The 57,671-nt window shown below is 43.0% G+C and carries 38 protein-coding genes (2 of these 38 running past the window's edge); 18 read left to right on the top strand and 20 right to left on the bottom strand.

The annotated features are described in order from the left end of the window. Nucleotides 1–915, bottom strand: partial view of an alcohol dehydrogenase gene (locus CK503_RS01605; protein ID WP_095605178.1) — the 5' portion only. It extends 90 nt beyond the left edge of the window; the window shows 915 of its 1,005 coding nt (coding positions 1–915); the start codon lies at nucleotides 913–915; its stop codon lies beyond the left edge, outside the window. Nucleotides 916–1,121: 206 nt separating this feature from the next. Here CK503_RS01605 and CK503_RS01600 point away from each other — a divergent pair, with 206 nt between their 5' ends. Beyond that, a complete protein-coding gene (locus CK503_RS01600; protein ID WP_095605028.1) occupies nucleotides 1,122–3,446 on the top strand; it encodes a hypothetical protein in 2,325 nt (774 codons plus the stop codon). 107 nt (nucleotides 3,447–3,553) lie between these two features. On the opposite strand, the gene CK503_RS01595 is transcribed toward CK503_RS01600, so the two are convergent. Both CK503_RS01595 and CK503_RS01590 read right to left on the bottom strand, forming a co-directional pair. Next, complete coding sequence (locus tag CK503_RS01595; RefSeq protein WP_095605027.1) at nucleotides 3,554–4,858, bottom strand: ABC transporter permease; 1,305 nt, start codon at nucleotides 4,856–4,858, stop codon at nucleotides 3,554–3,556. 3 nt (nucleotides 4,859–4,861) lie between these two features. Continuing rightward, nucleotides 4,862–5,782 (bottom strand): ABC transporter ATP-binding protein, encoded by a 921-nt coding sequence (locus tag CK503_RS01590; RefSeq protein ID WP_095605026.1) that lies wholly within the window; start codon nucleotides 5,780–5,782, stop codon nucleotides 4,862–4,864. A 155-nt stretch (nucleotides 5,783–5,937) separates the two neighbouring features. Here CK503_RS01590 and CK503_RS01585 point away from each other — a divergent pair, with 155 nt between their 5' ends. Both CK503_RS01585 and CK503_RS01580 read left to right on the top strand, forming a co-directional pair. Then, nucleotides 5,938–7,377 (top strand): glycogen synthase, encoded by a 1,440-nt coding sequence (locus CK503_RS01585; RefSeq protein ID WP_095605025.1) that lies wholly within the window; start codon nucleotides 5,938–5,940, stop codon nucleotides 7,375–7,377. A 23-nt stretch (nucleotides 7,378–7,400) separates the two neighbouring features. Continuing rightward, complete coding sequence (locus CK503_RS01580) at nucleotides 7,401–8,672, top strand: glucose-1-phosphate adenylyltransferase (protein WP_095605024.1); 1,272 nt, start codon at nucleotides 7,401–7,403, stop codon at nucleotides 8,670–8,672. A gap of 234 nt (nucleotides 8,673–8,906) precedes the next feature. Here CK503_RS01580 and CK503_RS01575 read toward each other — a convergent pair whose 3' ends face one another. Next, entirely contained in the window at nucleotides 8,907–9,617 is a 711-nt protein-coding gene (locus CK503_RS01575) for a ribonuclease H-like domain-containing protein (RefSeq protein ID WP_095605023.1), read from the bottom strand. 2 nt (nucleotides 9,618–9,619) lie between these two features. Next, on the bottom strand, nucleotides 9,620–10,618 hold the full coding sequence (locus CK503_RS01570; protein ID WP_095605022.1) for an asparaginase: 999 nt from the start codon (nucleotides 10,616–10,618) through the stop codon (nucleotides 9,620–9,622). A 233-nt stretch (nucleotides 10,619–10,851) separates the two neighbouring features. Here CK503_RS01570 and CK503_RS01565 point away from each other — a divergent pair, with 233 nt between their 5' ends. Continuing rightward, a complete protein-coding gene (locus tag CK503_RS01565) occupies nucleotides 10,852–12,978 on the top strand; it encodes an elongation factor G (RefSeq protein ID WP_095605021.1) in 2,127 nt (708 codons plus the stop codon). Nucleotides 12,979–13,027: 49 nt separating this feature from the next. On the opposite strand, the gene CK503_RS01560 is transcribed toward CK503_RS01565, so the two are convergent. Genes CK503_RS01560 through CK503_RS01545 form a run of 4 tightly spaced genes read right to left on the bottom strand, consistent with a single transcriptional unit; the run spans nucleotide 13,028 to nucleotide 17,377 of the window. Beyond that, nucleotides 13,028–14,509, bottom strand: coding sequence for an OstA-like protein (locus CK503_RS01560; RefSeq protein ID WP_095605020.1), 1,482 nt, complete (start codon nucleotides 14,507–14,509; stop codon nucleotides 13,028–13,030). Then, nucleotides 14,510–15,073, bottom strand: coding sequence for an LPS export ABC transporter periplasmic protein LptC (gene lptC / locus CK503_RS01555; RefSeq protein WP_176466181.1), 564 nt, complete (start codon nucleotides 15,071–15,073; stop codon nucleotides 14,510–14,512). Beyond that, nucleotides 15,060–15,695 (bottom strand): uracil phosphoribosyltransferase, encoded by a 636-nt coding sequence (upp, locus tag CK503_RS01550; protein ID WP_095605018.1) that lies wholly within the window; start codon nucleotides 15,693–15,695, stop codon nucleotides 15,060–15,062. Before upp ends, lptC begins: the two co-directional genes overlap by 14 nt. A gap of 11 nt (nucleotides 15,696–15,706) precedes the next feature. Continuing rightward, nucleotides 15,707–17,377 carry an alanine/glycine:cation symporter family protein gene (locus CK503_RS01545; protein ID WP_095605017.1) on the bottom strand — a complete coding sequence of 557 codons (1,671 nt, stop codon included), beginning with the start codon at nucleotides 17,375–17,377 and terminating at the stop codon, nucleotides 15,707–15,709. Between the two features lie 210 nt (nucleotides 17,378–17,587). On the opposite strand from CK503_RS01545, the gene CK503_RS01540 reads away from it, so the two are divergent. Then, nucleotides 17,588–17,887 (top strand): HU family DNA-binding protein, encoded by a 300-nt coding sequence (locus tag CK503_RS01540; protein WP_095605016.1) that lies wholly within the window; start codon nucleotides 17,588–17,590, stop codon nucleotides 17,885–17,887. Between the two features lie 278 nt (nucleotides 17,888–18,165). On the opposite strand, the gene CK503_RS01535 is transcribed toward CK503_RS01540, so the two are convergent. After that, complete coding sequence (locus CK503_RS01535) at nucleotides 18,166–18,816, bottom strand: hypothetical protein (protein ID WP_095605015.1); 651 nt, start codon at nucleotides 18,814–18,816, stop codon at nucleotides 18,166–18,168. Between the two features lie 53 nt (nucleotides 18,817–18,869). On the opposite strand from CK503_RS01535, the gene CK503_RS01530 reads away from it, so the two are divergent. From CK503_RS01530 to CK503_RS01505, 6 genes are all read left to right on the top strand, one after another. Next, nucleotides 18,870–20,462: an NFACT RNA binding domain-containing protein gene (locus CK503_RS01530; protein WP_095605014.1), complete on the top strand. Its 1,593-nt coding sequence runs from the start codon at nucleotides 18,870–18,872 to the stop codon at nucleotides 20,460–20,462. A gap of 5 nt (nucleotides 20,463–20,467) precedes the next feature. Next, entirely contained in the window at nucleotides 20,468–21,025 is a 558-nt protein-coding gene (locus tag CK503_RS01525; protein ID WP_095605013.1) for a shikimate kinase, read from the top strand. After that, nucleotides 21,009–22,100: a 3-dehydroquinate synthase gene (gene aroB / locus CK503_RS01520; RefSeq protein WP_095605012.1), complete on the top strand. Its 1,092-nt coding sequence runs from the start codon at nucleotides 21,009–21,011 to the stop codon at nucleotides 22,098–22,100. Before CK503_RS01525 ends, aroB begins: the two co-directional genes overlap by 17 nt. 13 nt (nucleotides 22,101–22,113) lie before the next feature. Continuing rightward, nucleotides 22,114–26,796 (top strand): translocation/assembly module TamB domain-containing protein, encoded by a 4,683-nt coding sequence (locus tag CK503_RS01515; RefSeq protein ID WP_176466180.1) that lies wholly within the window; start codon nucleotides 22,114–22,116, stop codon nucleotides 26,794–26,796. A gap of 77 nt (nucleotides 26,797–26,873) precedes the next feature. Beyond that, the gene (rnr, locus tag CK503_RS01510) at nucleotides 26,874–29,045 is read left to right on the top strand and encodes a ribonuclease R (protein ID WP_095605010.1); all 2,172 of its coding nucleotides are present in this window, start codon (nucleotides 26,874–26,876) and stop codon (nucleotides 29,043–29,045) included. A 19-nt stretch (nucleotides 29,046–29,064) separates the two neighbouring features. Continuing rightward, nucleotides 29,065–32,415, top strand: coding sequence for a peptidase MA family metallohydrolase (locus tag CK503_RS01505; RefSeq protein WP_095605177.1), 3,351 nt, complete (start codon nucleotides 29,065–29,067; stop codon nucleotides 32,413–32,415). 70 nt (nucleotides 32,416–32,485) lie between these two features. Here the strand turns inward: CK503_RS01505 and CK503_RS01500 are convergent, their stop codons facing one another. From CK503_RS01500 to CK503_RS01485, 4 genes are read right to left on the bottom strand one after another with little or no spacing between them, the layout of a single operon-like run. Continuing rightward, nucleotides 32,486–33,793 (bottom strand): type IX secretion system plug protein, encoded by a 1,308-nt coding sequence (locus CK503_RS01500; protein ID WP_176466179.1) that lies wholly within the window; start codon nucleotides 33,791–33,793, stop codon nucleotides 32,486–32,488. Then, nucleotides 33,765–34,601, bottom strand: coding sequence for a diaminopimelate epimerase (gene dapF, locus CK503_RS01495; protein ID WP_095605008.1), 837 nt, complete (start codon nucleotides 34,599–34,601; stop codon nucleotides 33,765–33,767). The genes CK503_RS01500 and dapF overlap by 29 nt, the downstream gene beginning before the upstream one ends. After that, nucleotides 34,601–35,803, bottom strand: coding sequence for a DNA polymerase III subunit (locus CK503_RS01490; protein ID WP_095605007.1), 1,203 nt, complete (start codon nucleotides 35,801–35,803; stop codon nucleotides 34,601–34,603). The genes dapF and CK503_RS01490 overlap by 1 nt, the downstream gene beginning before the upstream one ends. Nucleotides 35,804–35,809: 6 nt before the next feature. Further along, the gene (locus CK503_RS01485; RefSeq protein ID WP_095605006.1) at nucleotides 35,810–36,478 is read right to left on the bottom strand and encodes a heme exporter protein CcmB; all 669 of its coding nucleotides are present in this window, start codon (nucleotides 36,476–36,478) and stop codon (nucleotides 35,810–35,812) included. A gap of 148 nt (nucleotides 36,479–36,626) precedes the next feature. Between CK503_RS01485 and CK503_RS01480 the strand changes: the two genes are divergently transcribed. The 4 genes from CK503_RS01480 to folD all read left to right on the top strand — a co-directional run bounded on the left by CK503_RS01480 (nucleotide 36,627) and on the right by folD (nucleotide 40,965). After that, nucleotides 36,627–37,097: a PTS sugar transporter subunit IIA gene (locus tag CK503_RS01480; protein WP_095605005.1), complete on the top strand. Its 471-nt coding sequence runs from the start codon at nucleotides 36,627–36,629 to the stop codon at nucleotides 37,095–37,097. A gap of 30 nt (nucleotides 37,098–37,127) precedes the next feature. Next, nucleotides 37,128–38,597 carry a D-alanyl-D-alanine carboxypeptidase/D-alanyl-D-alanine endopeptidase gene (gene dacB / locus CK503_RS01475; protein ID WP_095605004.1) on the top strand — a complete coding sequence of 490 codons (1,470 nt, stop codon included), beginning with the start codon at nucleotides 37,128–37,130 and terminating at the stop codon, nucleotides 38,595–38,597. A gap of 7 nt (nucleotides 38,598–38,604) precedes the next feature. Next, nucleotides 38,605–39,978: a sigma-54-dependent transcriptional regulator gene (locus CK503_RS01470; protein ID WP_095605003.1), complete on the top strand. Its 1,374-nt coding sequence runs from the start codon at nucleotides 38,605–38,607 to the stop codon at nucleotides 39,976–39,978. Between the two features lie 93 nt (nucleotides 39,979–40,071). Next, on the top strand, nucleotides 40,072–40,965 hold the full coding sequence (folD, locus tag CK503_RS01465; protein WP_095605002.1) for a bifunctional methylenetetrahydrofolate dehydrogenase/methenyltetrahydrofolate cyclohydrolase FolD: 894 nt from the start codon (nucleotides 40,072–40,074) through the stop codon (nucleotides 40,963–40,965). A 44-nt stretch (nucleotides 40,966–41,009) separates the two neighbouring features. Here folD and CK503_RS01460 read toward each other — a convergent pair whose 3' ends face one another. Then, a complete protein-coding gene (locus CK503_RS01460) occupies nucleotides 41,010–41,306 on the bottom strand; it encodes a hypothetical protein (RefSeq protein WP_095605001.1) in 297 nt (98 codons plus the stop codon). Between the two features lie 28 nt (nucleotides 41,307–41,334). Continuing rightward, nucleotides 41,335–43,386, bottom strand: a complete 2,052-nt coding sequence (locus CK503_RS01455) for a glycoside hydrolase family 97 protein (protein ID WP_217988293.1) — start codon at nucleotides 43,384–43,386, stop codon at nucleotides 41,335–41,337. Nucleotides 43,387–43,650: 264 nt separating this feature from the next. Between CK503_RS01455 and CK503_RS01450 the strand changes: the two genes are divergently transcribed. Continuing rightward, nucleotides 43,651–43,980: a hypothetical protein gene (locus tag CK503_RS01450; RefSeq protein ID WP_095604999.1), complete on the top strand. Its 330-nt coding sequence runs from the start codon at nucleotides 43,651–43,653 to the stop codon at nucleotides 43,978–43,980. Nucleotides 43,981–44,123: 143 nt separating this feature from the next. After that, nucleotides 44,124–45,602: an IMP dehydrogenase gene (gene guaB, locus CK503_RS01445; protein ID WP_095604998.1), complete on the top strand. Its 1,479-nt coding sequence runs from the start codon at nucleotides 44,124–44,126 to the stop codon at nucleotides 45,600–45,602. Nucleotides 45,603–45,616: 14 nt separating this feature from the next. Here guaB and CK503_RS01440 read toward each other — a convergent pair whose 3' ends face one another. Together CK503_RS01440 and CK503_RS01435 are read right to left on the bottom strand one after the other, a co-directional pair. Beyond that, nucleotides 45,617–46,699 (bottom strand): LptF/LptG family permease, encoded by a 1,083-nt coding sequence (locus CK503_RS01440; protein ID WP_095604997.1) that lies wholly within the window; start codon nucleotides 46,697–46,699, stop codon nucleotides 45,617–45,619. Continuing rightward, the gene (locus CK503_RS01435; protein ID WP_095604996.1) at nucleotides 46,692–48,131 is read right to left on the bottom strand and encodes an LptF/LptG family permease; all 1,440 of its coding nucleotides are present in this window, start codon (nucleotides 48,129–48,131) and stop codon (nucleotides 46,692–46,694) included. The genes CK503_RS01440 and CK503_RS01435 overlap by 8 nt, the downstream gene beginning before the upstream one ends. Nucleotides 48,132–48,449: 318 nt before the next feature. On the opposite strand from CK503_RS01435, the gene sov reads away from it, so the two are divergent. Continuing rightward, entirely contained in the window at nucleotides 48,450–55,589 is a 7,140-nt protein-coding gene (gene sov, locus CK503_RS01430; protein WP_176466178.1) for a T9SS outer membrane translocon Sov/SprA, read from the top strand. On the opposite strand, the gene lnt is transcribed toward sov, so the two are convergent. Together lnt and rsmI are read right to left on the bottom strand one after the other, a co-directional pair. Beyond that, complete coding sequence (gene lnt, locus CK503_RS01425; protein ID WP_095604994.1) at nucleotides 55,586–57,163, bottom strand: apolipoprotein N-acyltransferase; 1,578 nt, start codon at nucleotides 57,161–57,163, stop codon at nucleotides 55,586–55,588. The two genes, sov and lnt, sit on opposite strands and share 4 nt — an antisense overlap. Next, on the bottom strand, nucleotides 57,160–57,671 hold the 3' portion of the coding sequence (gene rsmI / locus CK503_RS01420) for a 16S rRNA (cytidine(1402)-2'-O)-methyltransferase (protein ID WP_095604993.1). 172 nt of this gene lie beyond the right edge of the window; the window shows 512 of its 684 coding nt (coding positions 173–684); the start codon falls outside the window, past its right edge; its stop codon occupies nucleotides 57,160–57,162. Before rsmI ends, lnt begins: the two co-directional genes overlap by 4 nt.

Below are 57,671 nucleotides of genomic sequence, written 5' to 3'. Positions count from 1 at the left end.
AGTGGGTGTGATGTCGGTGAGTGCACTAAAGTCCAGCGTATCTTCGGAATCTTTAGCTGTGCCACTGGGCCATCCGCGAACAGATTTTCGTCCCATGATCAGCTGAAAAGGACTCACTTTAATCGGTTCACCGGTAGCTGCCACAATCATCAGCGTGCCGTCAGTTCCGAGACCGTCAATAACTGAAGTGATAGCGTCACTGTTTGGAGCGGTAGCTAAAATAACTTTTGCTCCGCCCAGCTTTTGAAGTTCTTCAGCGGCGTCGTTGGCTTCAGTATCGACAAAGTGATCGGCACCGAGCCCATAGGCCAGTTCTTGTTTGTCGGTTCCGCGCGAAAGTGCCACTACTTCACATCCGAACTTGTGAGCATATTGGACGCCCAGGTGACCGAGTCCGCCAATACCTTGAACGGCCACTAAATCTCCCGGATTAAGGTCGCTATTGCGCAGAGCGTTAAAGGTAGTGATGCCGGCGCATAGCAGTGGAGCTGCTTCGGCAGAATTAAGTGATTCGGGTACGTCCGCAAGTGCGTTTTGTGGAGCTGTCATGTATTCGGCATAGCCGCCGTCGAAGCTGAGTCCCGTGACTTTGGCGTTTTCACAGTTGATGAAATCACCTTTGCGACAGGCTTCACATTCGTGGCAATGTCCACCGTGCCAACCTACGCCAACACGCTGACCTTCATTCCATTCAGTGATGTTGTTGCCGACTGATTCAATAGTACCAATCACTTCGTGTCCCGGCACGCGGGGATATTCAATACCCGGCATGGTTCCGTCCTTCACAAAGGCATCGCTGTGACAGATACCGCATGCTTGAACTTTGATTAATACTTCATCCGCAGAAGGTGTGGGGATGTCTTTCTCAACGAGTTCAAAATCCGAACCCGGTTCTGATACTTGCATTGCTTTCATAGAGCCCATAAAAAAATATTTTAGTGTTAAACTTTTTGCACATCAGTTTAACAGAAATTCATGGCTAATCATTTGCCGATATGGGGAACAAATTAAAAAAGCTCCACTTAGATTTATCGGAAAGTATAAGACTCCTTATATTCCTGCGTTATATTACGTAACCAAAAATTAGAAGTGACTTTTAAATACTTAATTTGATATTGCTCATGTGTAGAAATCGTATTGCTTTCCTACCTCGCGTTCTCTTTTTGGCCGGTTTGATAATGTTGATGGTCTCAGATTTGAAGGCGCAGTCATTTGATCATGAACCTTATCCAAAATTGGATTTTAACTTCGTCAATTTAGAACTTAGTTTGGGGGTACAGCCCCAGAACTTACGCATCGATGGAGAGGCTGTATATCAGGTTGAGGCGAATATAAGTGGCGCCGATACACTGACGCTTTATGCTTCCCATCTGGATATAAGCAATGTTTCGGTGGATGGAGAGGCAGCAGATTTTTCGCTCCAGAATGATTCGCTGTTTATCCCTGTGAATGATTCTGCGGAAGTGGGATCGCAGTATGAGGTAAATATCAGATATTCAGGTCGTCCGCAGTTTGGGGTACTCCAAAATCGCAACGAAACGATATGGAGTTCTCAGCTGCCAAAGGCACAACGCCATTGGGTTCCCATTGTAGATCATCCGCAGGTAACGTTTAAAACGATATTTAATATTTCCGTTCCATCAGGAATACAGGTATGGGCTACGGGAGAAAAAGTAGGTGAAGAGGTGCTTTCGGTGGATGCTATGCGTTATCAGTTTGCATCACAAAAAGAAGTGCCGGCTTCCGGTTTATCTTTTGCTATCGGAGGTTTTGATAACCAATCAACCGGTTACGGTGAAAAGAAAATAAATTTAGCTGTTGCAAAGTCACTCGACAGTAAAATTGATCCGCAGGCAGTATTACAGAATGCACAAGATTATCTGGCATCAGTAGAGGAGAAATTGCAGCGAGAATATCCTTTTAAACAACTGCAGATTGTAGTATTAGAAGATCACAACGGAGAGAAAAAATCATGGGGTGCCACAACTATATTTTTGTATAAGAATCGCGGAGATTTGGATACCCAATTGATGCGTGGAATAATCGGTCAGTGGTTTGGAGTACAGCAGCGTGAGCGGCAGTGGAACCAGGCCGATGCCATTACGCTGAGTCAGACACTTCTTTTCAAAGAGTTGTTGCCGGATAGCAGCATTTTGAGCAGTAAAGACCAGCCCAAAGGATTTGGCCATTCGTTGTATTCGCAGTTTGGATCAGAGCAATGGAATAGCTGGCAAAAGGGCATTGGTGAATGGCAGAATGAATCTGTGACAGTATTTATGCGGGATTCGATAACAAAAATGCTGGAACTCAGTGCCGTGATCAGCTGGGAAGAGTATGCAAACTTTTGGTATGATCATATTGGTCAACCATTATTTGAACGTCCGCAATTTTCCTTTGATAGTGCGGAATCATCCCAAAGAGATTCAGTAGCTTACGAAGTTTATTACGATTTTAACGAAGCGGAAGGGGAGCTTAAGCTGCAATTTGAAGCTACTCAAGGTTATTTTGGAGAACTCACCACAATAGAAGCGTATGAGATATATCCCGGGAAAGTGGATACTTCGGAAGTGACATTTACGGGTAAGGAAGATTCTATTGTACTGCAGGTACAGCCGACGATTAATACGCTGCAATTGTCTTATGAAGATTATCCGACACTGACACTCGACGAGTTTAAGCCCTCCTCATTTTTAATTAGTGAACTTCGTAACGGAGAAACGGTCGAGGAGCGTGCCAAAGCAGCACGTAAATTGGGGTATCATACCGAAAATCCCGACCTGCAGCTGGCTATACAGGATTTTATGAAACAGGATCTGGAGCCTAAAGTAGAGGCGGGACTGTTGCTCTCCATGGCGGATATCACGGATGGTGCATCCGGTACGGAACAAGCATTTTTGGATGCGCTGAAGAGTGATCATCAAGTTATTCGTGAGGCAGGATTGATGGCCCTGCAAAATTATCCCCAAAACAGTACGGTCGTTAATACGGTACAGGCGATGGCTCAACAAGCTAATGAAATGCCAATGTTCAAAAAATCGATGCAAGTATTGACGGCTGTGATGGATGAGGAATCATTTAGCGGATTTGTGGAGTCAATTGTTCAGGCAGATACGGTGGGACATCAATCTATATTTGCCATTAAAGAGTTGGCCAACATGGGACAAGTTGAAGATGCTGTAGACCAAGCCAATCTTTTTACAGAAAGTGAATATTCGTATGATATTCGTAGTGCTGCGCTGCAGCTTTTAATACAGCATGACCATGCGGCTTCCAATTGGTTGAACCGTGGTCAAGAGTTAGCTGAAGAGGCCGATCCGCGCATTCGGTTTTTGATCGTACGGGGAATGGGGCAGAATATGAATGATGAAATCCGGCAGTTTTTAATGGATTACAGGCAGGATGAATATGATGCTCGTGTCCATCAAAAAATAAAGGATATTCTATAACTAAAGGTCAAAAATTCTCAGGGTCTAATTTATAGTAAACTTGTTTAAGCATTTTAAATGCAGAAAAATATTAATTGAAGAATTCCTGAGGATTTAAGTAAAATTTATTATCCCTGTTTAACCCATTTTAACAGTTCTTTCCAATTGGTACTCTTGCCGTAGCTGAGAATACCTACACTATAAATTTTTGCACTCAGCCACATTGTTCCGATAAAAGTGCCGATCATCAATAACATTGAGAGTCCAATTTGCCAGAACGGAACATCCGTTATGGCGATACGGGTAATCATAACGATGGGAGTGCAGAGAGGTATTAGTGAGCCAACAACTGAAAGGGTACCATCAGGATTGTTCATCGTTTGGAACATAATAATATAGGCCACAAAAATAGGAACCATGACGGGAAACATATACTGTTGGGTGTCGGCTTCAGAATCTACGGCTGAACCGATGGCCGCAAAAATGGAAGCGTAGATCAGGTACCCGAGGATAAAAAAGATGGCAAAGTAGATGATCAGCGAAGGTTCAATGGTGGGAATCGAGAACATTTCGGGATTGATGCCTTGTTGGGCCGACGCTGTTTGGGATGTTTCGGGCATATTCGACATCTGCTCGCTAAGAAACATTCCGGCTAACGGGCCTGTCGCAGCGGCAAGTCCCAGTAGAGAAGCAACCCAAAAAGTCATTTGGGTAAGAGCTAACGCTCCTATGCCCGCTAATTTTCCAAAAAGGAGTTCGATGGGTTTTACTGAGGACGCAATAACTTCAATAATACGATTGGTTTTTTCTTCGATTACACTTCGGGTAATGAGTCCCCCATATCCGGAAATAGCTCCAAAAATGATAGCCCCCATAATAACTCCTACAATAGTAAGAAATCCAGTATCATCTTCGGTTTCCTTGCCTGTTTCGGTGAGTTTTGTTGTTGTTAAGGCAATATCACTTGCATAAATTTCTTGCACATCTTCTGATACATTGGCTCGTTTGAGTCGCTCATTGCGTATAACTTCGCGTAAATCAGTGCGCAGCGTATTTTGGAGACTGAGTCCTCCGCTACCGCTGGATACAAATTCCGGATCTTCCTGCCCCTCAACATGGGATTCGCCCAAAACGATGAATCCGTCAATTTCTTCTTGCTGAACAAGTGTTCTTAACGAGTCTTCGGTTAGCTCAGATAAGTTTTGATAACGGTCAGGAGCCATTTCCTCCAGCCGGGGATAAAGCACTTCGGTTTGATCTGCAATACCAATCGTTTGCTGGGTATCGGAGTCCCATACCGAGATACCGATAACGATACCGACAAAAGCAATCATCCCCAGTGGAATTAAAACAGTAGCAAGGATAAATGCTTTAGAACGTATGCGGGTTACGTATTCCCGCTTTAGTACGAGTAAAATCTGACGCAAACTCATGAATTAGCTCAATTCTTTTGGATTAATATTATCTTCACCAACGGTGGAGATAAAAATTTCGGTAAGCGAGGGTTCGACACGTTCAAACTTATAAATTTGGGCGTGATTCATCGCTTTTTTGAGGATATTCTGCATGGATTGCCCGTCGAGGACGCGGATTTCAGCATAATTGGTTGATCGGTTGTTAATGCGTACTTCCTGGAGTTCATCCAGAAAAGCATCATCACCTTCAAATTCTATATTGATGGTGTTTTTGCCATAACGCTGTTTTATCTCGCGCAGATTTCCGTTCAATACGGCCTTGCCGTTATTAAATAGGCAGATATCATCACACATCTGTTCAACCTGTTCCATTCGGTGGGTCGAAAATAGAATGGTATTACTTTTGTCACGCAGTTCAATGACGATCTCTTTAAGCATTTCGCTGTTGATGGGATCAAGACCGCTGAACGGTTCGTCAAAGATATAGATGTCGGGATTATGCGCTATCGTAGCGATAAACTGTATTTTTTGGGACATGCCTTTAGAGAGCTCCCCGACCTTTTTGTCGAACCAGGCGCTTGCTTCGAAGCGGTCGAGCCAGTAACGGATTTTCTTTTGGGCTTCTTCGTGTGACAATCCCTTGAGTTGTGCGAGATAAATGAGTTGTTCACCCACCTTCATTTTTTTGTACAACCCACGCTCTTCGGGCATGTAGCCGATCATGCGCTGCGTTTTCGAACTTACGGGATAACCGTTGATGGTTACGGTACCACTGTCAGCAATAAGAATGTGGTTGATAATACGGATAGCTGTTGTTTTACCGGCACCATTTGGACCAAGTAATCCAAAAATGCGGCCTTTTGGAATTTCAAAACTTACATTTTTTACAGCTCGCGTATCCCCAAACGATTTCGAAATATTATCTACTTCAATTACTGCCATATGTGTGATTGATGATTATTTTTCACTGAAGGTAGGATAAAGTTACTTATAAAGAAAGATTTTGATTGAACCATAAAGTTTTGATTATTTCAACATAATCTAACTGTAGCAAAATATTGATCTGCAAAAAAGTTATTTCTAACATTATTTCAAAAATGAAAATATTCCATCTAAGTGCCGAATGTTATCCCGTTGCAAAAGTAGGTGGATTGGCAGATGTAGTTGGGGCGCTGCCAAAGTATCTTAATGATGAGCTGGCCGAGGCGTCGGTTGTGATGCCTAAATATGCTAATGAATGGATGAAGGAGCATACCTTTGAGACAGTGTTGCAGGGTAGTGCGCCGCTGGGGGACTGGCAGTTTGAGTTTTCGATACAGCGAGAGGCAAAAGATACGCTGGGCTTTCCATTGTATGTGGTAGATATTCCCGGTCGGTTCGATCGTCCCGGTATTTATACTGATGCTGACACGGGGAATAGCTATTGGGATGATTTTGAGCGATTTGCCAGTTTTCAAATTGCGGTGTTAGACTGGTTTAACGGGATCAAGGAAAAGCCCGATCTGCTGCATTGCCACGACCACCATACCGGACTGATGCCCTTTATGCTCACCCAATGTTATCGTTATAATGATTTAAAACATATTCCCACTGTACTTACGGTGCATAATGCGGAATACCATGGTGACTATGATCGAGGTAAAGCTCATTTGTTACCCAATTTTGATGATCAGAACTTTGGCTTGCTTGATTGGGATGGCAAATTGAACTGTTTGGCTGCCGGACTTAAAACATGCTGGCAAATAACAACCGTTTCAGAGTCATATATGAAAGAGCTATCGTATAACAGTAACGGCTTGGAATGGTTATTTCAGAACGAAGAACAGAAGTCTCGCGGCATTATCAACGGCATAGATACCAATGTCTGGGATCCGGAAACCGACCCGATGATTGCGCATTCATTTAACAAACGAAAAACGGCAGCCGGTAAGCGTAAAAACAAGAAAGTGCTTTGCGAAGAGTTTGGTCTGGATCCACAGTATCCAACGATATCATTTATTGGTCGACTAGTCTATGAGAAGGGAGCCGATCTGTTGCCAGATCTATTCCGTTCGTTATTAGAGTCTGAGCAATCTGTCAATTTTATTGTTCTGGGTACGGGCGATCGTGAGCTGCACCATCAGTTTGAATCGATGAGTAATCGTTTTATCGGTTATTTTGATGCTGCTTTGGATTATAACGAGCCACTGGCGCATCAGATTTATGCTGGCAGTGACTTTATGATTATGCCCTCACGCGTGGAACCGTGCGGACTCAACCAAATGTACTGTATGCGTTATGGAACTGTACCTATTGTGCGTAATGTTGGTGGCTTAAAAGATACCGTCGTTGATATTAGCAAAGATGAAGGGTACGGAATTACCTTTAACGATTTTACCTTTCATGCGGCGCAGGATGCCGTTCAACGAGCGATAGATCTGTTTAAAGATGGGCGAAAAATGGCGGGGGTTCGAAAAAGAATTATGAATCTTGATTTTTCTTGGAATGCCTCGGCCAAAGAATATATTAAAATGTATACCGAGCTGATTGAACAATAATCAACTTATAGACAAAAGTATTTATGCGTAGAAAAGTAATTGCGGTTATTTTAGGTGGTGGACAGGGAACTCGCTTATTTCCATTAACCAAGATGCGGTCGAAGCCGGCGGTACCGGTAGCTGGTAAGTACCGGCTGGTGGATATTCCCATCTCGAACTGCATTAACTCTGGTGTACGTCGTATATATGTGCTCACCCAATTTAATTCTGCCTCATTAAACCGTCATATCAAAAATTCCTATAATTTTGATGTATTCAGTAGGGGTTTTGTGGACATTTTGGCAGCTGAGCAGACTCCTGAAAGTAAAAACTGGTATCAGGGTACGGCCGATGCAGTTCGGCAATCCATTCATCACATGGAAAACCACAGCCATGAACACGTGCTAATTTTATCCGGTGATCAGCTCTACCAAATGGACTATCGCAAGATGATGAAAAAGCACGAAGATAATGATGCCGATATTACGATTGGTACTATTCCCGTTGTTGCTGAAGACGCAACCGGATTTGGCATAATGAAAACAAATAAAGAAGGCTTTATTGAAAGCTTTGTCGAAAAACCGGATTATGATGACCTTGACCAGTGGAAATCTGAAACCCCGGAGAAATTTAAGAAAGATGGTCGAGTATATTTGGCTTCGATGGGGATTTATATCTTTAAAAAAGATATCCTCAACGATTTGTTTGCTGAGTACGAAGATGCAACCGATTTCGGTAAAGAGATTATTCCCGAGGCCATTAAAGAGGATTATCAGGTGCAAAGTTATGAGTTTGACGGTTACTGGACTGATATTGGAACGATAAAATCATTTTTTGAAGCAAACTTGGCACTTACCGACGATCTGCCTCAATTTAACCTGTACGACAATGAGGATTTTATTTACACCCATGCTCGCATGCTTCCCGCATCTAAACTGTCGGGAACTACTTTTGATCATTCAGTATTAGCAGAGGGTTGTTTAGTTGAGGCCAGCCGAATTGAGCGATCGATCATTGGTATCAGATCACGAGTAGGAAAGGGTACTACCATCGAACACTCCATAATTATGGGGAACGATTTCTTTCAATCGCAGGAAGAGATCGAGCAAAGCACGGATGATAATCCTCCCATGGGTATTGGACAGCGCTGTTTTATCAGTAATGCCATTATTGATAAGAATGTTAAAATCGGGGATGATGTACGAATTGCTGGCGGAGATCATCTCGAAGACGGGGAATACGAACACTACCACGTAGTTGATGGAATTGTGATTATTCCAAAAGGTGAAATAATTGAAGACGGGACAAAGATATAGAATGAATAGTTTTGAGTAGTGAGAGGTGAGTATTGAGTAGAAATATTCAACTCAATCTCATCTCGATCCGTAGCATGGCTGCACGTAGCCATTTGCTATAATTTTTACTTTCTGTTGAAAAGGTTCGGCGAAGGTAGGCTTTGCTACGGATCGTTTACTTTGTAGTCCCTGTCCTATTTTAGGAAAAGTGCTATCCAATGACTGAACTTAATATCGGATGGACAGGTAAATAGTTTATTCTCCATCCTGTATTTCTTTAAGCTTATTCATTGCGCGGTCATTGAGATTATCGAACAACTCCTTGTCAATATCACCGACAGTATATTTCAGGTGTAGCCAAACAACATAGGTTGCCATTACATCCTCATAGCAATAGTGCTCAATTTCAGCCAGCTGATCTTCACGGAACATTTTAAGTACTTCATTGCCTTCACCGGTTTGTTTAAAGGGGATATCAATAAGATAGCCCAGGTGCTTAAGCTTGGGCCACGAGCTGGCTCCGTAGTTGCTAAACTCATCAAGCAGATCGACATTGTCGTTACTGTAACGATATTTAATATCGTAGTGATTCAGGCGTTTCGGCATCTGTAGCCCGTGTTTAAGGGCACGATAAGTGAGCAACGGGAGGTCAAAGCCGCGGCCGTTGTGATGCACCAACCCGAAGTCTTTATAGGTGCTGAGGGCGTCGAATAGTTTTTTTAACCCCTCTTTTTCATCGGTGCCGTGCCAGCCCACTTTTTGTTTCGGCATGCCGTTATTTTCAATCCAAAGACCTACCCATGAGATCATTTTGTGGTACATTGGCGGTAGAAATCCCGATGAGTTCCGCGCTAAGTCTTCGCTGGCCTGTATTAGTAGTTCATCATCATCTGTCTCGGGATTTTCAATAACCTGGCGAACAAATTCAAAATCGGGGATGGTTTCAACATCAAAAACAAAAAACATAATTACTCCGTCATTTCTCCAACTAAATTCCTGTTAAACTGCTGGCCTACTGTTGTATTATCGTCATGCTTGGCAAGAAGATACATTATTTTTGTGAGGGTTGCTTCGGTTGTCATATCTTTAGCACTGAGTGCTCCAATCTCCAGGGCTTTGCGTCCACTTTCATAATTGTTCAGATCTACAGCATCATACGCAGCCTGGGAAGTAATAATTAATAGAATATCATTTTGAAGACATTTTTTGAAGAACGGTAACAGGCTTTGGTCACCGTGAATGGGAAAGTTTCCGCTCCCGAACGCCTCGATAATGAGTGCACGATTGTCACCAAAATTAATTTGGCTCAGAAAATCGGGATTTAAATTGGGATAGATTTTAAGGAGAAAAACCTGTTCAGAAAAACCAGTTGCTACCTCTAACGACTCTGAAGGAGTGTGCACGTGATCGCGTATATCAATATTGAGTCCGATTTCTGCCAAGGGCGGATAGTTGGGGGATGCGAAGGCATCAAAATCACCGATACTCATTTTGGTCGCCCGATTGCCGCGGTAGACAAAATCATTAAAACAGATGGCCACTTCTGGGAGTGACATTGTTGCCATTTCAATAGCGTTAACCAGATTTCGCCGAGCGTCGCTGCGGATGTTGCTCATGGGAACCTGGCTGCCGGTCAGAATGATCGGTTTATCCAATCCCTGTAAGGCAAATGAAAGTGCCGATGCCGTATAAGCCATAGTATCGGTGCCGTGTAGAATTACAAACCCATCGTAATCCTCATAGTTGCTGCGGATGAATTCTGCTATAGCTGCCCAATGTTTTTTGTTGATGTCAGAACTGTCTTCGAAAAAGAGACGCTCCATTTTTATATCAGCAATTTCTGAAAGTTCGGGGATGGCTTGGTACATCAGCTCCGTCCATTTTTGGGGATTTAGCGTTGGCTTTTGATCCTCGCTGGCATCCATGGCAATAGTGCCGCCCGTTTGTATAAGTAGAATACTTTTCATGAATGGTTTTTGTGTTTTGATGGAATCCGCAGCTAATGTTACCAAATTTAACACAAAGTATTGAGTTCAAATCTTTTTTTGCCTTACTTGTCTAAAGACAATACAACGCACCGGAGTGAGCAATGGTTAAAAAAGCCATGTTACATATCAACATTTCTAAAAAATATCACTACTATGGTATTATGAAAGAGTGCTCTGGTGATTTCCCACATCCCTAAAAACGGAGGTAGCCTATGAATGTTTACAAGCCATCAAAAATCAGAAACATTGTACTGTTGGGACATGCCGGGTCGGGCAAGACTACACTTGCAGAAACGATGCTGTTTGAATCCGGTAGTAAGAAGAGACGCGGTTCCATTGAGCAAAAAAATACTTCCTCAGATTATCATGAAGTTGAGCACGAAAAAGGAAAGTCTGTGTTTTCAAGCCTATTAAATCTGGATTGGAGAGGGAGCAAAATAAATCTAATTGATACGCCGGGCACGGCCGATTATATCGGAGAAGTTGTTGGGGCGTTACGAGTGGCCGATACGGCAATATTTGCATTAAATGCCGAATATGGGGTGGAAGTGGGCACAGAACTGCATTGGAAATATACCGAAAAGTATAACATTCCTTCGCTCATTATTGTAAATAAACCAGATAACGAATATTCTGATTTCCAGAAGACGGTAGATATGGCCAAGGAGCGATTTGGTCGTGGAGTAGTTGTGGTTCAGTATCCCTACAGTGAGGGCGAAGATTTTCATGCTATTATTGATGTGTTAAAAATGACGATGTATGAATTTCCGGAGGATGGGGGCAAGCCCGACAAGTTACCAATCCCTGATTCGCATAAATCACAAGCCGAGCTATTGCACAACGAATTGGTGGAGACGGTGGCAGAAAATGATGAAACGCTGTTGGATTTGTACCTGGAGCAGGGAGAGCTTACGGAAAGCCAGATGCGGGAAGGGCTCCATCAGTCGTTGTTGAATCGGGATATATTTCCGCTGTTCTGTTGCTGTGCCAAACGAAATATGGGCACGGGACGCGTTATGGGATTTTTGGGAAATGTGGCTCCGGACCCCCTTGAGGCCAATCTTCCCAAATCTGTTGAGGGTGAAGATATTAAGCTGGATACAAATGCCGATCCGTTGATGTTTATCTGGAAGAATAGTTCAGAATCGCACGTGGGAGATATGCTCTATTTCAAATCCTACGGTGGCACGGTAAAATCGGGACAAGATCTTGTCAATCATACTACGGGAAACGGTGTGCGTGTGTCGGGACTTTACTGGATAAATGGCAATAAGCGGGTGGAAGCTAATAAGATACCAACCGGAGATTTGGCAGCGGCTGTGAAATTGAAGAATACCGGCGTTAATGATACACTGCATCCCAAAGATGGTGAAGTAGCTATTGAGCCGATTCATTTTCCCGAGCCGGTAATACGTACGGCTATTGAATTAAAACAGGAAGGAGAGGAAGATAAGCTGGGTAATGCTCTGCATCAGCTGCAGCGTGAAGATCCTTCCATGAAGATCGAGCACAGCCAGGAATTGAAGCAGGTCATTGTTCATGGACAGGGGGAAGAGCATTTGGCAGTGATCAAATATGCACTGGAAACGAGGTTTAATCTCGAACTGGAATATATACAGCCGAAAATTCCGTATCGTGAGACGATTACTAAAACCGTTCGGACGGAATACAAACACAAGAAGCAATCAGGTGGGGCGGGACAATATGCTGCCGTGTCGATGCTGATGGAACCGTTGACGGATAACATGCCTGAGCACAACGATCTAAAGGTACGCGATACGCAAGAAATAGAGTTGGAATGGGGCGGTAAACTCATCTTTCGAAATTGTATCGTAGGCGGTGTGATTGATAACCGTTTTATGCCAGCCATCCTCAAGGGGATCATGGAGAAAATGGAAGCCGGTCCGCTAAGTAACTGTCGCGTTCGGGATCTGCGAATTTCGGTGTATGATGGGGATATGCACTCCGTGGATTCCAATGATGCGGCATTCCGTACAGCGGCGCTGATGGCTTTCAGGAAGGGATTTTTGGATGCAAAACCCAAGCTAATGGAACCTATCTATGATATTGAGGTTACGGTTCCGGCTAATTATATGGGAGATGTGATGAGCGATATCAGTACTCGGCGCGGACAGATTATGGGAATGGATTCGGAGGGGTCGATACAGAAAATTAAAGCCCAGGTCCCGCTGGAGGAGCTCGATCACTACGCTACTCGGCTTAAATCCATAACCCAAGGCAGTGCCCGGTATAGTCGGGAGTTTTCGCATTACGATCAGGTGCCGCATGATATCCAGCAGCGCGTTATGGAAGAGACGATGGACATGCAGGAAGCTTAACTGACAGGATACTCAAAAGATGTACAGCACTTCGAAAGTACTGTACATCTTAGTCCTTTTTCAGCCATTTACTATCGGGATGGCTTTTTTTGAGATGTCGGATAAATCGAGGCGGCAATTCAAAAAAGAGTTCTTCTCGAATGGGCTGAAAACGTCGCTTCATTTTTTCCTTTGGGCGCTGAGGTCGTTGTTCGGGATTCCAGCTAAAGCCATCCAGTCGACGTGTTTTTGTTTGTTCACTTTCAGGCAGATACGAACCGTTGACGGTACCGATAGCTTTCATCCTTGCAAGCTCTCCATCCTCAAAAAAGATGCGAATATTTGGTGCCGATAAATCCACGGCCCCATCAGGTTCATCCTGATCATTTTTCGTAAAGCGGAGCAGTTTGGAGTTTCCAAAGACATAAATTTCACTCAATGCACCATCTTTAAAATCAGCGTGGAGGGTATCACCGGTAATTTGATTGAGCCGATCGATGGAGGTGTCTTGCTGAACCGAAAAGGGCCGCGGGTGAGAAATTAAACTGTCAATATCGCCATTGATAATTTTAGCTCTGATATACGGTCCGGTTAGTTGCACTTGCTTATGCCAAGACTTTGCATTGGACCAGAGTTCAAACGTTTCGGTGCTGTCGGTATATTTTGAAGTGTCTGAAACGGAGGCAAAAGAAGGGGACCAGATGCGCACGCTGTCGTATCCAAATACGATGGCTGTGGTATCGGTTGGGGTACGCTGTTCCTTCGATAAAATAGTTTTAGCCCTGATGTGTGTAGTATCGGTTTGAGCAGTGTCGGCCGTATCTTGTTGAAAACTTTTGAGCCAGGCATTACCTTCGAGGAGTCTTCGTCCGGTAGAATCAGCTTCCAGATACTGTCCCTTGATCATGGAATCGTTTTCACGGTCATCTCCAAAAATATCGCCGTAGAGTTCGTAATATTTAGTCTCTCGATTGCTGAACAGGGAGTCCCCTTCAAGATACTGTAGAGAATCGGATAGCTGGACTTTGCCATAGAATTTTGCACTGTCGGGTTCTCGATAGTAGAATCCCGAATCTGCCACTAAGGTACCCCGTTGATCTTCGAGCCGGATCTCATCAAGAAAATTGGCCACTTTGGTTGTAAAGCGGTAATCAACGCTGTTTCCAAAGAGGGTACTGCTTTCCGCTTCAATAATAACCCGTCCGCGCAGCTGACTAAAATCAACGTTGGTATAGTATCTTAGGGTATCTGCCCAAATTTTTTCGGTCTCGGTTTCGATCTGGATATTACCGAAAGCACGAATCTCATTTTTATTGACAAATTGGTAGGCACTGTCACAGTACATCTCCATGTGTTCGCTTTTCAGATGTACATCACCCAGGATTTTTTGCACTCGTTCACCTTCGTACTGTCCACCTTGAATACTATCAGCTTCCAAGATATTAACCTGGTTTTGTGCTTGGATATCCTGATTCCATCCAATTAAATGAACTGCTAAGAATGAAAGCAGTAGAATGATTTTATGTGATATCCGGATAGTTTTGTGGATCATTTAATCAACGGTTACGCGCCCCTTTGGTTCTTTTATGGTATAGTCCACCAAGTCAGTATCGCCTTCGAAGCCGGTTCCTGCAATGCTGTCGGTAGGGGTTTTAATGATGACAAATTTAGGTGTACTGATGTTATTACTGGATTGATTCCATTCCAAATACTCTGAGTCGAGATGACGATTATCTCTTGTTTCTACCTGGACATCTCCAAATAGTTCAAAGATCGTATCTTCAGGCTTATATACAGCCCTGTTTGAAAATACTTTTGTTTTTACAGTTCCCACTGAATCAAAAACGTGAACAGTAACCGGCCCTTTAATACGAGTTTCCTTTTGATCATCATTAGCATAAGTTGCTGCATAAGAACCCCATATCCGGACCTTCTTTTGCCCATCTTCCATAATTTCCATATCCATATCCCAAGTTTCTGTGGAGGAGGTGAGAGAATCTTTCAGGGCGTCATTAACCTGTTGCGATTCCTCCTGCGAAAGATCTCCACACGAAGAAATGCCCGCTATAATAAGCAGGCATAAGACAAGAAAGAAAAGGTTGTTATGTTGTTCCAAAATATCGGTCACCTGCATCACCTAATCCGGGTACGATAAAGGCATCATCATTCAAGTGGTCGTCGATGGCTGCTGTTATGGTATGTACATTAGGATGTTCTTCTTCGAGTTTTTGTAACCCCTCGGGTGCACAAATTAACGATACAAAACGAAGATGTTGTGCCCCTTTATCCTCTAAAAATGAAAGCGCATCGTGGGCACTTCCACCCGTTGCAAGCATGGGATCTACCACAAGCACCATATCATCTTCAACGCCATCCGGGATATTGGAGTAGTAGTCTTCAGGCTGGTGTGTTGTTTCATTACGCTCCATTCCCAGATGACCAACTCGTGCATCGGGAATAAATTGAAGCAGAGCGTCCGACAGGCTAAGTCCGGCACGTAATATTGGAACAACCATCACCCCTTGATCGATATCGTAACCGGTTGTTTTTTGGATAGGTGTTTCAACCTCAAATGTTGTTTGGGGCAGTTCTTTAAGCGCATGATAGGCTAATATCATAGCGATACGCTTAATAGCTGCTCGGAATTCAGAAATATTGGTATTGACATCCCGCAGGATGGTCAAATCGCGATTTACTACGGGATGCTTTATAAGTGTTACGTTTTTGAAATCAGACATAATAGCTGTGGTTATACATCTGGATTTTCAAAGTATTTTTGAGTGATTTTGTAGGCAACTCCTGAGAGGGCAAACAGTGCAATAATATTGAAGAAGGCCATTAGACCAAGCATCACATCGCCAAATGCCCAGATGGTAGTGAGCGTAACAACAGCACCGAAAAAGTGCATACCAACAAAGGCTAATCGGTACCAGAAAATAGATTCAAAGCCGAACAGGTACTGCGCAGCGCGGTCGCCGTAGTAGCTCCAGCTGATGGAGGTTGATATAGCAAACAGTAGTACTGCAAAGGTTACCAGATATCCGCCCCCTGGCATAATGGGTGCTAATCCCCGTTCAAAAGCAGCTGCGGTTAATGGAGCACCGTTTTGTACGACGCCACCGTGGAGGTTGCTTAACTGAGCATCATCAGAAGAGTAAACAGCTACTCCTCGATATCCGTCCTCGTTTTGTCGTGGCGATAATTCAATACGACCGTTAAATGGCGTGTTGTATGCTTCATCAGCAAACATTGTATCAACGGGAGCTTTGTAGTGCGTCATTTCTCCATTTGTTGGTATTCCATCTTCGAAATAAAGCACGGGAGCATCTCCAGTTTGTTCTGTGTTATCAGTAGTTTCAGTATACGTGTAGGAGACAGTATCTGCAGTGGGGTCGATAGATGATTTGTGCTGCATATCCCAGGCACCGGTAGAAATAATAACTAAGCCGGTCATGGTACAAATGACAAGTGTATCAATAAAAGGTTCGAGCAGTGCAACAACACCTTCACGAACAGGCTGGTCAGTTTTGGCAGCAGAGTGGGCGATAGGGGCTGATCCCTGTCCCGCCTCGTTAGAGAACAAACCTCGCTGTACACCGTAGCTTAATGTAAATATTAGCGCTCCGGATCCAACACCCAGTGCACCGGCTGTTGGGTTAAAAGCATTACTGACAATAGCTATAAATGAAGGAATAACAGCATCGTAGTGGATCAGCAGAATTACGAGTGCACCCAATACATAGAGAATGCCCATAAACGGGACCAGGCGCGAGGTAACTTTTCCGATCCGCTTAATACCTCCAAGAACAACAGCCGCTACTAAACTCGCTGTAATAAGTCCCGTAATCCAAACGGGAATTTGAAAATCCGTTTTCATGACGTCGGCAACCGTATTGGCCTGTACAGCATTACCGGTTAGAAATGCACAAATAGCAGCAGTAATAGCAAACGATACCGCCAGCCATTTCCAGTTTTCTCCAAGTCCTTTTTCAATATAGTACATCGGTCCGCCGGAGACCGTGCCATCAGGATTGGTGCCGCGGTATTCTTGAGCCAGAGTCACCTCGGTAAATTTTATTGCCATCCCAAAAATGGCTGTAACCCACATCCAGAATAATGCACCCGGCCCACCATAGTGGATAGCAAGTGCCACACCGGCAATATTACCAATTCCCACCGTTGCTGACAGGGCGGTAGTAAGAGCTTGAAAGTGATTGATGTCTCCTTCATCTTCAGGATCATCATAAAAGCCGGTTACTACTTTAAGTCCGTGACCGAATCTTCTAATTTGAATAAAGCCTAAACGTACTGTTATATAGATTCCGAAGGCCAATAAAATTACAACCATGGCAGGCATGGCTTCGGGTGTATTCCAGATAAGATCTACAAGCCAACTAATAATTTGATCAAATGTCTCCATATGTTAATAAATATTCTTGGGTTATATTTGAGAACCAATCAAGCGGAAGGTATAAAAAGATTTTCGAATTTTTTAAGTTTAATTGATAATCTGCTATGACAAACCATTAAAAAACGTTAAAATGGTATAAATAAATCAGTGCGGATTATATATAAGTACTTTTATTTAACAGGAGCAGTAGTTAATTGTGATTACAAAAGGTGAGGAGTTATGACTAAAGCAGATATAGTTGATGTAATTGCATCTTCAACAGGGCTTACAAAAGTTGAAACCGAAGCTGTTGTCAACGGCTTTATGGAAACGGTTATTGATGCAATGAAGAGAGGCGAACATATAGAGTTGAGAGGGTTTGGAACGTTTAAAGTGGTTAAACGAGCTCAACGGGTAGCCCGGAATCCGAAGACAAATGAAGAAGTTATAGTACCGGAACAATATGTACCGGTGCTAAAAATGTCTAAAGATTTCAAAGAGGCTGTCAATGAATCCGTTATGGAGGATGAGGGAGAGTAATTCTTCCGAAATTCAAGCCTAAAAATTTCAGGTTTTAGTTGTGGGATCTTCGTATCTTTACGAGTTATATACTATATACCTGTTGGTATCGACGAATAAAAAAATTAGGTGACTCTTATGCCAAGTGGAAAGAAAAGAAAGCGTTCAAAAATTGCTAAGCACAAACGTAAAAAGCGATTGCGCAAAAATCGACACAAACGGAAGTAGCGTTTGGATAAGAATTTGCAAATAAGCCTTCATATTTTTCTGAAGGCTTATTTTATATCATGTAGCTGAGACTATGCAGCTTGTGATTCCAGCGTTTGATCTGCAATTCGCAACACCCGGTTTGCTTTTACCAACAGTTCTTGCAAGCTACGACTTACAAAATCGTGAACATCGTTAAGGCTGTTCATATCTTCCAATGTATATTGAAAATATGAGATTAGATTAACAGCGGATAAATATTTGCCGCTTTCAGAGCCCTCAACTTCGATATGCCAGCGCGTGATGATGTCGTCATCAGCCAACAGCTCATTGACCTCCTTACTTATTTGCTCCATCCACTGGCTGGCATCTTCTAACCGGTGGTGACCGTTTTGTGCTGCCAATGTAGGATTAGGTGTTTTTTCATCAAACAGCCAGGTAATTTCAATATCGATAGCTGGTGAAATAGATGTGCTTACCATTTTATCTTCCTGTAAAAAGGGGTGTTCTTCCATACCTTGCAGCTGTTTGGCTAATACTGTTTCCCGGAACCGATCCCAGTCGAAATTAATTGATAGTGCTTTTAGAAAATCAGATTTGGGTTTGAGGTCAAATTCGATTTCCAGTCCCGTTGCATTTATTCTATCTTCATTCCAAGTGCGAAAGGTGTTAATTGTGAAATCTCTCTTATTTAAGTCACTTTCTATCCGGTTCACTACTGAGTTGAATATCGGATATGTCATTATTTCAACCTATTAAGTTCAAAATTCTACGTTACTGAACGTCTCTATAAAGCATGAACAACTTTTATACGCTAATATATTTAAACCGCGAGATAAAAGAAAAAATAGAAGACGCATTTTTTAGTTTTGCTATTTCTCCGCATAAAGATGTACTCCATTTATATATTGATGATGGTAACGAAACTTCGCGGCTAATATTTAGTGCGAATCCGAGAGAGACCGCTCTATTTTTAGATTTCTATCGCCCGCCCAAAAAAAGTAATGTAATCGATTTTTTTGAGTCTCTTGAAGGAGAAAAGATCATCGATATTAAATTAGCGGATAAAGATCGTTTAATATCCATTTATTTTGAGAATGGCCAATACCTGCTTTTTAAGCTTTTCAGTGGAAACCCAAATGTGTTTTTGGTCGAGAATGATGTAATTGCAGATGCTTTTAAAAATCCTGATGAAGTAACGGGAGAGGCTCCCCCCAGGCCGGAGGCTCCAACATTTTTGGAGGAGGTGAGTCCCCGGCGTTCAGCCAAAAATCAGATGACAGAGGTTAATCCGCTTCTGCCGCGCAATTTGTTACCGTACTTGATTAAGGAGCACGATGTTGATGAGATGTCTCCAGAAAAAGTAAAAGAATTTACAAATAAGGCTACCCAAGCATTGCTGGATGACCCGCATCCACGGGTACTTAAAACGGGTGATTTTTGCCTTTGGTCGAAGGAGTGGCTGGATATTCCCAGTGAAAAAGAGTGTGAAGAGGTTAATGATTGTGTCGCTTTTGCCTATAAAAATGCGGTACATCTGCGTCGGCTGCATGAAAACAAAGAGGATATCCTTCAGTTTTTAGAGCGAAGTAAATCCCAAAAAGAAAGTTTGATAACACAGTTGCAGCAGGCCGAGAAAAGTCTAAAGCGGGCTGAAGAGTATGAAAAATACGGACACCTGCTGATGGCACACGCTCACGAACAGGTTACAGAGGGGACAACCGAAATTACGATCGACGATTTTTATGAGAATAATGAGCAAATTACGATTCCACTGAAAGAGGATAAGTCAATAGCTGAGAACGCCGAATATTATTACGAAAAGTCAAAAGATGCCAAAAAATCGTATCAGAATGCGAGGCGGCGCCTGCCAAAAGTAAAAAAAGAACTTGAACAGGTTAAGGAACTGTTGGATGAGATCGAGGAAATTGATCACTTGCCGGATTTAAATAGCTGGGTGAAAGACAATAAGCAAAAGCTCGAAGATTTTGGTTTTGGCAGTGGTGATGACAAACAGGCGACCTCTCCTTTTAGAAAATTCAAGGAAGGAAAGTTTGAAATCTGGATTGGCAAAAGCGCCAAGAGCAATGATCAGCTTACCAGCCATGCTCATAAGGAGGATATTTGGTTGCATGCCCGAGGCGTTGGAGGGTCGCATGTGGTTATTCGGATGGGGAACAGAAAGGATTATCCGCCGCAGCACGTATTGTTGAAAGCGGCCAGCTATGCGGCTTATTTTTCGAAGGCGCGCGGCATGAAATCCGCTCCCGTTATGTACACAAAAGTTAAATATGTTCGCAAACCCAAAGGGGCGGCCCCCGGAGCGGTAGTAATAGAACGCGATGAACAAGTAGAAATGGTACCTCCAATGAAACCTGAAAATATTTAGTGACGATGCCTGAATTACCCGAACGTATTTTTTTATGTGGATTTATGGGCGCCGGAAAATCGGTGATTGGCAGGAAGTTAGCCAAGGAGTTGGAATGCGCATTTATAGATCTGGATGATAAAATCGAAGAACAGACCGGCCAAACGACCCCTGAAATTTTTGAGAAATCCGGTGAATCCTTTTTTCGGGCTGCAGAACGACGAGCGTTGCTGAAAGTGATTGAAAGGTTTGATGGTGTGGTATCACTTGGCGGAGGGAGTTTGCAGAATCAGCAGGTGGTTGATCACCTGAAAATAAATGGAATGCTTGTTTTTATAGAAACGCCGATTTCTGTTATCTTAGACCGCATATCGCAGGATAAAAACCGGCCACTTTTGTTGGATAAGCAGGGAAATCCGAAAAGCAAAAAACAACTTCGAAATGAATTGACGGCTTTGTATGAAAAACGGCTTCCTCTGTATCGGCAAGCGGTGATCCAGATAGAAAATGACGGAAGGAAAGACGTTGAGGATATTGTAAAAATATTATTGAAAAAGATTAGAAACCATGTCGAAGATTATTGATGTTGGCATTTCGCTGGACCAGAAGTATCAAATTACTGTTGGTCAGCAGTTGCCCCAATCCTTTAAAGCGTATTGCCAAGCTCACTACAATCGGAATAAAATTTTTGTTCTGATTGATGAGAATGTAAACCGATTGCATGGGGAAAAGGTAGCAACAATGGTCAGTGGTTTTGAGAATACTCACGTTATTGAAATTCCGGAGGGGGAATCCTCCAAATCCGTCAAGCAATGGAACAACATCACAAATAAGATATTAGAAACAGGGATAGAGCGTTCGACACCGATCTTAGCTATTGGAGGAGGAGTAACCGGTGATCTGGCAGGCTTCGTCGCTGCAACAGTGTTGCGGGGCGTACCGCTTATCCACGTGCCAACTACGTTGCTTGCGATGGTCGATAGCTCAATTGGTGGCAAGACAGGTGTAAATCATACTACGGGTAAAAACCTGATTGGTAGTTTTTATCAGCCTGATGCGGTGTTTTCGGATATTGCATTTTTGGAAACGCTCGAACAAAAGGAGTGGGTTACGGGGATGGCAGAAATATTGAAATACGCTGCTATCAGAAATCCTGACCTATTTGAAGTGATGGAGGAGCTCATCCATCAGCCGTTAACACCAAAGAAGAGGTGGAGTGAGGTTGTTGAAGAAAGTGCACGCATCAAAATTGATATTGTACAGAAGGATACTCTTGAGGCGGGTACGCGAGCGTATTTGAATTTTGGGCATACTTTTGGTCATGCCCTTGAGAAGGTATCAGGCTATGGAGAAATTACCCATGGAGAAGCTGTTTTCGTGGGAATGATTGCAGCCTGTCACTTTTCGCAAGAGCTGGGACATCCCGTAAGCGATGTACGTTTTTCCCCTTTTCTATCGTTGTATAAAAAGCAGATGGCACCGTTAACAGTAGATACCGAAGAGCTCTTGGATGCAATGAAATCTGATAAAAAAGTAAAAGATAATACTATTCGTTTAGTGTTGTTGAATGATTGGGGATCGCCGTATCTTTATAGTTGTGAAGACCATTCGTTACTCCATAAAAGTTGGAGATATACTTTGGATAAATTGAATAAATAATTATTGAGCGTACGTGTTTTATCGCTGGTTACATAAAAGCTGGAAATACTTTTGGAGAATAGTCTTTGTACTATTGTTTGTGGCTGTTGTCCTTTCGGGTATTGTCATTGGTGTTTTACAGCTTGATGTAACCCAAAACTATCTGGAGGGCCGTATAGAACGACAGATAGGCCAAACTTATAAAGCAGAGCTCAATATTGGGGATATTGATGGGTTTCTGCCTTTCCAGATGAGTTTGTATGATGTTGCTTTACTACACAGTGGTGAGGCTGACGGTGATACGTTGGTATCGGTTAAGCAAATTGACAGCAAAATTGACGTGTGGGGTCTACTGCAAAATAAGCTGACGATTGTTGGTTTTTCTTTACAGTCTCCAGAAGTAAACCTTCGGTCGAATGAAAAGGGAAGATTGGTTTTGCTGGAACGCAGGCCGGAAGCGGAAAAGCGCCGGCGTTTGGAGGGAGAGCCCTGGTTGGGTAGAATTGAAATTATTGCTCCCAATGTGAGTATCGAAAATGGCAATGTCCATCTGGAAGCGGAAACGGATAGACATCAAATTGGGAATTTGCCGACTTCCTTTTCGCTTAAGAATATTAATGCTTCGCTTTTTGTGGATTGGAGCGAGATGCAGCGGTATTTGGATATAGAATCCTTTTTTGCTGAGTCGGATAACTTGCAGGTTGAAAATATTTCTGCATCAGGTCAACTCTATAACGATAATCGATTTCTGGAGTTTAACTCTTTTTATTTAACGCTGGGCAGTTCACAGTTTGTTTTAAATGGTGAAATCGACGGCGTCAACCTGTTAGATCCCAATGTGACTGAACAACTTAAGGCCGCGCAGTATGATCTGGATGTGCGTTCTGAGGAAATTGACCTTAAAGATATCGCAGATTTTGTGGCAAACACACCGGAACTTGAAAAACCTCTGAGTATAGATTTTAGGACAGAAGGATCTGCAGACTCCCTTTGGATTGATCGTGCCGAGCTGGGAATTGGCGAAAGTTATGTGAATTTGAATGGAATTATTAAGAATGTAATTGACCGGCAAAACTTATCGTATGAACTCCGTTTTGAGGGGGTGAATCTGCGAAACGAAGATCTTACACAGCTGTTAGATTCGCTGGCTATTCCCAATAATAAAGAGCTCCAAAGTTTGGCTATTTCTGGTCAGGCTAACGGTAGTTTACAAAGTGTTACAGGTGATTTTTCTCTTTCGAGCACACTTGGAACGCTTGAAGTTGAAGGCGAAACGCAGCTTGTGGAACCTTTTAACTACAAGGGAACATTAGTTGGAAAAGAATTGGATATAGCACCTTTCTTTGCTGAACGCGTTGATACTACTGCTCTTAATTTTGACGCCCGACTGGAAGGAAAAGGGTTTAGGTTGGATGAAGCGGTTTCTGATCTGAATGCAACTTTTACGAACAGTAGAGTAGGATCCCATCAATTTGAGCGGTTAAATTACTCGTCGAATTTGGATAGTCAAGTTTGGAATCAGAAGTATGAATACCGCAATAAGGATGAGTTACTTCAGGGCTCATCATCAGTAAACTTTAGTGATGATGAGCAAACGTTAGCCATAGAGGGGAATGCGGGCAATATCAATCTGGCTGATTTTTTTACCGAAAATATGGTCGCAGAGACTGCCCTAAATTTTGATTATAGTGTAGAGGTACAAGGGTTTGACCCAGACCGTATCCAAGGCAAAGCAAATCTTGATATAGCTCCTTCAGTTATTGATGGAGATACCGTGCGTGCCCACCAGCTCTACATGGATTTAAATTCGCCGGATGCCTCAACCCGGCAGTTTCGACTTACCAGCTCGCTGCTTGATCTGAATATAAGCGGTGAGGTTACACCGGCTGATGTTATTTCGCAAACAAGATTTTGGAGTTCATATCTTAAAAATAGGTTTGACTCTGAAATATTGATGATTCAACCGATTCTTGCTGATTCTTTAAAAGATTCACCACAAGATAAGAATGTGGTTGTAGATGGGAATATGCAGACAAAGGATTTGGGATTACTAAAAAAATATCTTCCCCAATTTCCCTCTCTATATGCAGAATCGGATGTGACTTTTAATGTAAATACAGACGGAACGCGCCTGCTTTTTTCAGCGGAAATGACCTCAGATACGCTTGCTTACAATAATTTCAATTTCCGCGACGCCAATACGCAATTTACTGCAAGTTTTAGGAGTGATCGTACGCTCAGTGAATTTTCATCGATCGACTGGGAAGCCGATATATCGAGGATTGAAACGGAATCGGTCAATTTAGATTCAACGACTTTTGACTTGTCAGTAAAGCAAGACTCAGTTTACTTTACGCAACATGTCGGGGCTATATCAGATGATGCACAATTTGATATGGACTTACGGTCACAAATCTCTGATTCTGCTATTACTGTATCGGTACAAGAGTTTTTTGTGGGAAATGATTTATATTCTTGGGTTAACGAACAGACGCCCCAATTACAGTTCTTTCGCAGTGGTGAAGTCGATTTTGATGATTTTAGTTTTCAGAACCGGAACGAGTACTTCAGGTTGCAGGGTAGATTGAGTCCCGATCGCAGTGATTCTCTGACATACACACTTCGTGATATAAATCTGAAACGGATTTCGGATCTGATTAAAGGAAAAATTGACTTTGCCGGGGTATTAAATGGTAGCTTGGTCACAAAATCACTTACTCGGCAACCCACTATACAGGGTGATTTAAACGTGAATCGGTTTCGAATGAATAATCGTCTGGTTGGTGATGTGCGTTTTAACAGTAAATATAATCCGGATGAAGAGCAGTTTGATACTCGTATTGATATTTTAACGGACAGTACTAAATACGAGGATTATCTTGAGTCTAATGATGGAATAGGTCAGGATATTCGATTGGATGGATATTTTGTAACTCCTAATCCAGAGGTCCGGCAGGATACGGTATATCATTTTGATGCAAATTTTAATGAGGTTGACTTGTGGTTTTTGGCGGTAATAGCCGATAATGTTTTTGCCGAGGTAGAGGGACAGGCTTCAGGAACGGGCTCAATTACCGGTAATTTAGAGGACTATGATTTTCAGTCTCAATTTGAAACGAAGAACGTATTTGCGCGACCAGAGTTTTTGAATACCAATTACTTTTTAAGCGGTCCGGTACAGTTTAATAAGGATGAAGGTGTAGTGCTTGACTCGCTGAACGTGATGGATACCAAGGGAGGGACGGGAACAATTTGGGGAACGGTGGATCTGAATGACTTTGATCCTATTACTTATCTCGATTTATCGCTTGATATGAATCGCTTGCAGTTTCTTAATAGTAACATGGATCCGGATGTGCCATTTTATGGCAATGTATCCGGCACGGGGCTTGTAAGGCTTTCAGGATCCAATACTGATATGTATATGCGGACGGAAAACCCGGTACAGGTCACCAGCGATTCTGAAGTGTCCATTCCACTGCTTGAAGAGACAGAACTGCAGGAGAGCGGTAAGTTTATCCGATTTGTAGATTCTTTTAATGAGGTAGATAAAAAGTCGGAGTCAGCCGTTGAACGCACAACACGAGAATCTGAAATGGCAGAAGAGGCATTGGAACAAGCTCTTGAAAATTTGACTTTCACCGAACGTTTTGATCTGGATCTGCGATTTAACGCATCCGAGAATCTTAGTGTAAACCTCATCTTTGATCCCGTTACGGGAGAAGTACTTACCGCACAAGGAACGGGGCAACTTCGTATTACCATGCAGGATCAGGATGTGCAAATGTTTGGTCAATACAATATAAATGGCGGGAATTATCAGTTTGTAACCGGGGAGATTATTAGCCGGCGTCTTCAGTTGGAATCTGGCGGTACTATTGTGTGGGAAGGTCCGCCTGATAATGCCCGATTGGATATTAGTGCGGTTTATAATGCTCGTCCCAATGTATCAACATTACTAAATGGGGATGGTCTGAGCGACCAAAATCAAAATGGGAGTCAGCAGGTACCGGTAGATCTTATTGTAGAAATAAACGGAACGCTTAATAGTGTTGAAAATAATTACTATTTTAGACTCCCGTCTACGATGGAGCTTTCCTCAAATTCAACTTTGCAATATACACTTAATCAAATCAATCGAGATGAGCAGCAAAAATTGCTGCAAGCCACCAGCATACTTTTTACGGGACAGTTTATCCCCACACAAGGTATGGGCAGCGGCACTGCAACGCTTAGCCAAAACCTGACGCGTGGATCTACCTATGTAAATCCATTTTTGTCTAACCAAGTGAGTTCGCTACTGTCAAATCAAATAAATACCTTACTGAATAGTGATGTAAGTCGCCTGGATATTGATTTTAACTTGAATGCTTATAATGAAGTGGATTTAGGAATTGCTTTGCGATTGTATAATGATCGTTTGATTTTTCGTCGTGAAGGACAAATAACGGGAGGCGGACCACAAAGTACCCCCGGAGATCGTATTGGTGATTTAAATGCTACGTATCGTATCAGAAAGGGATTATCACTGACGGCATTTCACCGGCAAGATCAGGCCTTAAATAGTATACAGGCAAGTCCGCAAGCCGGTGATGTGACTCCGTATGTAGATGGATTAGGGGTTGAATCGAAGGTACAATTTAATACCTGGAAAGAATTAATGAATCGAATTAAAGGAATTTTTGGATTGAACAAAGATTCCGCAAACAATGAATAGTAAATTTGTGTTGCTTAGATAGAAGCAACCTGAGAAAAGAAGTAAGAAATTTTAAAAAGTTTTATTCTAATAATTAAATGAAGAAAAGTAAGAAAGAGACATTTGAAGATATTATTCTGGATATTTTGCAAAATAATCCGGAGGCACATCTGCCATTCGATGTTTTGCAAAATATTTTACGGGTAGATGGCAAGAAAGACAATCAAGATCTGAAAGATGCTATTAACAGTTTATACGATCGCAATTTAATTGTAAAGCGAAAGGGTGGGGCAGTACAGCTTTCTTCCAATGGCAGTCACAATGAGAAGAAAGATCGAAATACAGTAGTTGGCAAAATGGATATCAGCCGGCGTGGTACAGGATATCTGATTGCCGAAGGGTATGATGAAGATATCCGCGTGCCATCGAAACACCTTGGTACGGCCCTGCAGGACGACACCGTTAAGGTAAAACTATCAGGCAAAAAGGGTAGAAAAAGTCGTCAGGAAGGAAAAGTTGTTGATATTATAGAGCGCGGGAGAAGTATTTTTGTAGGGATACTCAAAAAGCAGGGGAAGCAGAATTACATTATTGAGCCTGACGAAAAGTCGGCTCATACTGATTTCTTTGTGCTGCCCAATAATATTGGTGAAGCCCAACCCGGGGAAAAAGTGGTTTTTGAATTAGTAGACTGGGTGCATCCCAAATCACTACCGGAAGCAAAAATTGTGGAAGTGCTTGGTCAGGAAGGGACGAATGACGCCAACGTACTTTCGATATTGGCAGAAAATCAAATTAAGGCCGGATTTCCCGAAGAAGTTGAAGAATATGCCGAAGATATCAATCGGGAGATTACCGAGAAGGAAATAGAACGTCGCCGCGATATGCGCGATGAGGTTGTGCTAACCATTGATCCCGATACGGCCAAAGATTTTGATGACGGACTGAGTATTAAAAAGCTTGACAACGGTAATTACTATCTGGGTGTACATATTGCCGATGTAACCCATTATATGCCGCGAAATACGGTGCTCGATGATGAGGCCGTAGATCGTGCTACCAGTGTGTATTTGGTGGATCGTGTAATTCCCATGTTGCCCGAGGTTTTAAGTAATGATGTCTGCAGTTTGAATCCACGGGAAGATAAGCTGGCTTTCAGTTGCTTTATGGAAATAACTCCCAATGGTAAACGGGTGGATTATTCTATCGAGGAAACGGTCATTCATTCCAATCAGCGTTTGACCTATGAACAGGCACAGGAAATTATTGACGGTAAGACCAGTGCATATGCCGATGAAATACGAATGGCTGCTGACTTAGCGCAGGTACTGTTGGATAAACGATTTCGTGAGGGTAGCATTAATTTTGAAACCCCCGAGCCAAAATTCGTACTGGATGAAAATGGCAAGCCTATTGATGTAAAACTGAAAGAACGACTGTTTGCTCACCGGCTAATTGAGGAATGTATGTTGATGGCTAACCGAACGGTTGCCAAGTATATTGATGATCTGCGAAAGCAATCCAACAAGGAAGAGTCAAAAGATTTATATCCATTTTTATATCGTATTCACGACCAACCCGACCTTGATAAGCTCAAGAATATTGAGGAAAATGTGAAGCCTATTGGGATTAACTTCCATATTGACAGCCCGACGGTGAGTTCCAAAGCTATAAATGTTTTGTTGGAACAGATTGAGGACACTTCACTGGAGCTGACGATTAATGATTTAATGCTCCGTGCCATGTCAAAAGCAGAATACAGTCCCGATAATATCGGTCACTTCGGGCTGGGCTTTGAAAATTATGCGCACTTTACCAGTCCTATTCGGCGTTATCCCGATGTGCTGGTGCACCGCTTATTGAAAAGCTATCTGGCCGGCAAACCCAGTTATTCGCATAATGAACTTAAACAGCTGGGATCGCATTGTAGTGATAGAGAACGTTCTGCTATTGAGGCCGAACGTGATTCTGTTAAATTGAAGCAGGTAGAATACCTGAGTGAACACTTGGGTGAAGATTTTGACGGTGTTATCAGCGGTGTTATGGACGGTGGTATTTTCGTCGATTTAAAAGATATTCATTGTGAAGGAATGGTTCGTGTTAGTGATCTTGATGATGATTATTACGAATATGATGAAAAACAGCATTGCCTGATTGGTAGAAATCACGGTAAAAAATATCAATTAGGGAAAGAAATTCGTGTTAAAGTTGTTAGAACAGATATAAAGGCACGGCAAATAGATTTAAAACTGGTAGATGACGGTAGCTAATTTTAATGCGTATCCACATATGAAATTATCTCAACTTCTTCGGCAATCTCTGGTAGTTCTATTTCTTACCGCTTTTGTTGGTGGGATCGTACAAGAGGCGCAAGCCCAATACTTTTCGTTTGGAAAGAATAGGGTACAGTATAATGATTTCGACTGGCGATATGTACAGTCGGAGCATTTCGATGTGTACTATTATCAGACAAAGAATTATGATTTGGCCAATTTCACGGTGTATTCTATGGAGTCGGCCTATAGGCAGCTGAGTGAGGATTTTGACCATGAAATTGCCGATCGCATCCAAGTTATCATATATGATTCTCATAATGATTTCTCTCAGACCAATGTGGTACCGTTGCCGGCTAATTCTGAGGGTATTGGTGGGGTTACTGATGCGTATAAAAACCGTATTACAATGCCATTTACGGGTAATTATGCTGAGTTCAGAAGTACGCTGCATCATGAGCTTGAACACGCTGTTATAAACGACATGTTTTATGGGGGCAACGTACAATCTCGGTTAAGTGGAAATGCCCTTCAAATTCCGTTGTGGTTTAATGAGGGGATGGCAGAGTATACCTCTCTCGGTTGGGATACTAATACTGATATGTGGATACGTGATGCAACAATCAATAACTATCTGCCGCCTATCTCCCGACTTGGCGGGTATTTTGCCTACCGTGGGGGGCAGTCGGTTTGGAACTATATTGCTGAAGAATACGGTCGTCCAAAGATTAGTGAAATTATGCAGACTTTGCATAACCAGCGAAATCTGAAAGTGACACTAAATAGAACCCTTGGGTTAAGTCTCGAGGAACTCTCGAAGCGTTGGCAGGATTTTTACCGAAAGCGGTATCTGCCGGAAGTGGCCAATCGCGAAGATATAGCATCATTTGCTGAACTGTTAACCGAGCGTGATAGATCCCAAAGCTATGACACCAGTCCCGCCGTATCACCTCAGGGCGATAAAATAGCGATGATTACTAATGATCGGGGCTATTTTGATGTTGTGGTGATTAGTGCTATTACCGGGGATAAAATAAAGACACTTATCAAAGGTCAGGACAATGTTAACTTTGAAGAACTTAATATTCTTAATCCGAACCTGACGTGGTCGCCGGACGGCCAGAAAATTGCGTTATCCAGCAAATCCAAAGGATCAGATAACTTGGCTATTGTCGATTATGAAACTGGCAAGGTGAGAATGGTTCAGTTCCCTAAGCTGGATGCTATCGGTTCGGTCGACTGGTCTCCCGATGGTAACAAAGTTGCCTTCGACGGTAATATCGGCCCCAATCAGGATATTTATGTGTATAACTTACAAACACAGGAATTTAATAATGTAACCAACGATGTGTTTTCGGATTATGAGCCTGCCTGGGCTTCCGATTCAGAAACCCTCTATTTTGTTTCGCACAGAGGCAATGAGGTTCGCTTGAATAATGTCCAGAATACTTCTCGCTTGTTGATGGATGAAGATTTATACACTTCTGATATTTATTCTGTGAAGATTGGATCTTCAACGGCACAACGACTTACGAAGACTCCTGACTGGAGTGAACGCCAACCGGCAACAAGCAGAGACGGGAGATTGTTTTATATCTCTGATGAAAATGGTATCCCAAATATTTATTTGATGGATCTTCAAGATCGCACATCATCACCGGTCACGGATCTGCAGACGGGTGTTATGCAGATGTCTATCAGCGCTGATGCCAGCCGATTGGCCGTAAACTCTATCAATGAGGGTAATCTGGATATCTTTATGGTTCAGTCGCCGCTATCGCGTGTTAAAGGTCAGCCGTTGGAACGTAATGAATGGGCCAAGAGAAGAGCTGCAGAATCTCAGGGCGAACGTGTACCGGCTACTAAATATGTACGTGAAATGCTTGCCACACAATCGGTAGATTCAACCAGTTTGACAGATGCTGTTGCCGCTCAAATAGACCCAGAACCGAAGGAGGCGTTTGTAGATACCAATGCAATCCAGTCGGATACCACTAAACAAGATACCACTGAGGAGCAAGAAGAGGAAACAGATAACTTTGATTTTCGAAATTACGTGTTTGATTCTTCGGTAGAAGAAGATACCTCCTTTGTTGAAGAATATATGGATGAGTCAAAATTTAACCTCGAAGGGAATCAAACCCACGACGGCCGTTATATTCCGCGGGAGTACCGATTGCGTTTTAGTACTGATATTATTTATGCGGGTGGTAACTTTTCTACGGCTTATGGTACCTATGGTATAACACAGATTCAGTTTAGTGATCTGTTAGGGGACCACCAGATTTCTTTTGGTACGAACCTAAACTTGGACTTACGAAATAGTACGTACTTTTTGCAGTATTCCTACCTGAAAAATAGGGCTAATTGGCAATTTACGTTCTTTCACAACGCCAGTAATTTCCAGGATTTTTCCGGTCAGCTTTATCGATTCCGATCATATGGCGGTGGAATAAATATGCGGTATCCATTCGACAAATTCCGCCGTATTGATGTGGGATTATCGGCCATTGGGATATCACAGGATTATAGCGTTGCTTATGCCGATATCAGCGAGAATGAGGCGACTTCTTTTGCTTATCCTCAAATTATTTATACCAGTGACAAAACGCTTCCCGGATATATTACTCCCGCCGGCGGATCACGTTATTCGATTAGCCTTACGGGAAGCCCTCCCATAACAAACGAAACCTTGCAATTTGCTTCGATATTGGGCGATTATCGCAAATATTTTAACTTGGGATCGCGCTACTCTTTTGCATTAAGAGGTTCAGGTGCGGCTTCGTTTGGAAGAGATTCACAGACATTTTTTATGGGGGGTATGCTTGGGTGGATTAATGCAAAATATTCAGGGCGTAGTATTCCCTCTGATCGCTTTGGAAGTACTTTCTTTACCTTGCCTGCACTTCCACTGCGCGGGCACCCTTATAATTCAATTTACGGAGATAGATTCTCGCTAATTAACGCAGAGTTTCGATTTCCATTATTTGCAGCAATTCTACCGGGGCCAATCCCAATATTACCCTTATATAACTTATCAGGTGTCGCTTTTTGGGATGCCGGTATGGCTTGGGGACAGGACGTTGTTTTTGAATATCGTAATCAAGCAGGAAATCGCGATGGAATAGTTTTAAATGATGATGAACTTGATTTTAGAGTGAGTGAAAGAACGCAGCGTCAAGTGGATACCGGTAACGGTACATTTAATGTGCCAGTCAATGATGGTGATGTTTTGATGGGAGCCGGATTTGGATTACGCACAATACTTTTTGGATTCCCGCTCCGTTACGACGTAGGTTGGCCGTATTATCGTGATGGCTTTGGAGGAGATCCTATCCACTATATTACGATTGGTGTGGATTTTTAAGCAGCAAGCTTATTGTTATCAGCCTGATGATTTAACCATCAGGCTCTCTTTTATTTCTTTGTTATAAGGTTCATCGCTGAATAATCCCATCTACTTTGAGAAGCCGATCAAAATTTTGATGAGGATCCTTAAAATAAATGAAGGTTAAATACTCCTGCTGAGCCGATAAAAATCCCTGATCCAAAGTAAGGTCATCTATCTGATTATCTCGTACGAGCACATATTTGTAAGCGTAGGAACCCTGCTTAATTAACGCTCGTCCCGTCCACATTTGCTTATCGGAATCAAAACTCATTCTATTGAGGTCGTTAATCATCCAATTATTAAAGTGACCCACGATATAAATTTTCGAAGAGGGTGGAATGCTATCATCTGTTTGTAGCCTGAATTCTACTTGCGCGTAGTTACTATTGCGATCATCATCAGGCATTCCCATGTTCACAGTTGCCTCGGACAGGTTAGGGGAAGGATCCAGGTTTTGAACATCCCGTCGTAAAGTAACTCTGGGCGGCGTAACCCCGGGCTGATGTTCCAGAATTTGTTGGCCGTTGCCGTCAAAATTTTGAAGGTCCAGGTGCTTGAACTCGTAATTTCCAACAAAAGCATTGTCGTGCTCAATATATCCCCGCAGTTGACTCGGTGTGATGGTATCGAGAAATTCGACCTGTTTTGTGCGTCCCCAGAACTGGTTTGGTACAAATGACATCGATAAATCAAACTGGGGATATTCTACAAAGTTAGGATAATGATAGGTGCTAAAAAGCTGGTCGAGGGGGCGCCCATCGTTGCGCTGGGCAAAAAGTCGTTCCACCGTTGTTTCTATTTGCCCCTCGTTTTCAGTGACAAAAAATGGCATCGAGAACAGTAGGCTATTGTCATCAGTTGAATATACCTTGATGAGATAATTTCCGCTTACTGCGGGTCGCAGCTCATTATTAGGAAAAGAAAATTCTACGTGATGATAGGAGGGGCGCTGCCCAAAGCTAATTTTTGATGCTTGAATGGTTGTTTCAGAAAAGCTGTCGAGATACGTATTTGGTCCAATACCGCTCCGATTCCAGCTTTTGCTATAATGATCGACCGTTACTCGAAATTGCCGGTTTTGTGTCCCCAAGTAATCAAAGGAAAGCAGCAGCTTTTGGGAAGTGTTTAGTTCCATGATGGGAGCTTGTCCCGGCTGTCCTTTGGGATGGAGCCGGATACTTTGAATATCATTCGGGGGGGCTTTTTGTTGGTCAAGCGCAAAGGTTCCTTCCAAATAACTTTCTGAGGCAGAAGATTCTCGCTTTTCAGAGGAACCTGAAGTAGCACATCCCACAACAATAAATGCCAGCAGTATTGGGAAAAGTTTACTGTAAAAAAGTGCCTTTAAATACAAAATGGGCGGGACCTTCGAGTTTAATGTTGTGATACTTTCTTGATTTGGGATCAAATGTAAAATGAACTGATAATATTCCCCCTTTAGTTTCAACTGAATATTCTTGGGCTGATGAACTGCTACCTTGCAGGTGATGCCAAACAAGGGCAGAGGCAATGGCTCCGGTTCCACACGCCAGTGTTAAATCTTCTACCCCTCGTTCATAGGTTTGGAGTTTAAGGGTGGTTGAATCAATACCTGTAATAAAATTAACGTTTGTTCCTTTTGGCTCAAAGAGTTTATGATAACGAAGCTTTCTCCCTTCGGCCGTAAGTTGCTCCTCATCTTTCAACTGCCCTTTGGAAATCTTTTTTACTACATGTTCGGTACCGGTATGGATAGCATACAGAGTTTCTCCGCCTGCAGTTTTTTTGTTGACTGATGCTTCCATTGGGAAAGAGATACTAACCGATTTGGAATCCAGAACATCAGCTATGTAAGTATTATCATGCACATTAAATCGATGTTGCTTATCAAACCCCAGGGAGTGTGCAAATAGTGCTATACACCGGGCCCCGTTGCCGCACATGCCGGCGTTGCTGCCATCGGGATTACGATAAAACATTGTATAGTCAACATTGTTATGCTCCGGAGGGAACAGCGCTAAAATACCGTCAGAACCCACGCCAAACTTGCGGTCACAAATACTGGGCGCCAGTGAAATTAGTTCATTTTTTGTGAATGAATTTGAACGGTTATCAAGCACGACAAAGTCGTTGCCAGCCGCCTGCATTTTTGTGAATGGTATGTCATAATTTGGCGTATCCATTATTCAGAGAAAGCGGGTAAGTGTTTCCAGGAATCTTGTTTGTTGATGATGGGATCATTGCCACGCATCAGGCTCGAAAATCGAAAGGCCAGGGAAGTGAAAATGAGTTTCGGTTGTACGTTTCGATAAACCATTGGCTTGCATTCATTAACCTGCTCAATCATATCCTCAAGCCGAGCATCATTCATTGTTTCGCAAAACTTTTGAATGACATCGAGTTGGTCGGCATTCGTAATTAATTCTTTATTCTGTGTCGATCGATAGACAAGTAAGTCGCGCAGAAAAACTTCCATTACATTTAGGATAGCAATCTGACCCTCAAGATTCTCCTGACTCTGCCAATCTTGGGCCGTTTGCGTAATATTGACGGCATCCTGTGAATATGAGTACCGTAAATATTCGATAATAGCTTCACGGGTGTTTTTAAGAGTATCAACATCAAAAAAGCGGGTCATCGCATAGTTACCGCCCGAAACGCGTGCCAGATACCCGGCTTCATTTTCATCTACCCCATCTTGCTCAATAAGAGCCTGTTCAATCTCTTTTGTCTTTAATGATGAGAGCTGAATGTGTTGACAACGCGAGATAATGGTAGGTAGCAATGCTTCGGTATTATCGGTCGTAAGCAGAAAAATGAGATCTTCAGCCGGCTCCTCAAGCAGCTTTAAAAAGGAGTTAGCTGCTTCTTTTTTCATGCTCTCAATACCGGTCATGATGATGACCGTCTTTTGCCCTTCGTTGGGTTTATAATAAGCAGCGGGACGGATTTCTTCCCTAAAATAATCGATGGGATAAAAAGCGCGTTTGTTCTTTGTGCTTTCTTCATTGCTCAGTGATGGACGTAGGCTAAAATCCACAATTTCATAAGGGTCTTCGCGCAGGAGTTCCAATCGTTCGCGCAATTCCTCGACCGATACACCGGTAGGTACCGGTAAAAATACGTGGATATCGGGGTGTGTAAACCATGTTGATTTCTTTGAAAAAGCTTGGTCGCCCAAATTGGTTAGATGATCAACACCGTTTATGAGTTCAGCAAAAGCCAGGGCGAAAGCCGTTTTACCAATGCCCGGGGGACCAGAAAAAAGGTAGGAGTGACTAATACGTCCCGAGTGGATGATGCGCTTGATTTGCTCACGGGCAAAAGATTGCCCTACCAGGCGACGATCACCAAAATTAAATGTAAGATCCTTGTAGTCGATCATGGCGTTTTATTCTTCAAAAATATAGTCAAAAAGTAAAATTCCTGCCGTAATTGTTACACCTGCGTAACCCACGAGAGCCCAAAAATCATTGAGATAATTATCGGTAAATCCATCGATAAGTGCTGCTTTGGTTGTTCGCACGAGAATGAGAATTAACGGGAAAAGTAACGGTATACTAAGGACAGAAAAAATAGCTCCTTTTCGATCGGCCTGCGAGACAATGGCACCGAGCATGGTGGATACCCCAGATAATCCCGCGGTGCCGAAAAGCAGAACTAAAATAAATGCGAGCAGATCAGCGATAGGCATCCCCAGCAGAAATATATAAAGTAAAAAGGTAACCAGATTTACGGCCAGAGTGAACAGAAAATTATAGCACAATTTACCTACAAAAACTTCTGATGCATTGCTGTGGATGCGAAGCAGGTCAAAGGTTTTACGGTCAGTTTCCATCACAAAAGAACGCGAGAGGCTTGAGAGTGCGGCAAAGAGAATGACGATCCAAACGAGAGCACTTTTAGGCGTGGGAGCCAGTTGCTCAGCATTAAGAGCAAAGAGAATGAGCAACAGGGCGGCCCCGACAAACGCCAGTACGGTGTTAATGGCATACCTTGAGCGAAGCTCTGTTTGTAAATCCTTAGCTAAAACGGCCGATATTCCTTGTAAAAAATCCATCAGCAAAGTTTACAAAATTTGCTCCCAACAATTAAACCAAAATATAAAATTCAGGGTTATAAATTGATGGTGTAATTAAGTTGTAACAGATGAAAAACGATGAGTATATTTGAACTGCATATGAAATACTTAATTTAGATTTTTCCGCATGAATATTTTCAGCTTATTGAATGAAAAAACGGTATTACCAGATTTAAAAGCCAAAAATAAAGCTGAGATATTGGACAGGATGATATCTTCATTAGAGGATATGGTATCTGATAACGAACTGAAAGAAATAAGAGAGGCTGTATTTGAGCGGGAACGAATAATGTCTACGGGGGTTGGCAAAGGGTTGGCCATTCCGCACGGTAAAGCATCAGGTATTACACAGACTTATGCAGCATTTGCCATTTTAAATGAACCGGTTGATTATGAGGCTATTGACAGTGAGCCTGTGAATATGGTTTTCCTTTTGGTTGGCCCACAAGCCAGTAATAATTTGCATATAAAAATGCTGAGCCGCATATCACGTCTGATGAATAACAGTGAATTTAGAGAGCGGCTTCGCAGCTGTTCTACGGCCAAAGAAATTATTGAGGCTTTTAAAAAAGAAGAGCATGTTTCGCTGAATAGTTAAAACGTATACAAAGTAATTAAGTAGAGATTTATGCCTCATAAAAAATCTATTTATCTGGGTGCAGGGGTACTTTTCGCACTTCTATTTACGATCAGTACTGTACAGGCACAACAAATCATATTTTCGCCGGAGGTTGTTAATACTATTGAAAACAGCCGAGCCAATAATGCTTTTTGGTCAGTCATTGTCCGCGATACTACGGGTAAGATTTTAGAGGGATACAATTTTGAGAAACGGATACGTCCAGCATCAAATTTGAAGTTGTTAACATCCGCAGCAATTTTAGATGAATTGGGCCCCGATTATCAGTTCCGAACAAAGATGTACGGTATTGGCGAACAGGTAGAGGATACTTGGCAGGGCGATATCATTATTCGTGGCGTTGGTGACCCATCTATAAGTGGAGACTTTTATCGGGATGACCGTTTTTATGTGTTTGATAAGTTTTTTTCAGCGCTTTATGACAAAGGTATTCGAAAAATTGACGGCAACTTAATTGGTAACGATTCTTTTTTTGACCAGCAGCCATATCCCAAGGGGTGGAGTTGGGAAGACCTGTCCTTCTATTATGGAGTGGAGATCAATGCGTTGTCATTTAATAATAATGCCGTAGATCTGACCGTTTACGCTCGGGGAAATGTGGGTGAAAAGCCTGAGATTGAGTGGTTCCCGTTTGATACGGATTATGTAGAATTTATTAATGATCAGGTAATTACGCCTGCTGATACAGAATATGATGAGTATTATCGTCGTAAACCTGGTACCAATACCATTGTATTGGGGAGTAAATTGCCCAAGGGATATGTGGAAAAGGAATCGCTTTCGATAGATGATGCCCCGCTATTTTTTATGGACACCTTCAAAAAGTATCTCGAAGATGGAGATATTGATCTTAGCGGTGGTATTATTGTAGACAGTAAATCACATGATTGGAATGAAAATAGATATCAATTGTTGGCGGAGCATGTATCGGTTCCCTTGGATTCTATGTTTTCGCAGTTGAATAAAGATAGTGATAATTTTTATGCTGAAATGCTGCTTAAAACAGCTGCTGCCGAGCACTTTGATACTGAAGGAAGCACAGAATTGGGATTAAGTCTGGTAAAAGATTTTGCCAAATCCATGAAGATGGACACTACAAATCTTGAAATAGAGGATGCTTCCGGTATGGCTGCTTCTACACTGTTGAAAACAGAGGATTTAAATCAACTGTTGGTAGAGATGAGAAACCATCCACACTTTGATGTCTATAAAGAGAGTTTGCCCGTAGCGGGACAGGATGGCTCGTTAGAAAATCGGTTTACCAATTCGCCGCTCGAAGGGAAGGTATACGGTAAGACGGGCTATGTTTCCGGCGTACGCAGCTTAAGTGGTTATATGGAAGGAATTTCGGGTGAGCCGCTAATATTTTCGGTAGTAACAAATAACTATACCGAAAAGACATCTTATATTGATACCATCCACGAACAGATTTTAGAAAATATATACGTAAAGTATTAAGCATTCGATGTCTGATAGAAAACCAACCATTTTAATAACGGATGACGAAAAGAGCATCCGAAACTCACTGCGAGACATCCTCGAGTTTGAAGATTATGCTGTACTTGAAGCAGAAAGTGGTGAGGAGGTTTTTGATCTTCTGGATAAAAACCGTGTGGATCTGATGCTGTTGGATATTAAAATGCATGGTATGGATGGGATTGAGATCCTGTCGAAATTGAAGGACGAAAACTATCAGTTCCCGGTGATTATGATTTCGGGTCATGGCAATATTGAAATTGCTGTAGAGGCTACGAAAAAAGGTGCATTTGATTTTATCGAAAAACCCCCGGATTTAAACCGATTGCTGGTGAGTGTACGCAATGCGCTGGATAAGCAACGTCTTTCCAAAGAAAACAAGTCGATAAAATCGCGACTGCCTGATGTACCCGAGATCATTGGCGAAAGTGATGCGATTAAAAAGATTAAAAAGACGATTGATAAAGTTGCGCAGACCAGTTCGCGGGTAATGATTACCGGTGAAAATGGAACGGGAAAGGAACTCGTGGCTCGCTGGATTCACGAAAAAAGCGATCGCAGCAGTGAAACTTTTGTGGATGTGAATTGCGCAGCTATCCCTGCTGATTTGTTGGAAAGTGAGCTTTTTGGCCATGAAAAAGGAGCATTTACCGGTGCCAGCAGCCAGCGCATTGGTAAGTTTGAACAGGCCGATGGGGGGACACTTTTTCTGGATGAAGTAGGGGATATGAGTCCCGCTGCCCAGGCAAAAGTGCTGCGTGCCTTACAGGAAAATGCGATCGTCCGCGTTGGGGGTACAGAAAAGATATCAGTTGATGTCCGTGTAATTTCAGCGACTAACAAGAATCTTCTTGACGAAATAGAAACCGGTGAATTCCGGGAGGATTTATATCATCGGTTAAATGTTATTCCCATTCATGTGCCGCCATTGAGAAAACGACGAAAAGATATACCACTGTTAGCTGAAGACTGGTTACAGAAATTAGCCGAAAAAGATATCATGTTTTCTGGAATCAGTTTTACGGATAAAGCACTGGAGGAACTTAAACAACAGAATTGGTCCGGTAATGTTCGTGAGCTCCAAAATGGCATCGAGCGGTTGGGGTTGCTGGCAGATGATTCCGAGATAAGTAAAGAAGATGTGCAGGCGTTGACACTTTCCGGAGGAAAAAAGAGCAATACATTCACGGATTTAGCCGATAATATGGAGAGTTTTCAGAAATTTAAGGAGTCAGCCGAAAGATTATTTTTGCTTCGTAAGCTGAAAGAAAACGATTGGAATATTTCCCAAACGGCCGAAGCAATTGATATCCAGCGCAGCCATATGTATAACAAGATGAAAAAGTATAATATTGAGCGTTGATGGCACTCGATACGGACAGGTATGCTTCTTAATGAAGATCATTGTAGCGTACAATGATCAAATCATAATTTTAGTATCTAATAACAATTACTGATGTCAGCGAAAATAATTGACGGTAAAAAAGTTGCACAATTAACACGAGACGAGGTCCGAAAGGATGTGGACGATTGGATGAAAGCAGGGAATCGCCCGCCATTTTTACAGGTGGTGCTTGTTGGCAATAATCCTGCCTCGGATGTGTATGTAGGAGCTAAAACCAAAGCGTGCAAAGAAGTTGGGATTGAAACCGACACTATGCGTCTGCCCGATACGGTTTCTGCCAAAGCCTTAAAACAGACCGTTTATGATTTAAACAATGACGACTCTGTAGATGGTATTTTAGTTCAGCTTCCGCTGCCTAATCATTTATCTGCACATGATGTTATTGAATCTATAGATTATCGAAAAGATGTGGACGGTTTTCACCCCATGAATGTAGGACGACTGACAGTAGGAGAGCCCAGTTTTCGATCATGTACGCCGGCTGGTATTATCGAACTGCTAAAACATTACAGTATTCCAACCAAAGGAAAACATGCCGTAGTAGTAGGGGCCAGCAATATTGTAGGGCGGCCGATTTCAATTTTGTTGAACAAAGAAAGCGGTGAGCAGGGTAAAGCGACAACAACGGTTTGTCACAAGTTTACCAAAGATTTAACAAAACACACTATTGATGCCGATATCTTGGTTGTTGCTGCGGGCCAGCCCGAATTTATTAAAGGAGAGATGGTGAAAGAAGGGGTTGTAGTTATTGATGTAGGTATAAATCGCGTAGCGGATGAAACTAAGGAAAAAGGTTATACCTTGGTTGGTGACTGTGATTTTGAAAGCGTAGAGGATAAGGCAAGCTGGATTACGCCTGTTCCCGGCGGCGTGGGGCCGATGACCGTAGCCATGCTGATGAAAAATACCTTACTTGCCGCCAAAAAGTCTATTTATCCTGAATAAGGCTTATTTATTTTAAACTAATTTAGCAGTTGTAATTGTCCGATTTAAAGACACTCGTTTGGGTTTGCCGGATCTACATAGCAGACATCTGACGTCAGGCTTCGGCTAAACTCAATATCTCTTTGCAAATCCTCGAGAATATCTTCGATCTCCTCTTGGGATGTCCAATATTCATGTTCATCACTTAACAGCGGCAAGTCGTTGGGGGACGTACTATTAGGCAGTGAGCCGGAATCATATTCGGCTACATCAATGATCTTGTGGGCTACGACCATCTCATCTAACTTGTCTTTAACCCATCTTGTAAATGTATCAGATTTTTGATGATAAAAGGTAAACATGATTTTACTTTTAGTGGCAACAGTATTTTTATAACGCCTCAAAACTGATGGCCGTTCCTCCACCCGGTGCCATCCAAAGCTCCAGCACTGTATCACTGTTAACTTCTTGTGTATCGATTGTATAGTCGGTCGGATTATCTTCCCAATGGGCCGTTTTTCCGTCTTTATAGATTGTAGCTTCATAGGTTTCATCATCATCCAGAAAATTGAGCGGTACTTCTACCGTGCGATCATTTTCATCTGTCACAGCACCTAAAAACCAAGTGCTGTTATCTTTTTCCTTTCTGGCTGTAATAACGTAATCCCCAATTTGGGCATCGATAATGTGTGAGGCGTCCCAATCTACGGGGACATCACGAATAAATTGGAACATGGGGTGAAAGTCTCCGTTATCCATTAAATAATTTTCGGGCAGATCAGCAGCCATCTGCATGGGACTGTAAAGCACTACATACAGGGCTAACTGATTGGCCAGCGTCGACTTTACCTGTTCTTGATCAGAATATTCATTAAAAGTGATATCAAAAATACCGGGAGTATAATCGATGGGACCACTAAGCGCGCGAGTGAATGGCAGAATAGTTGTGTGTTCAGGTGGCATCCCTTCACTCCAGGCGTTGTATTCCATGCCTCGGACTCCTTCGCGAGTCATCATATTGGGATAGGTTCTTCGTAAGCCGGTGGCTTTAATCGGTTCATGGGCATTAATACCGATCTGATATTCAGCAGCTTTTTCGAGCACCTTTCGATAGTGACGCACCATCCATTGTCCGTGATGATATTCTCCTTTTGGAATAACACCACCGGCATAGCCCGTTTTAACATGATGAATACCCAGATCGTGATAGAGTTGGAAAGCCGTATCGAGCCTGGTTTCGTAATGGGCTGCCTGTCCCGATGTCTCATGATGACCGACCAGTGCAACATTATTGGCTTGCGCATAATCAACGACTTCCTGCAGATCAAAATCAGGGTAGGGGGTGGTAAAGTCGAAAAAGCCCAATGAATCGGTTCCCCAATATTCCCAACCGGTATTCCAACCTTCAATAAGCAGTCCTTTAATACCTGCTTTGTTGTTAAAATCCACATACTGTTTTGCGTTTTGGGTGGTAGCTCCATGGGTTGATCCTCCTTGATCATCAAAAGAACCATCCGCTGCATCTTCCATGCCCCAGGTCGACTTTCCGATATGCATCTCCCACCAAATGCCGGTGTACTTCATGGGCTCTATCCATGAGGTGTCATCGAGCTTGTTGGGATCATTTAGATTTTGAAGTAAAAACGATTCTGCAAGAGCAGCCGGTGATTTGCCGACTTGAATAGTTCTCCATGGAGTAGAAAAAGGAGCCTTGGTTTTTACTTTGGTACCATCGGCCCAGGGGACGAGCTCGCTAACTAACTTTAAATCCTCAGTTACACCAAGCGTCATTCCGGCATAGTCGGTCAGATTTGCTTCGTGAAAGCTCAGGTAAATCCCATCTTCTGTTTTCATCGTGATCGGAGTATTAGCCGCATTAAAGTTATCAATCTGACGATCAACCCGTTCGTTTTCGCCGGCAAATTCTGAGGCATCTATTTCACTTACTTTTGTTTGCTTGTAATTATACTCATAACTGTCATAGTCGGCGGGAATCCACCAGCTGGTATGGTCACCGGTAAGGGCAAATTCAGTTTGCTCGTTCATAACAAACAGGCTATCGGCCATCGATTTCTGAGCCGGAACTTCATACCGAAATCCAACGCCATCATTAAAAACTCTAAATCTTAGTTTTACCACTCGTTCTTGGTTATTCGTTTCTTTGAGTGATACCAGCAGCTCATTGTAGTGACTACGAACTTCCTTTTGTTCACCCCATACCGGTTGCCAGGTTTCATTAACAGACCTTCGTTCAATGCTCGATATTTGTACCCCGTCTTTTAAAGGAGGGAGGCTTTGGAATTCAATTCCCAAACCTGAGGTGTCAATAACTTGATCATCCCCATACTGCACAGTGTATTGAGGGCTCCCAGAATTAGAAAGAGAAAACGTAACCGCGAGGTTTCCATCCGGAGAAGAAACAGTTGATAATTTATTCATCATATCGCAACTAAAAATTAAAAGAGAACTAATAATTGCGAACGTAAGCGCTTTCAAATAATGCATCATAAGTGAAGAGTTGGTGTAAAAGAAATTTGTAGCAGGGTCTAAAATTCATGGTTTTGGAATAAAAAACAACTCTCTGCTGAAAGAAAATGGGGGATGAAATATCTATGCAGTAATATTCATTCAAATAGGGGTGACATACTGGTGTCACACATAATTATTACGTTAGAACTGAACATCAATTAAACAAAGGAACTCATTATGAATACCGCGATTAAAGCCAGTCAAAAAAGTCTTGACACTAATTTAGAGCCCGTCCTTCGCAAAGTTTTAAAAGAGGCTGAAAAAGAACACCGTGAGCTTCAGGATATGTTTAAGCTTATGGGATGGGGTGATATTCCCGATGCGCTTAAGATGGAAATCAAGGATGACGTATCGGCTATGGTTAATGAATTGAAAGGTCAATATTCCAGTTGTGATCCCTATGTAGCTCGACGACGTAAGCGTGTATCTTACTGGGTAGAATGTTATCGTGATGGCATTTGCTCGTTGGATACGGCTATTGATGCTTTGCATATTAAAAGTTTATGAGTATTAGGGAGAGCCGCCTGGCGGCATGCGCATGTGAGCGGTCTTGCTTAGCAATTTTTAAGGAAATTCTGTTAAGCAGGTCGCTCACATTTTTTTTATCTTTGCTCAAACTGGAACTATAAGATGCGCAGATCCTTTTTACCATGGAAAATTCCTCTCCTTTCGACCGAATTTCACGCCAGGGTTTAACCTATGATGATTTACTCTTAGTCCCTGCCCACTCTGAAGTTGTCCCCCGTGATGTGGATACAAGCGTGGATTTAACTTCTGAACTTACGCTCAATACTCCCATCATTAGTGCGGCTATGGATACTGTTTCGGAGTATCGGCTGGCCATTGCCCTTGCGCGCGAAGGAGGGATTGCTATGCTGCACAAAAACATGTCGATTGAGGATCAGGCCGACCAGGTACGCATGGTGAAGCGCAGTGAAAGCGGGATGATAGTTGATCCGGTTACATTGGGTAAGAATGAGACTGTTCGCAAAGCGCGCGGACTTATGAAAAAACATAAGATCGGCGGAATCCCTATTGTAAAAGATGATAATACACTTATTGGTATTGTTACGAACAGGGATTTGCGTTTTGAGCATTATGTAGATAAGAAACTGAGTACTATAATGACGACTGAAAATCTTATCACGGCGCGCGAAGGTACCACGCTCGAAGAAGCAGAAAAGTTGCTGCAGGAACACAAGGTTGAAAAGCTGCCTATTGTAGATAACAATATGAAACTGGTGGGGCTTATTACCTTTAAGGATATTGAGAAGAAAATGAACTTTCCTAATGCCTGTAAGGACGATATGGGACGCCTGCGAGTGGGTGCCGCGGTTGGCGTTACAGCAGATACACTGGATCGCGTTGAGGCACTGGTTGATTCCGGTGTTGATGTTATCACCATTGATACCGCGCACGGCCATTCTCAAGGGGTGTTGAATATGGTCAAAGAGGTTAAAAAAACATATCCCGAGCTGAATCTGATTGCTGGAAATATTGCAACCAAGAATGCTGCAAAAGCTCTTGTTGATGCGGGAGCAGATATTTTAAAAGTAGGAGTTGGACCGGGATCTATCTGTACAACGCGCGTGGTAACCGGTGTTGGAGTACCACAAATGAGTGCAGTGATGGAAGTTGCCGAATATGCTCATGAAGCCGGTGTTAGTGTCATTGCCGATGGTGGAATTAAGCAAACTGGTGATATTCCCAAAGCGCTGGCAGGAGGTGCACACGCAGTTATGATGGGATCGATGTTTGCAGGAGTTGATGAGGCACCCGGTGAGACTGTTATCTATGAGTCACGCAAATACAAGTCGTACCGTGGAATGGGAAGCTTGGGGGCCATGGAACAAGGTTCTAAGGACCGTTACTTCCAAGATGTCGAGGATAACATTAACAAGCTTGTGCCCGAAGGTATTGAAGGACGGGTTCCATATAAAGGATATTTGAGCGAAGTCGTCCATCAAATGACCGGCGGATTGCGTGCAGCTATGGGTTATTGCGGAGCACCTGACATTGCAAGGCTACAGCAGGCTGAGTTTGTACAAATTTCTGCGGCAGCTTATAAGGAAAGCCATCCTCATACTGTAGAAATTACCAAAGAAGCTCCAAACTATTCGGTAAGCTAAACACGACCCGGGGATTATTTTCGGGCGTTGACGAGGATACTTACCCCAATTACCAGAAAGATCAAATGAGGAAGTGTTGCTGCCAGCATGGGATCAATTTCTCCCTGACCACCGAATGGCTCAATCACTTTCATCATTACCAAGTATAGAAAGCTTACGGCCAACCCAGCTGCGATATAGAACCCTTTGCCGCCTTCCCGTCGAACCGAAGCCAGGGCAAATCCGACGATAGTAACAACAATAATTGAAAAGGGATAAGCATATCGACCGTAGAGTTGCACTTTTGGTAACTCCACCCCTCCGGCACCACTGCGTTCGATAGATTGAATATAATTTTGAGCTTCGGGATAGGTAAGCTGATAGATATCCGAGGTTTTGCGCGTTAGATCCCGCGGATATATATTCAGCGTTGTGTCCATGGAATCGACATGTACCTCGGAATATCCCATTTCGGTAAAAGTTTGTTTTCGTACATTTTCAAGCTTCCAGTGTTGTTGTTCTTCCTGCCATATCATTCGCTGAATAAACAATTTCTTACTGATTCTGTCGCCTTCAAAATTTATAACATCTACCCGGTATCCGGTTCCTTTATCGGGATTGAAATAATTTATTTTAAAGATGGAGTTTTCGGATTCCTGCCGAAAAATGCGGTTTGTATCCACTTTATCCGATTTACTGGAAAGATATTCAGACTCGAATGCGAGGCGTGTTTCATTGGCATTGGGAATTACATAAGCATCCAGATAGCTCATGGTAGCTGTCATTAAAAAGGCGAAAGCCAGATAGGGTAAAAGAATTCGGTACAAACTAACACCGGCCGCTTTAAGAGCAGTAATTTCGAGTCGTTCAGCCATTTGTCCCGTCAGATATAGGCAGGCAATAAATACGGCAACAGGTATGATTAAGCGTGCTATTTCGGGAATGTAGTTGAGATAATATACTCCGAATACTTGGGCAAAGGTGGCTCCTTTGTCCGTAAAATCTTCACTGTTTTCTGAAAAATCGATAACGATAAAAATAAATATCAGCACCATCATCACAAATAATGTGATGGTCAACATCTTAAAAAAGATATAGCGATCAATTTTTTTAGTCACGATGTTTCCATAGCTTTGATAGTTTAAAAGGAGTGCTAATACTAATTACCATTATAAGTCCCACGGCACCGAGTACAATATCTGATAACCACATGCCGGTAAAAGGTGAAATAAATAGTCGGTCGGCCATTTTTTCGCCCTGAATAATGGAAATCCAGTAGAAGGTTAAAAATACCGTACCAATGAGAGCTGCGTATCCCAGGTTCCCTTTCTTGGTATACATGCCGATTGGGGCACCAAGGAGAACAAATACAATACAGGCGATGGGGATGGAAAATTTTTTGTGGATTTCAACCAGGTACTGGGCAATTCTTTCAAGGCGCCACTCAGTATCTGATACTACATCTTCGATAAAGGATTTATAGTTGCGCAGTTTCATTAGTCCAATATCGTGTAACCGTAACTGGTTGGGTTTTGATTGAAACTGTTGGAGTGCCAAATATTGGCTTTCATAAGGTGGATCAGTAGTATCGATCTTCGATTGCTTTAATTTGGACTCTTCTTTTTTGCCAGTATTGAGATTGGTAAGCGTAGGGTATATGTAATTTGTATTTTTTAAGATGTGTTTTTTTTGTTTTTCAATCTGATTGTCCAGGGAATCAACGACACTGCTCATTGCCTGAATATTCATGGTTCGATCATTGCGGGAACGGTCTGCGGGATTGGAGCGCGAGAAGGCTAAATCTGAAAGATCAAAGCTGATGCGATACCGCTCAAATTTAGTCTCTTCAAAGACAGCAACCAGTTTTCCTTTTTGTCTGCGATCGAGTTTGCGAAGCACCGATCCATCATTCAGAAAAAGGGTGAGTGTTTGTCCGCTCTGCTTACTCGCGAGCCGCCCCTTTTGGGCTTTTATATAGGCTTCTTTACGATCACGTGTGGGATGCTGATAAATGGTTACGTCACGAAGTGAATCAGATTCGTTGGTGATCTCCTTAACCAAAAAGGTGTAGTTGTCGATCCCTTCGTAAAACTCATTTTCTTTTAGATCAAAGCCGGGCTTTTTAAGGCGGATATCAATAAACAGGGACCGAGCTCGCTGGTTGGCATCGGGCAGAATATCGTTGGAAAACCACATCAGAAAAACAGAAAGCAGGATGGATGCAACCAGAACGGGATTTATAACATGGATAGGATTGATGCCTGCAGCGCGGATAGCTGTCAGTTCATTTAGTTCCGTAATTTTACCATAAGCCATCAGCGAAGCTACCAGTACGGCCATCGGCACTGCAAGCACTACCATCGAAGCCAAATTTGTAATGATAAGCTCCAAAATAATTCCTAACGGTAATCCCTTGCCGATAAGAAGATCAATATAAAGAATTAGAAATTGCATAAGCAGCAGGAACATCAGGGTACAGAAACAGAAGATGAAGGGCCCTATATGCCGCTTAAGAATATCTAATTGTAGTTTGTTGGGTAGTAATTGCATATTGATGTTTAATTAGGAGCCTAAAATTAGGTCTATATGGGTTCTTTACAAAATGGATATTTATTATGACTACAAAATCAGAGTTTGTATTTTTATGACAAGCAGGAATCCGTTATAATTCTGCAGAGTGCATGGGGACACGACCATTTCAATAAAATATAAGGAGCTGTATATAGAGGATTGCTACCATAGATTTGCTGATAGAAATAATATGTAAATATATTCTACAACGGTTTCGTGCAGCTCAAGCCATTTAACTTTCCAACGTTTGTTCTATTTTTTTGTTTGGCAGCTATGGTAGCAGGCCCCGGGCAAAGTATGGCTCAGACCGGACAGGACTCACTTCGTATAACGCCTGTCCAGGCTGATACATTGCCCCGGTTGCATAAGCTTCCCTCTATTTCGGATCCTTTTCCGGATGTTCCTCCCAAACTTTTTTATATACAGTTGTCTCAAGAAGAGACGTATGTGCAGCGTGATTCTCTGGGATCATACCGGAGTCAGCGATTGTTGTATGAGATGCCGGTTGCTTCCAGTTTCCAGATGAGCTTTGAGCAGTATGCGGAAGAATCGAAACGCCGTCATCTCAAAGATAACTGGCAAACCCTTGTTCAAGAGCAACAAACAGAGGGACAGCGCCAAGAGGGGTTACTCGACTTTAATCTTGATATTCCCGGCGGAGAAGAGTCCACTTTTACGACTATCTTTGGCAAGCCGGAAGTTAACTTAAGTATCAACGGTACGGCCAATATGAATGTCGGGGCTTCTATCCAAAAGACCGAAAATCCTGAGGTTCCGGAAGACCAACGCCGGCAGATAGATCCCACTTTTGAACAAAGTTTGAAGCTGAATATTCAGGGTACTATTGGGGATAAATTGTCTATCCAAACCGATTGGGATACCGAGCGCGATTTTGACTTTATGAATCGTCTGAGCATTGTATATGATGGTTATGAGGATGAGATCTTGCAGCGTCTGGAATTGGGTAATGTGTCCATGCAGACGGGAAACTCGCTTATTCGTGGCGGTAGCGCTCTTTTTGGTATTAAATCTGTCGCCCAGATTGGTTCGCTGAAGCTGACGTCGGTACTCTCTCAACAAGAGGGAGATAGTAAAACGGAAACAATAACGGGCGGTGCGAAAGAGCAGAAAATTTCTATTCGTCCGGGCGATTATGAATCCGACAAACATTTTTTCTTGGACTTCTTTCCTCGTCAGGAGTTTGAAAATAATGTTTCGAATCCCCAGCAGCAGGGACAGGCGTTACAGTTAACAGAGGTTAATGTGTGGGTGCTTAGGGAGTCCTCACAGTCACAAGAGGGGGAACGTCAGGCGATTGCACTGGGAGACTTGGGGGTAGTGCAAAATCCGGATAGTACATTTTCTCCGCCCGATGAGGATCAGGATATTTTTAATGAGGCGACATTGGATCAATATCGGGATCCTGCACAAGGGGTATCAGCTGAAAGTTTTGGAGTTGAGGCTACCTCATTTGTGGAGGGATACTTTGTGCCATTACAGGAAGGGGGTGATTATAGTTTAGATCGAAACTTGGGTTATATATCCATTAAAAGGAATTTAGGATCGCGACAGGCTTTGGCGGTTTCTTTTAAGTATCGCGATTCACAAACAGGAGAAACAATAAGCGTTGGAGATATAAGCCAGGGCGGGAATGAACGTATGTATTTAAAATTATTACGTCCACAAACAGTGACAACCTCGAATGTTTTGTGGGATCTGATGATGAAAAATGTGTACTCACTGGGAGCGAATAATATAACGCAGGAAGGGTTGGATCTGGATATCAAATACACCGAGCAAAATGTACCCAGCAGCTCGTTGCCACAACGCGATCAAATTTTACTGCAGGATTTAGGGCTTGACCGAGTTGACCAACAGGGGGCGTTAAATCCGGATAACAAAATTGATTTCAGCACAACAGTATTGGAGCCCTCGACCGGCACGCTTGTTTTTCCCTATCTGGAACCTTTCGGTTCGCGCATTGAGCAGCTGCTTACTGAATCCGGAACTCCGCCCGATCGTATCAGTGATCTTACTTTTGATGAACTTTATAATGAGAAGAAGGTAAATGCGAATCAAAGTTCAAAAAATAGCTTTTATCGTATTCAGGGAAGCTCACAGGGGAGTATTTCCTCCAGTTATTCGTTGGGATATTCGTTGGTTGAAGGCTCAGTAAAAGTTTTTGCAAACGGACGCGAGTTGCAGGAAGGGACCGATTATGCTGTAGATTATTCGATTGGAAGTATCACCATCTTAAATGAGCGGTATCTTCGTCGTGGACAAGAAATAAAAATTGAATACGAAAATAATCAGCTCATGCAGATAGGTAAGAAGAGCTTTACCGGGCTTAGGGCTGAGTATGAGTTTACGGATAATATTTCACTGGGAAGCACTTATTTTAATCTCAAAGAACGTCCCCTGCAAGATAAAATTCGCATTGGTGATGAACCGGTGAATAATTCAGTCGTGGGATTTGATGCCAATGCTCATTTCGATACTCCTTGGCTTACGCGTTTGATTGATCAGGTTCCTTTGCTACAGACCAAAGAAAATTCGAACCTAACATTAAGTGGAGAGTTTGCCCATTTACGTCCGGGTGTCTCACAAACAAGTGCAGTGAGTGATGCAATTGATGATAACCGCTTATTTGAAGATGAAGAAAACGGACTGTCATTTATTGATGATTTTGAAGGTTCAGATATTGGGTTGAGCTTTATGAATCCCGGTCGGTGGAATCTTGCTGCAGCACCGGCAGCTGTACCGGGTTATGGACCGGATGAGGTGTTTTTTGAGGATAATCCACCGGACAATCCATCCTCAAATATCGCAGATAAAATTGCTCGTTCGGATCTTCGGGGAACCTTTTCTTGGTACAGTATCCCACAAAATATTGATCAGATATTGGGAGGAGTTAATTTTATGCCGGAAACCGAGCAGGTTAAGGTGACCGATGTTTTTCCTAATCGGGATGTGCTTACGGAAGAAAACTTTATTAGCACATTGGATGTCTATTTTGATCCTACCAAGCGAGGACCGTATAACTATAACGATGATCTGAGAACCTTGTTTGAAAATGAGCCGGAACGTACCTGGAGCGGGATGACGACCACGCTGCCTTCGGGGCAGGAAGACCTGACTCAGAATAATATTGAATTTCTGGAATTTTGGATGCAAACCGTATTGCCTAACGGTCAGGCTCCATCTGCCCAGGATCTTCAGGATTATGAGGGTAAAATTTATATTGATATCGGAGTCGTCTCAGAAGATGTGATTCCGAACTTTAAAACGAATACCGAGGATGGATTGGTTCGTCGTCCCCAGGATTTGCAGGAAGATAATATTAGCGGCCAATCGCGGTCGTATATTCCTACGCCGTTGCCAGCTCCCGAGGGACAGTTTTCGAATGATACGCGTGAATTAGCGGATGTGGGATTGGATGGAGCCCCGAATGAAGGGGGTATTGATAACAAGAATGAACAGAATTTATTCTCAGGATTTCTTGAGGAGATGGCTTCGGAGTATGGGGCCGCAAGTGATCAATACCAGCAGATTGAAGATGATCCTTCTAACGACGATTACGTTTATTATGGAGAAAGTGAAGCGGCCAACGGTGATCTCCAAGAGCGGTTTTCGCGCATGTATGGTTATCATGATGGCAACACACCACCAAACGAGGGTGAAAAGCGGGCCGTAACGAATAAGCCCGATACAGAGGGATTAATAACCCCATCGATTGTCGAGCAGAATAATGCTTATTTCCAGTATGAAATTGACTGGAATCCCGCCGATTTTTCTGAATTAGAACCGGGATCTGAGGGCACGTTTATTGTGGATAAAGTAGACGGTCCCAATCAGGAAGATCGGTGGTACCAGGTACGTCTTCCACTTGAAGAGTGGGTACGCAAAGTAGGGGGGATCGAAAACTTTCAAAATATTTCGTACATCAGGGTTTGGCTGTCGGGATATGAAAAGCCATTTACACTACGTTTCGCTACGTTTGAGTTGGTAGGTAGTCAATGGCGTCCGGCTGAAAATGTGGATGAGCAGCAGGGTACAACGCAGGGGGAATTTAATATTTCATCTGTGAATATTGAAGAAAATAGCCAGCGCCAGCCTATCCCATACCGGCAGCCCGAGGGAGCCATACGAGCCATTAATCGGGATCGACAGCGCCAGACCATTGCCAACGAGCAGTCGATCACTATGAATGTGGAAAACCTGGGCCCCGGAGAACTGAAGATGATGAAGCGGATATATCCCGGGGGATTAAATATGATTAACTACTCAAATGTGCGAATGTTTGTGCACGGTGAGGGTTATGATAACCGCGGCGATGCTGAGCTGGTCGTACGTTTTGGTACGGATTTGACGAATAACTATTACGAGTATCGCCAACCCATTTCGCCCTCCGATCCGAATTATCCATACAGCGCTGAACCCCTTAGTGAAATGAGTGATGCCGAGCGTGAGATGGAGGCCGAGGAGGTCTGGCTGTACAAAAAAAACAGCATGAATATTTTGATGCGGGCGTTCAATGAGTTAAAACAGCTGCGCGACCAACAGGGGGTTGAAGGAAATACGGTTTTTGAGCGCAGTGATTTGTTGCAGGAGGCCCCTTCCGGGGCAATTATTGCAGTCAAAGGAAATCCCTCGCTCGACAGAGTGGGAGAAATTGGGATGGGAATCCAAAACCCCTTTGATCCACAAAATCCGGATGACGGTGGAATTGCTTCTTTGGATGGTCAGTTCTGGTTCAATGAATTACGCGTATCGGGTTTTGATAATAAGTCGGGTTGGGCGGCCAATGCTAAAGCCGAAATGAAGATGGCTGATTTTGCTACCATTAATGCAAACTTCAACAGAGAAACGGATGGGTTCGGAGCTCTAAACTCTCGACTGGGTCAGCGTCGCATGTCTAATGTGCAGGCGTACGATCTTAATTCCACTGTTAACATGCATAAGTTTGTCCCCGATCGTTTTGGCTGGAATATTCCGGTATCACTCTCTACGCGTCGTTCCTCATCCACGCCCCGGTATTTACCCAACCAGGGGGATGTTCGGCTTTCAGAGTTCGAAAATGCGGTTAATGCACGTAACGATATTACCGAGTCTGAGAAAGAACAAATTATTGATCAGCGTATTCGGGAAAGTCAGACGGTAACTGAAAGTTATTCAATCAATGTCTCGAACCTTTCAAAGTCGAGATCGCAATCAAACTTGGCCGAATATACGCTCGATAAAACAACAGTAAATTATGTGTACAACGTTACAGAAAGAAGAAATCCACAGTATCTGCGACAGGATAACTGGAATTACAGCGGTTCAATACGGTACAATTACAGTTTTCCACAAACAAAGGTATTTCGACCACTCGGGTTTTTGGGAGACGTGCCGTTAATACATCCCTTAGCCGGAATACAGTTGGGATATACTCCGGCCTCAATTAATACTTCAATGGGTATCGATCGGGAATACGACGAACAGCTTCGCAGGGTTGTTGATCCCAATTTGGAAAATGCATTACGCCAGTCACATAGTTTTACCTACGACACTGAATTTGGCTTTGGATATAATATTACGCCGAGCATTAAAACGACTTTCCGTTCTCGGACGGTGTTTGATTTATCCCGAGCAGGAATAGAAGAGGCCGGACCGAGTAATCCTATAGCCGATTCTACTCAGTATTCGGTACGTCCTTCTTTTGATGTGCTCAGCGATCTTGTTTTTGATAGCCTTTCGTCCAGGCGTAGTAACTATCAGGAGTCGTATACTGCCGGCTGGCAGCCCAGGTTAAACAGGGTAAGTGCGTTGGACTGGATCAATTATTCAGCAAATTACAGCGGCGGATATCAGTGGAGAAACAGTCCCAGAGGATCAGATTTAGGGGCAAACGTATCAAATAACTTTTCGCTGAACCAGACGCTGGATTTCAATATTCGGAGTCTGCTGAACGAAATGGATTGGTATCGGAACCTGCAAAACAATGGAGGGAGAAATAACACTACTTCAGCTGATACAACAGAAGGATTAACCGAAGATCAGTTGGGTAAAACGCTTGGCAATATTGGGAAGAAAGCAGCCGGAGCGATATTGAGCATACAATCTCTGGATTTCTCTTTTAACATTTCACAGAGTTCGCTCCAAAGTGGATATGCAGGCACATCGCCTATCTACGATATGTTTGGGAGAAGTGGTGAAGATTATTCGCCTCCATTTTCGTATCGCACGGGATTTACAAATGAAGTTGGGCTCGATCGGCTGATTAACAATCCGAGCGAAACTTCGTCGCTGCAATTGCCATCCAATCATAATTTAACTGATGATATTACCGTACGGTCGCGGTTGCAACCCTTTAATAACTTGAACATTGATTTGTCCTGGAATTCAAAATGGAGCGAGATGAATTCCCAATCGATTACTATAGATCCCAATCAAAATAAGAGTACGGTACGTTCGCAGAATGGCTCTATTTCTTCAAGTATCTGGGCTTTTGGTAGTGGTTATGAAGACTTTTTCAAGCAGCAGCTAAGTACTGCTTTTGATGATATTGGCAATAATAGTGTGATTATCGACTCTACCGGTAATTCGGATGGACGAACGGTGTTGGGTCGAACAGCCCTGCAGGAAGATTTCAGAGATTCGTATCTCACTTTTAGTCAAGGAGCTATTGGCAATCGTAATTTTACGCCATTTCCTTTGCCCGGCTGGCGTATTACGTGGACAGGCTTAGAAAGATTTATCCCATATTTTGGCGATCTGATGTCACGGGCTTCCATATCGCATAATTACAGCGGTACCTACCGCCTGGGATGGATATTTAATGAGGATCAAAGCTTGTTGCCGGATATTTCGCTGGGTGCTTATTCAGTTACCAATCGGCGACCCGAATTTGAGCCCAACAGCATTAATATTGAGAAGCGATTTAGTCCACTGGTGGGATTAAATTTGACTTGGGAATCAAACCTTCGGACGAATATCCAATATGAACAGAGTAAGGTAATGAGCCTGGCGCTGTCAAACTCCACGGTAATTGAACGTATGTCCAAGGGGTTGAAACTGACGTTTGCCTATACCATTCGTAATTTCAAAATTCCATTTTTCAATCGTTTGGATAACGCCGTTGATATTACCTTGAACGGAAGTTATATCGAAGATGAAGAAAAGAAATTTGAGCTCGACTCCGATCTTGATGAGGCGCTTACCGCCGGACCAGATGACATTATTAAAGATCCCGATCGGGCGGAATTTTCGGGTACAACGACCGGGGGACAAGCACGGATAAACGGATCGGCCGTTATTGGATACCAGTTTTCACAGATGATACAGGCCAATTTTGAATACAACTACAATAAATTGCTTCCCAAAACATCAGGAGTGTACGGACGAACAGATCACGACATTAGGTTTAATATTGTGGTGTCAATTCGGTCTAATTAGGTTGAGTTACTTTTCTTATCAAAGAAGGAAAATCCTATTCCAAATATTGAGAGAATCATCATCAAATAGGGTAGCCAGTCACCAAATCGAGCGTATAAGGTTTTGGATGTGAGTACCGGCACTTTATAATTAAAAGCGGTCGATTTCCAATAAGGAGTTTCTATTTTTATAGAGCCGTCCGGCGCGATTATACCCGAGATGCCGTTGTTGGCACTGCGAACGATCCAGCGGTCAAATTCGATGGCTCGCAGACGTGCATAAGCAAAGTGCTGCTCGTGTCCGCTGGTATTGCCCCACCAGCCATCGTTGGTAATAATAGTCAGGTATCCCGATCCGTTCTCTACGTAATTCCGAACCCAGCTTGGAAAAACTGAGTCATAGCAAATAAGTGCCGGGGTTGCAGTACCGTTCACCGAAAACTGGTCAGGGTGGTGCCCCTTTCCGTACCCTTGAATTTGATTCCAGCTTACCCATCCGAAGACATCGATGGCATTTAAAAAGTGGACGAATGGAATGCGCTCTACAATGGGCACCAGGTTGTGCTTACGGTAGGCCTCCATCGGTTTATCGGGATAGAATCCGAGGGCAGCATTAAATGGCAGATATGCTCCACGCTGACCTTTGTAAGGTAGGGCAGGAATATCGTCTTTATAGAATTCGAAAAAAGTAGCCCCGGTGATGAGTGTAGCGTCCTGTTTCTCAGTATATTTTTTGAGCTGCTTTTTCGTCCGGTCTGAGAAATTTCGATACCCATCAATATTTAAAATTTGATTCTGTACGGCATTTTCCGGCCAGGCGATAAGTTGGGTATTTTCGGTAATTACGGAGTCAGTCAGAGACAGAAGGTGATCGTTGGCTTGTTGGGCACTGTCAAATCCGCCATTGGGTTCGTAGGAATCGAAGTTGGGCTGGACGACGACAACTTCATGGGTTTGTTCGTGTTTAGTTTCACTTTCAAAAGCGGAAATTGAAATGGACCAAGCAGGAAATACCAGCAGTATCGAAATAAGTGCAATTTTTGTTTTCTGCTTGTGCTTTTTCAGGTACTGATAGGCCAATGCGGTGGTGAAAATAACCCACAATGAGATTCCCCAGTAGCCGGTTACGGAAATATACTGTACTAACTGGGGCACGTTAGCCCATGCGTTTCCAACCCCGAGCCACGGCCAGGCCAGATCCCACTGGTGGTGTAGAAATTCGTACGTCAGCCAGAAGGCTGTTTGCAGCAGGGCGATAAGCCAAGGACTTATTTTTAGCTGTTGTACTTTGTACTGGAGCATTACGGGAATAGTCATCACTGCCGCATTGGCCAGAATCGCGGCCACACCACCGGCAACGGTTGCCATTACCAGCCAGTAGGTGGTAATAATATTCCAAATGAGAAATGCCGGATAGATTTTATAGGCTGCTTCACGGGCAGAATCAGACAGATCTATAATGCGAAAGACGAGCAAGAATGCCGGAAAAATAAGAAAGGGCAGAGGTACCGGGGGATAGCTCAAACCCAGCAGGACTCCTGCCGTAATGCTTAACACCCAGCTACTATTCCAGAATTGTTGTATTGAGTTTTTCATTCGCTATAATCTTTTGGGGCAATAATAACGACTATTTCTCCTTTAATGTCATCCCGCAGTTGAAAAGTGTCGTACACCGATTTTATGGATCCGCGCACCACTTCCTCAAACTTTTTAGTAAGTTCGCGACAGACCGCCATCATGCGCTGATCCCCCATATATTTTCGCAGCTCTTCAAGGAGTTTCATCAGGCGATGTGGACTTTCATACAGCACAATACTGCGCCCTTCGTCTACCAATTGTTTGAGCTGTTTTTGACGCCCCTTTTTCTGCGGTAGAAATCCCTCGAACACATATTTGTCGCACGGTAGTCCGCTGGCTACAAGAGCTGTTGTGGCAGCATCGGGACCGGGAATTACCGAAACCGAATGCCCGGCCTTATGAGCAGCACGAACGGCCAGAAATCCCGGATCAGAAATGCCCGGCATTCCTGCATCTGAAATGATGGCTACATTTTGTCGCGCATCTAAAATGTTGAGTAGATGCTCTACCTTTTGATGTTCGTTAT

The sequence above is a fragment of the Fodinibius salipaludis genome (genome assembly GCF_002287075.1).
GTDB lineage: Bacteria > Bacteroidota > Rhodothermia > Balneolales > Balneolaceae > Fodinibius > Fodinibius salipaludis.
This window is presented reverse-complemented; position numbering and strand designations above follow the sequence as displayed.

Bases quoted from the DNA above. Each gene is read 5' to 3' on its own strand.
- CK503_RS01600 (WP_095605028.1), top strand. From the start codon at position 1,122: ATGTGTAGAAATCGTATTGCTTTCCTACCTCGCGTTCTCTTTTTGGCC.
- CK503_RS01595 (WP_095605027.1), bottom strand. From the start codon at position 4,858: ATGAGTTTGCGTCAGATTTTACTCGTACTAAAGCGGGAATACGTAACC.
- CK503_RS01590 (WP_095605026.1), bottom strand. From the start codon at position 5,782: ATGGCAGTAATTGAAGTAGATAATATTTCGAAATCGTTTGGGGATACG.
- CK503_RS01585 (WP_095605025.1), top strand. From the start codon at position 5,938: ATGAAAATATTCCATCTAAGTGCCGAATGTTATCCCGTTGCAAAAGTA.
- CK503_RS01580 (WP_095605024.1), top strand. From the start codon at position 7,401: ATGCGTAGAAAAGTAATTGCGGTTATTTTAGGTGGTGGACAGGGAACT.
- CK503_RS01575 (WP_095605023.1), bottom strand. From the start codon at position 9,617: ATGTTTTTTGTTTTTGATGTTGAAACCATCCCCGATTTTGAATTTGTT.
- CK503_RS01570 (WP_095605022.1), bottom strand. From the start codon at position 10,618: ATGAAAAGTATTCTACTTATACAAACGGGCGGCACTATTGCCATGGAT.
- CK503_RS01565 (WP_095605021.1), top strand. From the start codon at position 10,852: ATGAATGTTTACAAGCCATCAAAAATCAGAAACATTGTACTGTTGGGA.
- CK503_RS01560 (WP_095605020.1), bottom strand. From the start codon at position 14,509: ATGATCCACAAAACTATCCGGATATCACATAAAATCATTCTACTGCTT.
- upp (WP_095605018.1), bottom strand. From the start codon at position 15,695: ATGTCTGATTTCAAAAACGTAACACTTATAAAGCATCCCGTAGTAAAT.
- CK503_RS01545 (WP_095605017.1), bottom strand. From the start codon at position 17,377: ATGGAGACATTTGATCAAATTATTAGTTGGCTTGTAGATCTTATCTGG.
- CK503_RS01540 (WP_095605016.1), top strand. From the start codon at position 17,588: ATGACTAAAGCAGATATAGTTGATGTAATTGCATCTTCAACAGGGCTT.
- CK503_RS01535 (WP_095605015.1), bottom strand. From the start codon at position 18,816: ATGACATATCCGATATTCAACTCAGTAGTGAACCGGATAGAAAGTGAC.
- CK503_RS01530 (WP_095605014.1), top strand. From the start codon at position 18,870: ATGAACAACTTTTATACGCTAATATATTTAAACCGCGAGATAAAAGAA.
- CK503_RS01525 (WP_095605013.1), top strand. From the start codon at position 20,468: ATGCCTGAATTACCCGAACGTATTTTTTTATGTGGATTTATGGGCGCC.
- aroB (WP_095605012.1), top strand. From the start codon at position 21,009: ATGTCGAAGATTATTGATGTTGGCATTTCGCTGGACCAGAAGTATCAA.
- rnr (WP_095605010.1), top strand. From the start codon at position 26,874: ATGAAGAAAAGTAAGAAAGAGACATTTGAAGATATTATTCTGGATATT.
- CK503_RS01505 (WP_095605177.1), top strand. From the start codon at position 29,065: ATGAAATTATCTCAACTTCTTCGGCAATCTCTGGTAGTTCTATTTCTT.
- dapF (WP_095605008.1), bottom strand. From the start codon at position 34,601: ATGGATACGCCAAATTATGACATACCATTCACAAAAATGCAGGCGGCT.
- CK503_RS01490 (WP_095605007.1), bottom strand. From the start codon at position 35,803: ATGATCGACTACAAGGATCTTACATTTAATTTTGGTGATCGTCGCCTG.
- CK503_RS01485 (WP_095605006.1), bottom strand. From the start codon at position 36,478: ATGGATTTTTTACAAGGAATATCGGCCGTTTTAGCTAAGGATTTACAA.
- CK503_RS01480 (WP_095605005.1), top strand. From the start codon at position 36,627: ATGAATATTTTCAGCTTATTGAATGAAAAAACGGTATTACCAGATTTA.
- dacB (WP_095605004.1), top strand. From the start codon at position 37,128: ATGCCTCATAAAAAATCTATTTATCTGGGTGCAGGGGTACTTTTCGCA.
- CK503_RS01470 (WP_095605003.1), top strand. From the start codon at position 38,605: ATGTCTGATAGAAAACCAACCATTTTAATAACGGATGACGAAAAGAGC.
- folD (WP_095605002.1), top strand. From the start codon at position 40,072: ATGTCAGCGAAAATAATTGACGGTAAAAAAGTTGCACAATTAACACGA.
- CK503_RS01460 (WP_095605001.1), bottom strand. From the start codon at position 41,306: ATGTTTACCTTTTATCATCAAAAATCTGATACATTTACAAGATGGGTT.
- CK503_RS01455 (WP_217988293.1), bottom strand. From the start codon at position 43,386: ATGATGAATAAATTATCAACTGTTTCTTCTCCGGATGGAAACCTCGCG.
- CK503_RS01450 (WP_095604999.1), top strand. From the start codon at position 43,651: ATGAATACCGCGATTAAAGCCAGTCAAAAAAGTCTTGACACTAATTTA.
- guaB (WP_095604998.1), top strand. From the start codon at position 44,124: ATGGAAAATTCCTCTCCTTTCGACCGAATTTCACGCCAGGGTTTAACC.
- CK503_RS01435 (WP_095604996.1), bottom strand. From the start codon at position 48,131: ATGCAATTACTACCCAACAAACTACAATTAGATATTCTTAAGCGGCAT.
- sov (WP_176466178.1), top strand. From the start codon at position 48,450: ATGGCTCAGACCGGACAGGACTCACTTCGTATAACGCCTGTCCAGGCT.
- lnt (WP_095604994.1), bottom strand. From the start codon at position 57,163: ATGAAAAACTCAATACAACAATTCTGGAATAGTAGCTGGGTGTTAAGC.